Source organism: Bacillus sp. PK3-067 (assembly GCF_056738645.1).
Map to the genome: position 1 here is coordinate 4,902,672 of NZ_CP096490.1, position 56,682 is coordinate 4,959,353.

The window sequence follows — 56,682 nt, forward strand, 5'->3', positions numbered from 1 at the left end:
AATACTACCTACTGTAAGGGGATGGCCAAAACTAAATATGAAAGCACTTATAACGGCACTAGTAAGTGTAGAGAAGCGCTGAGATAATTTCATAAAAAACATACCTCGAAATACAATTTCCTCCCAAATAGGCGCAAAAATTGTGAGCACAACTACGTATAAAATGATTTCACTTGTAGTAGGTTCTATTACTATATTAGATTCATCCACACCAAGCCCATGTGGTAAAACTAAATTTAATACCGCAAGATACATAAGCATTACAATCGTTGTCATTACTATCGTTACATAATGTTTAAAATTATTGAATTGTAATGATTTTATTAAATGTAAGCAGCAATTTCTTGCCGGTGCATACATTACGATAATCATACAAAACGTGAAAGATGGAATAAGATGATCTACATACCATGGGTATAAGGAAGAATCATATAAAAGGTTCAAAAAACCAATTCCATGCATGACCCCAAAAATAATTACTAGAATGCTAATTACTTGGCGCATACTCATTTGTTCATTCTTTTCTTCATATGTAACTAATTCTATATTCATCCTATCTCCCCAGTATAATTAAACCTTTTTAACCATTATATACCAAATAAAATATAAAAAAGACAATACCCCCCACTGTATTGTCCATTTTCTTCCCTACCATTTCTCTCTACACGTCTCAATTAAATGCAGTAAGTACCTCTTCGTCATATCTGCCCTTCTCCACCTTGAGAGCATTCTCTTTTCTTTTGGATTGTGCCGTATTCTCGCTACTTCTTTTAATAAAAGCTCCCATTCTTCCGCTGAACGTTCTGACAAGTATTGTAATCCTCTATCTTTTGAAACGATTGTTTTATGATCTAGTGTATATAAAATACGTCCCATCGTAACGACAGCTGATTCTACCCACTCTTCTATAAAAAATAAATATGGCTTCTTCGCCTTTTCACTCCAGTACTGTTCTACGTTGTATTTCATCGTATTTACTACATCATTCCATTGTATTTGCAGCGGAAGATCTTCTGCTTCTTTTCCTGTAACTGTAATGCCTTGATTTTTCAACGTCCACCATGTGACCGCATTAATGTCCCAATGACCAACATTGGCTTTACCATCTGCACAATACACGTACTCGTTCATTTCATCATTGTATTTCCCTAAGTCAGCAAGCGGAATATACATACCGTCCATTCTTTTACCTAGCGTATTGTCACTAAGTTTCTTATGTAGTTCCACAAGCTGCTGTTTTTCAGCTTCATTCACGGAATCATTTATCACTGTAACAAAATCAACATCGCTCGTTTCCTTATGAAATGCACCTAGTGCGATGGATCCGTAAATATATACCCCGACTATTTTTTCATCCAAAAAAATTTCTTTTAATTCTACTGTGTACCGCTCCATTAACTGTTGTACTTCCGTTGGTAACGCATGCTTCACTCCATTTTTCATATCTATCCCTCCAATAAAAAAGCCTTTGCAAATTCGCAAAGACTTCTTGTTTTATAAATATTTCTCGATTTCTTCATAAACATCCTTCAAACGAGGATTTCCTTCTCCAACAATTTCTCCATTTACAAGAACGACCGGATAAAATAAATCTTCTTCCACTACGCGCTCAGCGAATGCTTTTTTATCCGCATCTTCTTGTTCTTCTTGGAAATCAATATACTCGAAATTAAATTTATTTTCTTGTCCTTCATATTTACGACCAATTGCCGCTTGTAACCATTCAAACGTTTCTGTTGAAGATGGCATTCCGACGCAGCTCGCACAAATTACTTTCGTCCCATACACTTGAACATTAACCATTTCTTCTCCCCCACTTCTTGTCCCAACAGTATATTCAGATGTCTTATTACATAAGCACATCATTTTACAAACTTATTCCATACCCCTATACTGAAAAAACACGATACAATATTTCGACAATAAAACAAGAAGAGAAAAAATAGATTTTCCCCTCTATCTTGATTATAATAAAACTGATGAAAGGAGTCGATAAAAATGGAAAACCCACATATGCAAGAACAAGTATTAGAAGTATTAGATAAATTACGTCCATTCTTACTTCGCGATGGCGGAGACGTTGAATTAGTAGACATTGAAGAAGGTATCGTAAAACTACGCCTTATGGGTGCATGCGGAAGCTGCCCAAGTTCTACAATCACACTAAAAGCTGGTATCGAGCGCGCGTTACTTGAAGAAGTACCAGGCGTTATCGAAGTAGAACAAGTATTTTAATCTAAAAGCAGAAGCGGCTCGTTCAAAATGTGAGGGGGGATGGAGCTTCTGACATAGAGGCGCTTTTTGCCTCGGCGGAAGAAGCGAAGCCACCGAACATTTTAGCCGCTGGAGCTAGATATTAATCTAAAAGCGGAAGCGGCTCGTTCAGAATCGCCTTCTAAAAGGAGACCAAATTTGGTCTCCTTTTTTTATTCAAATCACATTTATCCGTTAACATCATAAAACAAAATTGGAAATCCTTCTCAAAAAATGCGATAATTAATACTATATAGTGAATCGTTCACACATATACAGTAAAAAAACATAGGGGGACGACAGATGCCAAAAATGGGGAACACTTTTGTAACAATTCAAGAACTAGAAAAGAAAAAAGAGTATTTATTAGGCCTTTCATCCGTTATACCAACATGGAATACAAGCTATCAATTTTTATTTAAAGAAATCCAGCAAGAATTATTGGGTAAAGTAAATGAAAAGCTCGAAAGGCATCAATTCGTTTTAAATATATGTACAGATCAACAGGTAGGGGCATAATGTATTACATAAAATTGTGGTATATAAAAAAGAGACCTCACTCGGTCTCTTTTTTATATTTTCAAGATAACCAATCTAATTTTCTAATCCCAAGCTTATCTACTGGTAAACGAAGTGAGCCATAAAAGTGCTTCATAAATTGCTCTGAGCGGTTTACATCGTGTAAAATGGCTTCTAAGCGATCTCTATATATGCTTTTTTGTTCTTCGTTTCCAGTTTGGTAATATCGTTCGACCGTTTCAAAATAGTGAAGTGGGAACAGGAGCCTTGCAAATAATAAACGCCAACCAAATGAGGACAGCGAGTAATTCCGTTCATAATCTGTAACAAATTGAACGATTGTTTGATCCCAGTCTTTCTTTTTTTCAATCATCATATAGCGAATCCATTCTGCTATATCTCGAGTTGGGTGATCATACACCCAATCAAAAGGGAGTTTGAGACGCTTCGTTTGATGCCATAATAAAGGTGTGAATCGTTCTTGGCAAATTGTCGCTGCATCCGTTAGTTGCGGCGTATCATCCATTTCTGTATCAACAACATATTGAATGGCATTTTCTGCAACTCCTAAGTAATACGGGAAGGATTCAATAAACAATTGATCGAATACGTCTGTAGGGTGGTTCATCACTTGTGATTGCCAAAACTTTTCTAACTGATCGAGTCTCTTTTCCCATAACGCTTTCCATTCACCAATGCGGCTTAATTGCTCGATTTCTTCTGGAAAGAATGCACCTCGTTTATGGAATATAGAAAGTTCACTTCCTAATGACGTAGCATGTCGTTCTAACGCTCGCATACCTTTTAATAAGCAGTAATTTTGTTCTTCTATCTCACTTACATAGTAGCCGTGTATAGTTGGAACGAAAGTCGCTACAGTTATATCCCCTTGCTGGTTCATATAGTCACTGAGCTTTTTCATCTCTACAAGTACTTCTTCCTCCATTTCTCCAATTGGAACAAGTACATAAATTTTGTTGCGAATCCAAAAGCTTTTATAGGGGCCCAGGGGGATTAATTCTTTAACATGCATGTGATAATGCTCATAAATATGCTGAATCATCGCAGTCGCCACCTATGGTTTTTCTTTATATATATGAGCTTGTGCTCGCCTTTCATTCCTATGCACAGGATAAAGCAACGAAACGTATACAAATACTAAAAAGAAAAAAAGGTGATAAACATGAAAGAATCAAATCAACTACAAGAAAGAGCATTACAACTATTACAAGAACGTGGTGTAACAATTGACGATATTGCTGAACTTGTTCATTTTCTTCAAAAAAAATATCATCCAAATTTAGAGATGTCAGAATGCCGTTACAATGTAGAACGTGTACTATCAAAACGTGAAGTACAAAACGCACTGATTACTGGTATCGAGCTTGATGTCCTTGCTGAAAAGGGAATGCTAAGTGAACCGTTACAAGATATTGTAAAACGTGATGAAGGCTTATACGGAATTGATGAAGTTATCGCACTTTCTATCGTAAACGTGTACGGCTCTATCGGTTTCACGAACTTTGGATATATTGATAAATTAAAACCTGGTATTTTAGAATACTTAAATGATAAATCAACTGGAAAGGTGCATACATTCCTTGATGATATCGTTGGCGGAATCGCTGCCGCTGCTTCAAGCCGTTTAGCGCACCGAGCTGAGCACTCAGAATAATAATGTTTTCTAGGCCGTCAGTTTCATTCTGACGGCCTTTCGTATTCCATAAGCATAAATTCTCTTCCGCGGCTCAAAAAAATAATCCCTTGTTTAAATCCGATATTTTTATATAACGTAATCGCTCTTGTATTAAATGTTGCTACGCTTAATCGAAACATTTTTGCATTAAACTCTTTCCTGGCAAACGCTATTCCAGCTTGGAAGAATTCTTTCCCTATTCCCTTCCCAGTTAACGCCGGCTTCATGCCAAGTCCGATATCAATCACATCTTCTCCACCATATAAATTAGCATCTCTTCCACCTGGCACTTGTGCATTTGCTCCAAAACAAAAATAGCCGATGAGGTCTCCTTGATCGTCACAACAGCCATAATACGTTCCATCTAATAGCTCTTCTATTACTTCTTTCTCGCCTGAAAAACTATATAAACTATAAGGTTCCTCGTACGTCCACGTATTTATCTTCTTTGCTTCTTCTATCGTTAACTTATGTATATCCACTTTCTCTTTCCCCCTATTATATTTCTATTAACAATATTCGATATTCATCTTATAATTCATCTTTCTCAATATATTTTTTAAATTTATCGCTTCATTTTTATGGAAGATTTTTCTTATTATGTTACGATTAAACAGAATCATTACAAATAAGGTGGTGACAATTTGAATTACTTTTCTTATCTCTCCTCGGAAGAACGGCAAAATTTTTTCTATAAAGAACCTCTTAGTTTTTCAAAAAATATAGGGAAAGAACAACTAGCTTACGCACTAGGCGCCACACTATATACTCCTGGCACGAAAGAAACGATTGCGGAAGATATAATTAGAAAGAAACATGTGGATGCTACCTCAATTATTCTTTGTCTAGAGGACGCTATCAGCGATGAGGAAGTAAAACTTGCAGAGCAAAACATCGTCGTTCAAATACAGCAAATCGCTAACTTAGTCAGTGCCAACATACTAAATCAAGCAGACATCCCGCTTCTTTTTATTAGAGTTCGACAGCCAAGTCAACTGAAGACAATTGTTACTGAATTAGGTAGTGCTGTTCATTGTTTATGTGGTTTTGTCTTTCCAAAATTCACACCGATTAACGGAAAGACTTATATCGATCAGCTTGCATATATAAACGAGTTATACTCATTATCGCTATATGGCATGCCGATTTTAGAATCCCCCGAAATTATGTATAAGGAAACACGGGCAGAATCATTATTACAAATAAAGGATTTACTAGATTCTTATCACGATTACATCTTAAATGTACGTATTGGTGCTACTGATTTTTCAAGTATATTTAGTATTCGGCGCAATAAATACACACCTATCTATCATATTACCGTTGTCCGTGATTGTATTTCAGACATTATTAACGTTTTCTCAAGGGCAACAAATGAATATATTATTTCAGGATGTGTATGGGAATATTTTTCTAATGATCATGAAGAAGGGCTTATTCAAGAGGTATCACTTGACCATGCAAATGGCTTAATCGGAAAGACAGTTATTCACCCATCTCATATTAAAGTTGTACAGGCAATGCACATTGTCACAATGGAAGATTATTTAGATGCGAGATCAATTTTACAAAATGCAGATACGTATAATGGAGTGCTAAAAAGCAGTTTTTCTAACAAAATGAATGAAGTAAAACCTCATTATGGCTGGGCTCGCAAAACCATTTTAAAATCTAATATTTACGGGGTGCTACATGAAAACAAACAATTCACCGATCTCCTTATTACAAACGCAAAGCAACACGTATAACGTTTTAAATAATATACAAGTCCATGTAGAAGTACATGATAATCCATATAATTTAGCGCTAGACAATCTTTTTCAAATGGCTGCGAGAATAAATAAGAAACGTAGTTTTTTATTTGTGAGTACAATCCTTGGAAAGCATCTTCCTATTAAACCTGCAGTCTCTCTATCAAGTGGAGTTGCTCTCGCTGCAAGATATTTGGAAATACTACATAATATTTCTCATCCATTTCAAAAAGAAATTTTAAATCTCATTTCATTAGAAATTGATGAAATCCCAGAGGAAGGATTTCGTTATCAATATCCTCTGCAAGAAGAAGTTGTGTTCATCGGATTCGCTGAAACAGCGACAGCACTTGGTCATTCTATGTTTCAATGCTTTCAAAATGCAAAGTATGTGCATACAACTAGGGAATCGATACCCCACCTAGAATCTGTCATTACATTTGAGGAAGAACATTCTCATGCAACATCGCACCGTTGTTATGTAGATGAAAGCTTTTTTCAAAACAACAACCCGATTGTTCTCGTAGATGATGAGATGACAACAGGAAAAACAGCATTAAATATTATTAGATCTATTCAAAATAAATTCCCACGAGAAGAATATATAATTGCTTCTTTATTAGACTGGCGTTCTCATACTAATAGAAAACAATTTAAACAATTAGAAGAAGAACTTCAAATTAAGATTCATGTTATTTCTTTATTAGAAGGCAGTATTCATACAACTGGCCAACCATTAAATATTGCAAAAACAGATATTCAAATTAAAGAAACAAAACCTGATTTCAAAAAGCATACCCTTACCTGTCCAAAATCACCCTATACATCAAATTATATAAAATATACTGGGCGATTTGGCATTTCAGCATATGAACAAAAGCACATTCATTCTTTCGCTCAAGAAGCAGGAAAAACTTTAAAAAGAGAAAGAATGGGAAAACGAACACTCTGTCTCGGAACGGGTGAATTTATGTATATCCCAATGAAAATTGCTGCTGAAATGGGTGAAAATATTTTATATCAATCTACAACAAGAAGCCCTATCCATCCTGTTTCAAATGATGTAAACTACGCCATTCATAATCATTTCTCATATCCAAGTCCTGAAAATTCTACTATTACAAATTACTTTTATAATATTTCACCTCATGATTACGATGAAGTATTTGTTTTTATTGAGCGTGATTTAGGAGAAGAAGCCCTGTTTCCTCTTCTACAGCAGTTACAAACAGTTATTCCTTTTATTCATATCGTCTCATTTTCAAATAGCATAGAAAAGGAAGGTTGATAATTATGGTAAAAGTAAATTCTCATATTAGTAGTTACAATCCAAATGATGCTATTTTTCTATTAAAAGATATTAGTGATTTAATGAAAGAAAGTTCCACGGAAACTAGAGAACAAGCAATTCAAGCTGGCACACATTATTCCGAAATGTTACCAATGGAATATAAACCATCTAAAGCGTATATGGATTTATTCTTTTCTTCCCTGCAACAATATAAACACAAACTAGCCATCGCTGTTGGAGTTGTCGCCGAACAGATTATACAAACTAAAGGAACTAACCTTGTCCTCGTTTCATTAGCTCGTGCTGGTACACCTATTGGCATTCTTATCAAACGCTACATACGCTATCAATACAACCTTGATGTACCTCACTATTGTATTTCTATTGTTCGCGGACGCGGTATTGATGAAAATGCACTCCATTATATTTTGGAACATCACCCTAAAGAAACAATTCAATTCATTGATGGGTGGACTGGAAAAGGTGCAATAAAAAAAGAATTAGAATATGCAGTACACACATTTAACGAACGAAATAATACACACATTTCTCATTGTATGGCTGTGCTTGCTGATCCCGGTTACTGTACTTCAATTTACGGTACACGTGAAGATTTTCTTATTCCTAGCGCTTGCTTAAATGCAACAGTCTCTGGACTAATTAGTCGCACTGTACTAAATGACACCTATATCGGTCCAAATGATTTTCATGGTGTTAAATATTATAAAGATCTAGAACAAGAAGACTTATCAAATTTCTTCGTTGATGAGATAACAGAGTTATTCCCTTCTGTTCATTCTCATATAGATAATCAATTACGTTATATTACTTCAACTTACACTGATCCCTCTTGGCAAGGATTAAAAGATTTACAGTCTATCCAAAATCACTTTGAAATTGACGATATTAACTTAATTAAACCAGGAGTCGGTGAAACAACTCGTGTATTACTCCGGAGAATACCGTGGAAAATTTTAATACGTAAGCAAAACAATCCCGATTTAAAGCATATTTTACTTCTCGCTAAAGAAAAGAATGTCCCAATTGAAATCTATGAGAATATGGCTTATTCATGTTGCGGGCTCATTAAGCCTCTTAGGAAGGAAACAATATGATTTTCGCCAGTGATCTTGATCAGACGCTTATTTATTCCCGGAAATCGTTTCGTGCCCCTATAGAAGATGAATCAATTCAACTCATTGAAACTTTAGATGGGAAAGAAATTTCTTTCATATCACATAAAACCATTTCACTACTAAAAAAATTACAACTGCACTCACATTTCATCCCAGTTACAACAAGAGCTATTAAGCAGTTTCAGCGTATTGCTTTATTCCAAAACGAAATCATTCCCGAATACGCCATTACAAGTAACGGCGGCAATATCCTTCATAATGGGAAACAAGATGGTACTTGGAACAGGACAGTAAAAGAAAGACTATCGGTTGAATGTATAGAGAGAAACGACATACTAAAGGAATTTGGACAAATAGCTCATAAAGATTGGGTTATATCGCAAAAAACAGCTGATGATCTATTCCATTATTGCATTATTAAACGGGAGAACATTCCTTATGATGAATTATCATCCTTCACTTCCTGGTTAGACAAACAAGGCTGGAATCATTCACTTCAAGGTAGAAAGCTATACTTTGTACCAAAACCAATTAATAAATGGGACGCCGTGCAATATATAAAAGAAATTTTGCAAATAGATACGATTATTACAGCTGGGGATTCTTTACTTGATTTATGCATGCTTGAAAAGGCGAACCATGCCTTCGCACCACTTCATGGTGAGTTAGGGGCAATGCATGATAACTTACAACCCCATATTTTAAAAACAGACGCAATCGGCATATATGCCGCAGAAGAAATCGTAAATAAATCACTTCAAATTATTCACAGTTCATTACCTACCTCATGATCATCATATGCACAATTGCATACGCACCGCGGTTAAACAGATGGTACAATTTATTTGAATCGCTGTTGCTACACTTCTTGATTAGAGAAAAGGCGTTAAAACGGAAATTAGCGTCTTATCAACCTCAAGCAATTGGCACATTTTGTCATCTTAAAAGACACTCGAACGAGTGTCTTTTTTTCTATATCCAACAAGGACTTACTCATTTCAAAGTATAAATACATAAAATAATGTAAATCATGACACGCATGAATCACTTTCTAAAAGTTATAAAGTAGATTCAAAATAAAAAAGCACTCTTAACTAGAGTGCTTTTTACTTTCAAACAAGGAGGCTACATATATGGATAGTACTCTCGTATTTAACTTAGGCATTGGTATTGTTATCATTTTATTCGTCTTCTTTGTACTTTGTATGAGCGGGGTATAAAAAGGCGATTTTCGAGCGTCTTTTTATACACATACATATGTATTACTTGACTTCTATAAAAGTAGTAACCATAATAGTTACAGAAATACAAATAGCTATTCACATATCCACAAATAGGAGGAAGAAAAATGAAACATGTAATCGTTTATGCACACCCGAATACAGAAAGCTTCAACCATGCGATTTTAGAAACGGTAAAAAGTGAATTAGAAGGAAAAGGTCACGAAGTACGCGTTCGCGATCTATACGAATTAAACTTTAATCCAGTATTAGGCGCTTCCGATTTCATCTCATTTTCTCAAGGAAATACACCAGAAGATATTAAAGAAGAACAAGAACATATCTCTTGGGCTGACAGCATTACATTCATTTATCCAGTGTGGTGGGCGGGACTTCCTGCTATTTTAAAAGGATACGTTGACCGTGTATTTAGCCATGGATTTGCTTATGCTTACGGTGAAAACGGCATTGAAAAGTTATTAAGCGGTAAAAAAGGATTGTTATTATCTACAATGGGCAATACGAAAGAGGCATACACAGCAGGCGGCATGTTTGATGCAATGAAGAAAACAGCGGATGTTGGTATTTTTGAATTTACAGGTATTGAAACACTTGAGCATACATTCTATACAAGTGTCCCTTCTGTGGATGACAGTGTGCGTAAGCAATATCTTGAAGAGGTTAAAAACGTTGTGAATCGTGCATTCTAACAAAATTATATCGGCGATTTTTCAAATATATCGACTTACCGATAAAAATCAACACTAGTCACAACTGAATGTTAGCCCACACCAATCGGGCTGCCAGCAAATATCAGAAAAAAAGCTGTTCCAAAGTTTGGAACAGCTTTCTTCATTACATCTTCTCAATCCACTCCGTCAAGTTATGCACAACTTGCGTCGGTTGTACTTCGTATTCTGTTAACTTCTCCACAGTTGTGACTCCAGTGTGGACAAGAAGCGTATGCATACCAGCATTTATTCCTGCTAAAATGTCTGTATCGTAGTTATCCCCAACCATTAATGCTTCATTCTTTTCTATGCCAAGCACTTTCAAAGCTTGTTCCATAATGATTGATTCTGGTTTTCCGATAAAGATTGGATCCACACCTGTTGATACTGCTACAACTGATGTTAATGAACCATTACCTGGTAATAATCCTCGCTCAGTTGGGATGGCAATATCCCCATTTGTAGAAATAAACGTCGCGCCATTACGCACAGCAAGACACGCTTTTGCTAATTTTTCATATGTGATGTCACGATCTAAACCCACAACAACGAAATCAGGATTTTCATCCACAAGTTCAAATCCTTTTTCCACAAGTGCATCGTGTAAGCCTTCTTCACCAATCATATATACAGTTGCGTCTTGTTTACGTTCATAAATGAAGTTCGCAGTCGCCATACTCGTTGTGAATACTTGCTCTGCTTTCGCTGGAATATCGAAACGAACAAGCTTTTCTGCTACCTGTTCCGGTTTGCGAGTTGAGTTATTCGTAACGAATAAATATGGAATGCCGCGCTCTCCTAATGCTTTTACGAAGTCGCTTGCTTCTTCAATTTGTTCTTCTCCGCGATACATCGTACCGTCTAAGTCAATTAAGTAACCTTTATACATCGATTATGTCTCTCCTTCTATGCTAACGTTCTCACCTTATCATACCACTCTTATATTACCCGCTTTTCCAAAAGAAAAAAACGCTTTACCTTAAAGCGCCCCATAACGTTCATTTTTTCTCTTTTATTTGGTAAGAACAACTACAATCGCCCTCGCACATATTTGCTAGCGTTTTCACTTCTGCGTTCGTAAATAAACGCTTATACATGTCTTTTTCATCTTCACACACTTGCGGGAATCTCTCGGCAATTTCCTTTAACGGACAGTTTTGTTTTTCAATTACGAAAGATTTCTCTCCATCTCTCTTTATTTGAACCATATAACCATTTTTCTCTTGCATAGCTGCTATCTCTTGCACTTTATATGCTAAATTCTTTTGATTACTCACTCTCTTTTGTAACTGTTCTTCCATTCGCTTCGTTCTCTCTTTTAAAACGTAACGAAGTATTTTTTCATCGCCCATTCGAGCTAAATCTTCTAGCATATCAATCGCAAATTGCTTATACTCTTTCGGGAATGTATCTTCTCCCTTTTCGCTTAATCCATACAAATAAGTTGGTCTTCCGACATGTTGCCTTACCATCTTAGAATAAATGAGTCCGTCTTTCTCAAGATTACTTAAATGTCTTCGAATCGCCATTTCTGTAATCTCTAAAACGTCAGCTAGTTCCGCTACCGTGTGCTCTCCCTTTACTTTCAACAATTGTACAATCTCGTCTTTCGTAGTACGTGCTTCCCCCATACTTCACCCTTCTCCCTTTTCTTTCTTACATACAATATAAGATCCCCAAAAGGCATTCTCTGGGGATCTTATAAGCATAATTATTCTGGTACAAATGCAGATACAGGTCCTAATTCCTTTTCTAAATAACTGCGAATATTTGCTGGGTATTTCTCTACCACTGCAATATGTTTTTGAATCGTCTTATATAATTCATCATGATTCATTTGAATATAATCTTGCGTAAGCATTTTTCGAAGAAGGATAATTTCTTTCATCCCTTGTCCATCTTCTTCACTTATCACTCGCTCGTCCATTAAAATATCAATAATATCTTCATAGCTTCCTGGATCACGCATAATAAATCCATCAATCATCGCATTTCCTACATCTAATACACAATCAATAATAAGATGGGCTATGCGCTCTAATGCGTAAAATTCAAACTCGGTTTCATATATCTTTTTCTCTTGAAATGTACTTGTTGCTCGTTCTAAACATACTAGCATTTGTTCTATTTTCTTTCTGTCTACAAAATACATGAATGTCACCTACCTGGAAATTAAAGCATTTACATTTTAATTGTAACGCTTTCTTCTGAAAAAATCGACAATTTTTCGAATTCACCTTTTCTCCGTTATTTGTTATAGTTATATTTGTATGATTTTTGAAATTGGAGGAATGGAATCTTGGAACGTGAACTCGCACTAGAAATTGTCCGTGTAACAGAAGCAGCAGCCTTAGCATCCGCACAGTGGATGGGCCGCGGAAAGAAAAATGAAGCAGATGATGCAGCAACTACAGCAATGCGTGATATGTTCGATTCAGTAAACATGGCAGGTACAGTTGTAATTGGTGAAGGAGAACTTGATGAAGCACCGATGTTGTATATTGGTGAAGAACTAGGAACAGGTAACGGTCCAGAAGTAGACATCGCCGTTGATCCATTAGAAGGTACAAACATCGTTGCAAAAGGTCTTGCAAATGCAATGGCAGTTATTGCAATCGCAGACAAAGGGAACCTTCTTCATGCTCCTGATATGTACATGGAAAAAATCGCGGTTGGTCCAAAAGCAGCTGGTAAAATTAGCTTAGATGATCCAATTGAAAAAACAATTGAAATTGTAGCAGAAGCTAACAATAAAAAGATTCGTGATTTAACAGTTATCGTTCAAGAACGTGAACGTCATCAAGATATTATTGACCGTGTTCGTGCAAAAGGTGCACGCGTAAAATTATTTGGTGACGGTGATGTTGGTGCGTCAATCGCAACAGCACTACCTGGAACGGGTATCGACTTATTCGTAGGTATTGGCGGAGCTCCAGAAGGTGTTATTTCTGCAGCAGCATTAAAGTGCCTTGAAGGTGAAATGCAAGCTCGCTTAGTTCCAATGAACGAAGAAGAAGAAGCTCGTTGTCGTGAAATGGGATTAGAAGATCCTCGTCAACTTCTTATGTTAGATGACTTAGTATCTGGGGATGATGCAATCTTCTCAGCAACTGGTGTATCTGCTGGTGAGTTATTAGACGGTGTTAAATTCCTTGGCGGAGATTTAGCTGAAACATACTCTATCGTAATGCGTTACAAAACAAGAACAGTACGATTTATTAAAACACATCACCATTTAGATCATAAACCACACTTAAACTTAGATATTTAATAAAGGAGCCATGTGTATGGAAGAACGTTTCTTTCTGTACGACGATACTGTCGCTACAAAAACTCGTTTCGTTAGCTTTATGGGAGAAAATGAGCGTCACGATTTAGCGCTATTATACTCCGATCGTCATTACGGTAAAACAATTGTCCTTGATATGCAACGCAATAAATTTGCAATCATCGGTGCTGACGATTTAAACGAACCAGGCTACTTAGAGCATGCATTTTCTATGACTGAAGAAATTGCAGAAGAATTACGCTCATTTTTATTTGAACTTATATAATTTATCGTATGCACCAGCTATTTTAGCTGGTGTTTTTCCATCACGAGAATTTCGAATTTTCAATCTTTTGTGTTATAATTAAGAATAAATCTATTTGGATAGAAAGGACGTTATCTACGTATGCCAACATTTACTTTGTAATGGACCAGCAATTGGATAGCATTACTCTCAAAAAAGCACCGTGCTTTTTCAAGGGAGTAGTCTGCCCATTCCCATTACAAAGGAACGTATTGCATCTGTAGTATGATGTTTACGGAGGTTCCTCTTTGGGGAACCTCCTTTTATTTTTGTCTTTTTCTCATGCCTTCATACTACAAGACATCCAAATAGCTGTATTACGTTCCTTTACCACTACTATAAGAGGTGAAGGAAAATGCAGAAAGTACAACTTTCTTGGAGTTTATATGAAAACGAGCAAAACACAATCGAAAAATATTGTAAAAATTGCAGACGTACTACCCTATTTACCGACACAAATATTCGTAGGCATAACGCCAACGGAAAAAACATATACCGCTTTGCCATTTATAAATGTCCGAAAGACCATACGTGGAATCAAAAACTTCGTATTTATAAAGCATTTACTGATCACGTTGAAACAGTCGATATGACGCAGCAGGATCAGCCAGAAACAACTACTACCATTTCCATTACGCAACATCAAGAAAGCGGCATAACCGAAATCACGATCGTATTAGATATCGTTTTCGGTTCCCACCGCATCGATAAAGCCTTATCCACATATATTTCCGACTGGAGCCGTACACGCATTGTGGATAAAATTAAAAATGGGGATATTCAATTAAACGGACAACAAATGAAGCCAAATACAATACTTTCTGAAGGCGATCATATCTCGATTTGTTTGTAAGCAAAAATATGCAAAAAATCCTCTTACAATTGTAAGAGGATTTTTTTATTTCTTCACTTTTCGTAATACAAAATGTGCGCAACCGAAGTTACAGTACTCGTATAAATACTCCGTTAACGTACTAATTTTCGTATCATATGTCGCACGTTGGTTACTATCATCAAAGAATCCGCGCAATCTAAGTTGCTCATATCCCCAGTCCCCAACGATGTAATCATATTTATTTAAAATTTCTGCATAGCGCTCTTTAAATGCTTCTTCACTAAAACCGTCACGAAAGTTTTTAATTACTTCGTACTGAACATTATTAATGCTCACCGTAGCATGAATCTCTTGCTTTTGCTCCATCATTAACTTCCTCTCTAAGCATTCTTCTTTTTATCGTATCACAAAGCATAACAACCAACAATTTCAAATACAAAAAATTGCAAATTAGTACATGCTATGGAGAAGGAGGTGATACATCGTGAAAAAACAAATTTTACTTTCCCTTCTCACTCTTTCCTTATTTGCAGGCTGCCAATCAGCGAACAAAGCTGAAATGGAACGTGAAGAAGGAAGCCGTGTTCTTGTTTCCAATAAAAACGACATGTATCATACGGAAAATACAAATACAAGACTCACAAGAGTCGGTTATTCTTCTAAACAAAAGCATGAAGTATCTAACAAACAAGTAGGGGCCATTAATCGCGAGAAGGTCGCTGAAATGATTACAAGCATGACAGTCAAACTTCCTGACGTTACAAACGCTGCTACACTCGTTACTGATGATGAAGTGTTCGTTGTATACCGTGCAAACACAACGGATCCAAAACTCGTAGCGGATCAAGTATATAGAGCTGCTTTGTCCATCGTTCCTCGCTATTATAAAGCATATGTATCAACAGACCAAAAGTTGATTTCTCAAATTCAAGGGCTTCAATCTGGCGCATTAAATGATACAGAATATACACAAAGCCTCGATATGTTAAAACGAGAAATGAGTAAAAATCCTCATTTGAACAATACGGGAGATCAGACTTTGAATGATATGATTAAAAAGTAAAACAGGTGGAGAAAATCTCCACCTGTTTTACTTTTTATTTTTTATTACGATCCGCATAAACCTCCATCGCATCACACATAAACTGCGCTAATCCCTCACCAAACTTATCGATATTTTTCGTAAAGCGCTCATCAGCGACGTACATTTGACCGAGTCCTTTAAAAGCATCTAACGAATATTCACCGAAGTTTTGCAAGTAATCGTACCATACTTTAATAGCTGCCTGCGCCTCTTTAGAATCTGGTGCATCGTGTCTAAGCGTTGCTAAATTTCTATAAATAGCATTAAACTCCTCTTGGTTCTCTTTTGACATACCTTTTGCATATTCGTTCGCTTTATCTACAGCTGCGTCTCCCCATTTTTCACGTGCTTCTTCTTCATATGGGTTATGGCTGAAATCGAATCCTTCAAATTTCTCTTTATTCGTCATTTCAATCTCTCCTTTTGTATGCTGAATTGTTTTATCAATCGTCGCAATCACCTTATCTAATCTGGCACGCTTTTCAAGAAGCATCTTCTTATGAAGCTGTAGTGCCTCTTCGCGATCAAATGATGGACTCATGATAATCTCTTTAATTTTCTTCAAAGGGAAGCCAAGCTCTTTAAAAAACAAAATTTGCTGCAATGTCTCTAAATTTTCATTGGAATACAGACGATATCCAGACTCTGTCGTCTCGTCTGGGGTTAACAACCCAATTTCATCGTAATGATGCAGTGTGCGCACACTAATTCCAACTAAATCAGCTACTTCTTTTACTCTCATTGTCATTTGTATCTCCCCCTTAGTACATACGATAAAGTATGACGCAACGTTAGAGTCAATAAGTAAATTCATTTTCTTTCTAAAAGTTTCATCTCTCCCCTATTTCATGCATAATAGATATGTACATATATTAGAAAGCGGTGAAAGTATGGTTTCAAATACTGTAATTGCCAGCATCATTTTTCAACTCATTGTCTCGATTCTGGTCCCAATTATCGTACTCGTTTATTTCCGTAAAAAATATAATATGAATTGGAAAGTGGTCGGCGTTGGTGTTCTTATCTTTATCGGATTCACCCAAATTCTTGAAACACCATTCCACCTATTTATGCGCGGTAATCCAACAATCGCTCCATTTTTAGAAAATCCGTTTGTCTTCGCAATTTATGGCGGATTGACTGCTGGTATTTTTGAAGAATTAGGACGCTTCGTTGCCTTCTTCTTCTTACTAAAAAAATATCTAGAATATAAAGATGGCTTCGCTTATGGAATTGGTCACGGCGGAATTGAATCTATTTTAATTGGCGGTTTTTCTGCATTACAAGCATTAATCTTTGCTAATTCTATTAACGATGGTAGCTTCGCTCGACTGATTGAACAAAAACCCGAGCTTAGCATTTTACAGGACATGTTAATTCAGCAACCTGCCTACTTATACTTCCTTGGTAGCTTAGAAAGAATTATGGCACTCGTGCTTCAAATCGCCTTTACAATGCTTGTTTTATACGCAGTCAAACAGAAGAAATATATCTTCCTAGTATACGCTATACTATTCCACGCATTTGTAGACTTTTTCGCGGCACTTTACCAAACAAAAACAATCAACATCTTCGTTGCCGAAGGAATTACACTTCTGTGTACAATTGGCGCTGTCGTTCTTATTCGCAAAATGAAAGAGAAATTAATGAGTGTACCGGAGTAAAAAATAAACCACCAAAATTGGTGGTTTATTTTTTATATGGATGATAACTTTTGCCCTCTTGCAGCTCCCTCTTTGTTTCTGCATCTATAACGATATATTTATGAAACTCTCCTACTTCATTTTGAATAAAAGAAGTGAAAAAGTATACTTGGCGATCAGAGTGAACAAAAAAATCTTGAAGTACCACTCTACCTCGACAACCGACAGCTGTTTTTTGTAGGAAAGAAAATTCTTCATCAGGCACTTCTTTAAATAAGATTTTTTTCCGAACACTATATGCTGCATTTTTGTATTCTTTATAGATCTTCTTATCTAACTGTTTATAAAAAACATCCTCACTCACAAATGACTTATTTCGATTGCTTGGATAATTTAGTTTTTGATTCGACTCTGCATAAGTTGTGGACAAGTGTATAAAAAAACAAAGACTAAATACAATACATATCATTTTATTCATGATTGCACCTCAAATGTTCATTATCCACATTACTTTTCCACATATTTAAATCAATATACTGTTTCCAATAAAAAGGAATTATTTCTACATTTGTCGAAGTATATAGCGTCAACTTGAAAGATGGGGATGAATTATGAAGAAAATTATTATAATACGACATTGTTCAGCAATTGGGCAAAAACGTGATGATGAATTAACGACCGATGGAAAAGACCAAGCAAACACCCTTGCTACATTCCTCTTAGAAAATCATCTACAAATCGATCATATTATTTCAAGCCCATTTGTCCGAGCTATCGATTCCATTCGGCCCTATGCGCTCCAAGCTAACTTATCTATCCAAGAAGATGAACGATTAACTGAACGCATATTGAGCAACATTCCAATGGATGATTGGATGCAAAAACTAGAATCTACTTTTACAAATATAGATATTGCCTTTTCAGGCGGAGAGTCAACAAAACAAGCAACAGACCGGGCCCTATCGCTTATTCAAGACGTTTTACAATTAAACCATACGACAACACTACTTGTTACACATGGCAATTTACTTACGCTCATTTTAAAGCATTTTGATCATACAATTGGCTTTAATGAATGGAGAACTTTAACGAATCCTGATATTTACGAAATTACAATCGACGAACAATGTATCATAAAACGCTTATGGGAAGCATCGTCCAAGTAATATCCCTTTCCAAAACATTCAGTTGACGCCACGAGAAGAGACTGTTCTAACAATAGAAAGGGGTATCATTTCATATGTACGAAGACGTACTTGCTTTACTACATAAAACAAATGTTTCTTATGAAAAATTCGAACACGAACCAGTACTCGATTATGAGACCGATCGGATCGTACGCGAGAGACTTGGCTTACAAGGCACCCCAAGTAAAAGCTTATTTTTAAAATCAAAGTCTGGAGATTATTACGTATTTTTTACGTTAGAGGGCACAAGGCTCAACCGGGGAGAGATGAAAGAACTATCAGGAGAACGCTTATCTCTCTGTTCTCCTGATGAACTGCGAGACAAAACTGGTTGTACGCCGGGATGTGTGGCTCCTTTCGGATATTCACACGATGTAACAATTATTGTGGATAACGCTATTTATACGTACGATAAAATTTTAATTACACCTGGTGTTCCTGAATTTACAATTGAATTATCCACAGAAGAATTAAAAAAGATTTTATTAACATGTCCAAATACCGTTTTAGAGTACAAACAAAAAGAGAGCTAATCATTAGCTCTCTTTTTTTCATTATTTAGCTTCTGCTGTTTTTTCTTTTGCAGAACGTACTTGCTCGTCCGCATGGTAAGAAGAACGCACAAGTGGGCCAGCTTCACAGTGGCTAAATCCTTTGCTAAGTGCAATTTCTTTAAGCTCTGCAAATTCTGCTGGTGGGTAATATTTAAGAACTGGTAAATGCTTCTTAGATGGTTGTAGGTATTGCCCAAGAGTTAAAATATCCACATTGTTTGCACGTAAGTCATCCATTGCTTCAATTAAATCTTCTCTCGTTTCACCTAAGCCCACCATAATGCTCGATTTAGTTGGAATATCAGGCTGCATTTCTTTCGCTCGACGTAAAAACTCTAATGAACGTTCATATTTTGCTCTAGCGCGAACTCGGTCAGATAATCGACGTACTGTTTCAATGTTATGGTTTAAAATATCTGGTTTTGCATCCATTAACATTTTTAAGTTTTCTTCTACTCCACCCATATCAGATGGTAATACTTCGATAGACGTGAATGGGTTTTTACGACGTACTGCGCGTACTGTTTCAGCAAAAACAGCTGCTCCTCCGTCCTTTAAATCATCACGTGCAACCGCTGTTATAACAACGTGCTTTAAGCCCATTTGTACTACTGAATCTGCTACGCGTTCTGGTTCTTGTAAATCAAGCTCAGTTGGTAAGCCTGTTTTAACCGCACAAAAACGACAAGCACGTGTACAAACCGCACCTAAAATCATAAATGTTGCTGTTTTTCTTACAGCCCAGCATTCATGAATATTCGGACATTTTGCCTCTTCACAAACGGTATGAAGATTCTTAGAACGCATCATTTTCTTTAAGCCTGTATAGTTTTCATTCGTGTTTAACTTAATTTTCAACCATTCGGGCTTGCGCTTATATTCTGTTTGTTTTGTCATGGTTATCAACTCCGCACAATATGAAATAGTTTACCGTGTTCGCTTCTTTCAATGTAACATATCTATTCTAACGTATGAAAGCGATTTGCTCAAATGAAGATTCTAAGATTTTTTCCAATCGTTCCCTATAATGAAATACTCCGTATATCCCACACTAAAAAGAGTGATGTTGTGAAAGGAGTCTATTTCATGCTTCGAAAAATTTCTCTTTTGCTTTCTATTTGTTTTCTTCTCCACCAAAACATCGCTTACGGTGAAGATAATCAGCAAAGCATATACGAAAAGCGCATGGCACTATATAAAGAAACCGAGCAGTCTTCAGGCATTCCATGGTATTACTTAGCTGCAATGGATCAATATGAAAGAAATATACGGAGCGTAAGAAAAGATATTCCGAAAAAACCAGATGCCATCATTTCCCTTTATTTCAAACCAGAAATATGGGCTGGACCTATTAATAGTAACGATACTCTCCCCCATACAATTTCTCTATTTGGCGGAATAGGTTTAGATGGTGACAAAGATGGATTTGCAAATGCAAATAGCGACCGTGATCTTCTGCATACCGCAGCGACTATTTTAAGGAAACAAGGAACGTCAGAAGACCGTATTAAAATTATGCTCTGGGAATATTATAGGCGTGCAAAAACAGTTGATTTAATTAGCGAATATGCCCAAATTTATAAACATTATGGCCGTATTAATTTAGAGGGAAATGCTTTTCCTCTTCCGATCCGTAGTGACCATAGCTACCGTAGTACTTTCGGCGCTGGAAGAAGTTTTGGCGGCAGAAGGATTCATGAAGGAACAGATATTTTCGCCGGATATGGCGTGCCAGTAAGATCGACTTGCTATGGCATTATTGAAACGAAAGGTTGGAACCGCCTTGGTGGATGGCGCATTGGTATTCGCGACCTTCATAACAATTACCATTATTACGCTCATTTAGGCGGGTTCTCAAAAGAAATACAGCTTGGACAAATTGTTGAGCCAGGGAAAGTAATCGGATTTGTTGGTAGCACTGGTTATGGACCTCCTGGTACAGCCGGAAAATTTCCGCCCCACTTACATTTTGGCATGTATAAAGACAATGGCTATACAGAATGGGCCTTCGATCCATACATTCATTTAAGCCTTTGGGAACGCAAAGAACGAGCAAATACAAAACGATAACCGTAGCTGCATTGCTACGGTTATTTTTTATCCATTAAAAGCCTGGCTGAGCCGGATTTCACTTTATTTACAACTAACTATCTGTTTTCTTTTTATCAGGTACAGCAACACTTCCGCTTCCATAATACGTAGGCACTTCCCCTTGAACGATACGCGTCGCAATCGGAACATTTTGTTTCACCGTTATCTCTTTCGTATGAAATGGAATAATTACTTGCAATGTTACTTCCATTTCCATAACAATTTGAATCGCTGTAGTATTAATCCCATGCGGCTCAATTTTTTGTTTAATATCTGTATTCACATGCCCAATTGGCGTGAAATGAATCGGAATATCTGGTCCTATATTACCAAGAAGCGCATTATCAGTTACACGCCCAAAAGGAACTGCCATAGTCGCCCCGTTTTTTTCAGAAATACCTAGCTCCTTCAACTTCCCTTGTTCTACTTGCTGCAAATATTTTTCTATGTACGTGGTCGTTGACGTTACGATTTCATTTACTTGCTTTGTATTTAAATTAATTGTAGATACTTTTCCGTTTTTATCATTCTGTACTTTCATTAATGAATCTACATCGAATCCTTCATTAATTCGATCCTTTACTGCCTTCGTCATAATTGCCGTCGCCATTTTATGCGTCTCTACTTCCCCATATTTAATTAAGGTCGGCTGAATATTATTATTCACAATCCACAACCCTTGCGTAAGTAATATAATAAAAAGAATAAACGACATAAGCAGTATATACCGAAAGGCAATAGGTCCCCTTCGAAACCGCGAGTTTTTCGAGCGAAATATACTCATAAAAAAACCTCCTTCTTATATCATTTCTATGCAAGAAGGAGGGACGATATATGCTTATCTCATTTTTAATAATGCTTCTTTTCCAATCGTTCCTGCTGGAATGCCTAATGCTTCAGCTCCAGTCGTTACCGATTCTAGCGGCGCTTCAAGAAGTTGTTCAATCGTTCTTACACCAACCGCACGGCCAGCAATAATTCCTCGATCACCTAACTTCTCATTTAAAAGACCTACATCTAATGCACCACACATAATATATCCTTTATCGCTCATTACAGCTAGCAAATTTGTCTTTGGAAGTTTCACGCTAACCGCAATAAACGTATAATTATCAATTATAATTGGCTCCACATTAACCATAGTTCACACTCCTCTCTTTCTTATCTGTATGACAAGAGAAAAATGAGTGTTACAAGTTAACTAGCCTATAGTTTAACGGAAGATTTATAAGTTATTAACATATCTGTTAACACATCTCTAAGTAGTTCTGGCATATAATATTGTTTGTCAGAAAGTGTGGATAGCTCTGGGTATAAGTAGCCAAATGTAAACATATCAATCGTTCCTACTGTATATATACGATCTAATTCCAGCGATTCCCCGTTAATTAATACATCTTCGAGTAAAATTTTATTTCCAGGAATCGTATCTGGAATTACTTCTACACCCGCGTAAATCATTTTCCCCATCACTTTCCCACGAAATCCGAATCCTTTCACCTCAAGATTCTCCATATTCGGCTTACGTGCTTTCAAAATAACTTCTCTTAATATCTTTCCTGGAACTTTCAAAGCACACGGATTAATTGGATGTGGACAAATTCTGTGAATATCTCCGCGCGTTACGACACCCTCTTCTAACCCTTCAAGAAGTACACCAGCATTCACCATGCCAATTTCTGCACCGCACCATGTTTTCAGCGCACTTGCTAACATATGAGAAAACGGCGTCTCATGAAACCAATCAACCTGTAATGACTCTTTTAAATGAACGACAGGCTCTGCCATTATATGCTTACTTTCTTCCTGCAGTATTTCAATTGTGGATAACGGCTCGCTATAAGCACCTAACCGTTCCGTCTTAATCGCTCTACCGTCTTTTTTCAACAGCTTCTTCGTCTCTTTATCCACAGTAAGCTGCACGTGCCCAATGTAACGTCCCCACTTTTCACAGCAACAAAGTAAAGTATTATTCATTAGAACACCACGCTCAAATAAATGATGCGTATGTGCCCCTAAAATAACATCTATATCATAATGCTCTGCCATATACTCATCCATACTTTTTCCAAGGTGAGAAAGGACAACTGTAATATGTGCCTCATCTCTCACTTCTTCTAAAATAGACTCTAAATGGATAAGCGGATCTTCAATATGCCAATCGAGCATTTGATAAAACTCTGGATACGCAACAGTTAACCCGATAAAAGCAATCGTAATCCCATCTGTCGTTGTATGTAATTTATAAGGCTTTGCCCATGATGGACGTACACCTTCTTTTTCAAATAAATTTGCGACAAGTACTTCAAATCCAGCATCATCATAGAGCCGATTTAAATGCTCTTTCGCTAACGTAATTCCTTCATTATTTCCGATCGTTACATAATCATATAACGCCTCATTTAAAAGCTTCGTATTCCCAAGCCCATTTGTCGCTTCCGAAATACTATGAAAACGATCCACATGATCGCCGATATCAATCGTCAAAACAGTCTCTCCCGCTTCCTGTCTTCGCTTTTTCTCCCCTAGAACAAACCGAGAAATTTGCGGCCAATTTTCAAAATGACTATGTATATCGTTTGTATGATAAAGGTGGATGATTGTTTCTTTATTTGTATTCAGAGAAAAAACCTCCTCTCAGTTCCTTACTGCCATTTACGCTATGCGCACACAATAATCCTGTAAATACTTTTCGTCTTTTCTTGCTATTTTACATTGTACTCGCATTGTGAGAAAAAGCAAAAGATTGTCCTTTTTATATGAGAAACTTTTGCTAATGCAGGAAAGAATTCCAGATAGTGGAGGAAGGGGTGGATTTGTCAAAAAGTTTAATAGAGAATTCAGTGGGTGGTTGTTCAAGTGGATTTGTCAGTATCTTTGTCTTAAACCTAGTCGCTCTCTGTTCTTATAAAATATTTGGGGTATGTGAGGATTTTCTTTTGTCTTATCTTGTCGACAAATCGATATTCCTTGTCGAAACGTTGATATATTGAAATAATCGTTGATATATTCCCGTTTATGATCGATATATTTGAAAAATCGTTGATATATTTAGCTGAACACCCACCCGGGTATCCTCTCCCAAGCCAAGACAAATCCGCAAAACAAAAAAGCGCCCTGCACAGCAGGACGCTTTCTTCATACATATATTATCCAGTTCCAGCGGCTAGAATGTTCGGTGGCTTCACTTCTTCCTATGAGGCAAAAAGCGCCTCTACGTCAGAAGCTCCTCCATCCCCCTCACATTCTGAACGAGCCGCTTCCACTTTAAATATGTCCAGCTTCGCCTCCTAGACCCTCATGTCTAAGAACCTTCCGCACGAGAAGATAAAAAGCATCTTCTGTGCGAAAGAACCTTAGCCAACGGGTCTGAACAGTCGGCTCCGCATTTCTATTTAACCAATAGAACCTTCCATCTCAAACTTGATTAGGCGGTTCATTTCAACTGCGTATTCCATTGGAAGTTCGCGAGTGAATGGCTCGATGAAGCCCATTACGATCATTTCTGTAGCTTCTTGCTCAGAAATACCGCGGCTCATTAGGTAGAATAATTGTTCTTCTGATACTTTCGATACTTTCGCTTCGTGCTCAAGTGAAACGTAATCGTTTTTGATTTCGTTGTAAGGAATTGTATCAGATGTAGATTGGTTATCCATGATTAACGTGTCACACTCGATGTTAGAGCGAGAGTTTTTCGCTTTTGGTCCGAAGTGTACGATACCACGGTAAGTTACTTTACCACCATGCTTCGCAATCGATTTAGAAACGATTGTTGAAGACGTGTTTGGTGCTAAGTGAATCATTTTCGCACCAGCATCTTGGTGTTGGCCTTTACCAGCAATCGCGATAGATAATGTTAAACCACGAGCGCCTTCGCCTTTTAAGATAACTGCTGGGTATTTCATCGTTAATTTAGATCCGATGTTACCGTCAATCCATTCCATCGTTGCGTTTTCTTCACAAACCGCACGTTTTGTAACTAGGTTGTATACGTTGTTCGCCCAGTTTTGGATTGTTGTATAACGGCAATATGCATCTTTCTTAATGATGATTTCTACTACCGCACTGTGAAGTGAGTTAGTCGTGTAAACAGGTGCTGTACAACCTTCTACGTAGTGTACGTGTGCGCCTTCGTCTACGATGATAAGCGTACGCTCGAATTGTCCCATATTTTCAGAGTTAATACGGAAATACGCTTGAAGTGGTGTATCAACTTTAACACCTTTTGGAACGTAGATGAATGATCCACCAGACCAAACTGCAGAGTTTAATGCAGAGAATTTGTTGTCTGTTGGTGGGATTACTTTTCCGAAATGCTCACGGAAAATATCTTCGTTCTCTTTTAATGCGCTATCTGTATCTTTGAAGACGATTCCTAGAGCTTCTAGGTCTTCTTTCATGTTGTGGTATACAACTTCAGATTCGTACTGTGCAGATACACCAGCTAAATATTTTTGCTCAGCTTCTGGAATACCTAATTTATCAAATGTTGCTTTAATTTCATCAGGTACTTCATCCCAAGACTTCTCAGATTTCTCAGATGGTTTTACGTAGTACGTAATTTCATCGAAATCTAAGTCGTTTAAGTCGCCGCCCCATTGTGGCATTGGCATTTCGTAGAACTTATCCAGTGATTTTAAACGGAAGTCTAACATCCACTGTGGTTCTTCTTTCATACGTGAAATTTCTTCAACGATCTCTTTTGTTAAACCGCGTCCAGCACGGAAAATCGAAACGTCTTTGTCTTTGAAACCATATTTATAATCGCCGATATCTGGCAGTTGCTTCGCCATGTTGGTGTGTCCCTCCTTAGATAACCTCGTTTTTAGGAACCTTTAACATTACTTATCTTCGTTTAAGCCCTTTTCTAACGCTTTCCACGCTAATGTTGCACATTTAATACGTGCAGGGAACTTGCATACGCCTTGTAATGCTTCAATATCTCCTAAATCGATGCTGTCATCGTACTCTTTTCCTAGCATCATGTCAGAGAAAATTTTCGAAAGCTGAAGTGCTTCTTCAATTTTCTTACCTTTTACTGCTTGTGTCATCATTGAAGCTGAAGACATTGAGATTGAACATCCTTCACCTTCAAACTTCGCCTCTTGCACAATACCTTCTTCTACTTTCATCGTAAGTTGAATACGATCGCCGCAAGTTGGATTGTTCAAGTTAACGGTAACACTATCTTCTAACACGCCATGGTTACGAGGATTTTTGTAATGATCCATAATAACTTGACGATATAACGTATCTAAATTATTAAATGACATTTGTGAAATACTCCTTTGTCTTGATTAGCGATTCAACAAATGTATCAATTTCTTCTTTTGTATTATATAAATAGAAGCTCGCACGTGCTGTTGAAGAAGCTTTTAGCCACTTCATAAGCGGTTGTGCACAGTGATGTCCTGCGCGAACTGCAATGCCTTCTACATCTAATACAGTCGCTACATCGTGAGGATGTACGTCTTCAATATTAAATGTAACAAGACCAGCGCGATGCTTTGGACCATAAATTGTAACGCCATCTACTTCTGATAGTCTTTCTAAAGCGTATTGCGCTAATTCATGCTCATGCTTTTCAATATTATCAAGACCGATTTCTTCTAGGAAATCAATTGCCGCACCAAGTCCGATTGCATTACCGATAATCGGTGTACCTGCTTCAAACTTCCACGGAAGCTCTTTCCACGTAGATTCTTGTAAATCTACGAAATCAATCATTTCACCGCCAAATTCAATTGGCTCCATATTGTTCAGCAATTCTTTTTTACCATATAATACGCCGATACCTGTAGGTCCGCACATCTTATGAGCAGATAATGCGTAGAAATCACAGTTTAAATCTTGTACATCCACTTTCATGTGAGGTGTACTTTGTGCACCATCAACGACCATAATTGCGCCATTTTCGTGTGCGATTGCTCCGATTTCTTTTACAGGGTTAATCGTTCCAAGTACGTTTGATACTTGCATAATAGAAACGATTTTTGTATTCGGTGTAACTGTTTGACGAACATCTTCTAAAGAAATTGTACCGTCTGGTTGAAGCGGAAGATATTTTAAAGTTGCACCAGTTTTCTTCGCAACTTGTTGCCACGGAATGATATTACTATGGTGCTCCATGTAAGAAATAACGATTTCATCGCCCTCTTTTACATTTTCAAGACCATAGCTAGCTGCTACTGTATTTAATGCAGTTGTCGTTCCGCGTGTGAAAATAATCTCTTCCATTGATTTCGCGTTAATAAACTTGCGAACTTTCTCACGTGCACCTTCATACGCGTCGGTAGCTTTCGTACCGAGCGTATGAACACCGCGATGCACGTTAGAATTATATTCTTTATAGTAACGTTCTAACGTTTCAATGACTTGAATTGGTTTTTGAGAAGTTGCTGCACTATCGAAATAAACAAGTTGTTTGCCGTTCACTTTTTGATCAAGAATTGGAAACTGTTTGCGTATTTCATGAATATTCATTAGCGAACTTTCCTTTCAATTACCTCAACAAGCTGTGCCTTTACTCCTTCAATTGGAAGCTCATTAACTACAGGTGCTAAGAATCCATGGATGACTAAACGTTCTGCTTCGCGTTTTGGAATACCACGGCTCATCAAGTAGTATAGTTGGACTGGATCTACGCGACCTACTGAAGCTGCGTGACCTGCCATTACATCATCTTCGTCGATTAAAAGAATTGGGTTTGCATCACCGCGTGCTTTTTCATCTAACATAAGAACGCGAGAAGATTGTTGTGCATTTGATTTAGATGCACCGTGTTCAATCTTACCAATTCCGTTAAAGATAGATGTTGCACTATCTTTTTGTACACCGTGTTTTAAAATCCAACCTTCAGAGTGTTTACCGAAGTGAACAACTTTAGTTGTAAAGTTTTGTGTTTGGTTACCACGGCCAATTGTTACTGTTTTCGTATCAGCATATGAACCGTCGCCCATTAAGTTCGTAACGTTCTCTGAAATTGTGTTTCCGTCATTCATAAGGCCTAGAGCCCAATCAATACGGCCGTCGCGTCCTACAACGCCGCGGCGGTTAACGTAAGTTGTTACGTCTTTTGCTAATAGATCAACCGCACCGAATTTCACTTGTGCGCCTTGTTCCACGATTACTTCTGCTACGATATTTGCAATACCTTTAGCATTTTCATTTGCAACGTAGTTTTCTACATAAGTTGCAGTACTGTTCGCATCAGCTACGAATAGTACGTGATTATATACGTTAGCTTCTTCGCCATCTACTAAGAATACAGCTTGAAGTGGAGTTTCAAGAACAACGTTTTTCGGAACATATACGAATGCACCGCCGTTGATTAATGCAGCATGAAGTGCAGTTAGACGATGCTCGTCTACTTTCACGCCGTCTTTCATTAAGTACTTTTGTACTAGTTCAGCATGCTCAGTTGCAGCTGTTACGATGTCTGTGAAAATAACACCTTTTTCTTTTGCTTCGTCTGCTAAAGAAACGAACGCAGTTGTACCAGTGCGTTGTACTAATACGCTGTTATTTTCATCGATTAAGTTTTTCACTGCTTCTGGAAGTTCAGTTAAAGAACTTACAGGCTCTTGCTTAGCAGCGTCGCCTTTTCCGATAAAGTCCCATTTGTCAATTTTCGTTTTATCAGGCGTTGGCATTGGAAGTTCAGTTGCTTGTGCAAGAGCTTGTAAGCGGAACTCAGTCAACCAAGCTGCTTCGTTTACTTCGCTTGCGCGTTGACGGATTGTTTCTTGATCGAAAGGTAATGTACCGATTGTCATGTTTATGCTCCTCTCTTACGCTTCTTGCTCTGTTGTTTCGTCTTCAATACCTAATTCTTTTTTAATCCAGTCGTAACCTTCAGCTTCTAGACGTTGTGCAAGCTCAGGGCCACCAGATTTAACGATACGACCGTTCATCATAACGTGAACGAAGTCTGGAGTGATGTAGTTTAATAAACGTTGGTAATGCGTAATCATTAGGCAACCGAACTCTTCGCCGCGCATTTCGTTAATACCTTTAGATACAACTTTTAATGCATCGATATCAAGACCTGAGTCAATTTCATCTAAGATTGCGATTTTTGGCTCAATCATCATTAATTGAAGAATTTCGTTACGTTTTTTCTCTCCACCAGAGAAACCTTCGTTTAAGTAACGTTGTGCCATTTCTGGATCCATTTCTAGGAATTCCATGTTTTTATCTAATGTACGGATAAATTTCATAAGAGAAATTTCATCGCCTTCTTCACGACGTGCATTAATTGCAGAACGTAAGAAGTCAGCGTTTGTTACTCCGCTAATTTCACTTGGATATTGCATTGCTAGGAATAGACCCGCTTGTGCGCGCTCGTCTACTTCCATTTCTAATACATCTTCACCGTCGATGATGATGCTACCTTCTGTTACTTCATACTTTGGGTGACCCATAATTGCAGAAGATAAAGTTGATTTACCTGTTCCGTTAGGTCCCATAATTGCGTGGATTTCTCCACCTTTTACTTCAAGGTTTACACCCTTTAAAATTTCTTTGCCATCAATTGATACGTGTAAGTCTTTAACCGTTAATGTAGAACCAGCCATCTCAATACCTCCATTAATCCTATATATACATTTTAAAAATTCCTAAAACGTTCATATTCTCATTTTATTCTCATTCTAATTTTATATCAAATAAAATGATATCGCAAACGCCGAAAAAAAGTAACCGTTTTTTCACAAATGTATATAAGTATTTCCTTCACATCTTTCTATGATACACCTTTCTTCTTATTTATATAAAGAAAAAAGGACTGGTAATTTTCCAGCCCTTTCCTTATATTTATTCACTTACCGGAAGTACAGCACCTTTATATTCTTTATTAATAAAATCTTGAATTTCTTTTGAATGTAGCACTTCTACTAGCTCTTTAATTTCTTTTTTCTTCTCATCACCTTTACGAACTGCAATGATGTTTGCATACGGAGAGTCTGATCCTTCAATCGCAATTGCATCCTTTGTTGGATTTAATTTTGCATCAATTGCATAGTTTGAATTAATAAATAAAGCATCTCCCTCATTATTTTCATACAATTTCGGTGAAAGTCCAGGTTCAACATCTGTTTTAAATTTTAAGTTTTTCGGGTTTTCTACAACATCTTTTACTGTTGCTTTAACAACATCTACTCCGTCTTTTAATTTAATAACGCCACCTTTTTGTAACAATGCTAACATACGGCCTCGCTCCGCTACGTTATTACTCATAATCACTGTTCCGCCATCTGGTAGGTCTTTTAAGCTTTTATATTTCTTAGAATAAATGCCCATAGGTTCTAAATGGATTTTTCCTGCGTTTACAATTTTATATCCCTTTTCTTGAATTTCTTTATCTAAGTAAGGAATGTGCTGGAAGTAGTTCGCATCAATTTCTTTATCCGCTAAAGCCTTATTCGGCAACACATAATCTTGGAATTTTTTAATTTCTAATTTAATACCCTTTTTCTCTAAAATCGGCTGTGCCTTTTCTAAAATAACAGCGTGTGGCACGTTAGAAGCTCCCACAACAAGCTTATTCTCCTCTTTTCCTCCGCAAGCAGCTAATGTAAATACAGACAACGCTGTAACAATTGACAGTAGAACCTTTTTCATATGCTTTCCCCTTCTCCCCAATAGTTATGTAGTTATAAAAAGAGCCGGCATACACCAGCCCTTTTCAGCAATTATTCTTTTACAGGAACAACCGCCCCTTTATATTCTTTATTAATGAAGTCTTCAATTTCTTTAGAATGCAATACTTCTACAAGAGCTTTAATCTCTTTCTTATCTTTATCGCCTTTACGAACAGCTACTATGTTTGCGTATGGTGAATCATTTCCTTCAATTGCAATTGCATCTTTTTCCGGATTTAACTTTGCATCAATTGCATAGTTAGAGTTAATTAAAACAGCGTCGCCTTCTTTATTGTTATACACTTGTGGCAATAAACCAGGCTCGATATCCGTTTTGAATTTTAGATTTTTCGGATTATCTGCAATATCTTTTGGAGTTGCTTTAACTGGATCTATTCCGTCTTTAATTTTTAAAATACCTTCTTTTTGTAAAATTGCTAAACCACGTCCATGGTCAGCAACTGAATTACTCATAATAATTGTCGCTCCGTCCGGAAGCTCTTTTAAGCTCTTATACTTTTGAGAGTACACACCAATTGGTTCTAAATGAATTTTTCCTGCTACTTCAAAGTCATATTTTTTATCTTTAATTTCTTTTTCTAAATACGGAATGTGCTGGAAGTAGTTTGCATCTAAATCCTTATCCGCTAACGATTTATTTGGTAATACGTAGTCTTGGAATTTTTTAATTTCTAACTCAATTCCTTTTTTCTCAAGTAACGGTTTTGCCTTTTCTAAAATAACAGCGTGCGGTACGTTAGAAGCACCCACAACAAGTTTCTTTTCATCTTTATCTTTCCCGCCACAAGCAGCTAACCCAAAAATTGAAGTTGAAATAAGTGCCGTAAGTAACAATTTTTTCATTTGAAGCATCCTCCCGTTTTTTATTATCGTTTATCTATTCGAGTCGTTAAACTATCACCAATCCACTGAATTAAAAATACAACTAGTAATACACAAATTGTCGCAACGATTGTTACATCGTTATTCCCTCTTTGGAATCCTTCTAAGTAAGCAAGTGTTCCAAGGCCACCAGCACCAACAACTCCTGCCATTGCTGTATAGCCTACTAAAGCAATTGTCGTAACCGTAATACCAGATACTAATGCTGGTAACGATTCTGGAATTAACACTTTCAAAATAATTGTGCTTGTTTTTGCTCCCATTGCTTTTGAAGCTTCAATTACACCTTTATCAATTTCGCGAAGTGCGATTTCAACCATTCTCGCGTAGAATGGTGCTGCTCCAATAATTAAAGCCGGCAAAGCTGCACTTGCTCCAAGAATTGTTCCAAGAAGAATCTTTGTGAATGGGATTAATAAAATAATTAAAATGATGAATGGTATAGAACGGAATATATTTACGAATGCTCCAATCACCGTATTAATTGATTTGTTTTCCCATAAATTATCTTTTGCTGTCATGAAGAGTAACAATCCTAAAATGAGTCCTAAAACAAATGTCGCAAGAGCTGCGATTGCCGTCATATATAACGTTTCACCAGTTGCTTCTAACATTTGATTCCAATCAACATTTGCAAGTAACTTATCCATGTGCAATCACCTCCAGCTCTACTTGATCTTGATGAATTCCTTCTATTGCTTGCTGGATCGCTGTTTCCTCACCATTTAAATGAACAACTAAACTACCGTAAGAACCGTTATTCGTTTGTGCGATATTTCCTTGCAAAATGCTAACTTCTATGTCACTGCGTTGCATCAATCGTTGAAGCACTGGTCTTTCTACAGCCTCACCGATAAACTGCAAACGAATTACTTTTCCATCTGGATATTTTTCAATTAAACTTTCAATCGTTTCATTTGTATCTTCAGAATCCGTTAACTGCTGTACAAATCGTTTCGTAATATCTTGCTTCGGATTACGGAATACATCAAGTACTGGACCTGTTTCTACAATCTTTCCTTTCTCCATTACCGCAACACGATTACAAATCTTTCGAATTACGTGCATCTCATGTGTAATGAGTACAATTGTTAAACCAAGGCGCTTATTAATGTCTGATAGTAAATCCAAAATTTGATCTGTCGTTTCCGGATCAAGAGCTGACGTTGCTTCGTCACATAAAAGCACTTGTGGATTATTAGCTAATGCTCTTGCAATCCCGACGCGTTGCTTTTGTCCCCCGCTCAGCTGAGATGGGTACGCGTCTCCTCTTCCTTCTAATCCAACAAGATGAATTAATTCATCAACACGTTTTCTTCTCTTCGCTTTATCAACACCTGCAATTTCAAGTGGAAACTCTATATTTTCACGTACTGTTCGTGACCAAAGTAAGTTGAAGTGCTGAAAAATCATTCCAATTTCTTGCCTTGCCTTACGAAGTTCGCTTCCTGTAATTGCTGAAATGACACGATTTGCAATTGTAATTTGACCAGAAGTTGGTTTCTCCAACTGATTGAACAATCTAATTAAAGAACTTTTTCCAGCGCCACTATATCCGATAACACCAAATATTTCACCTTTATCTATTTTTAAATTGGCATTATCTACAGCAGTGACATCACCGCTTTTTGCTTTATATATTTTCTTTACATTCTCTAATAGAATCATGGTGTATCACCCCTTTTTTAAATAAAAAGCGCAAGCGGCTCGTTTAGAACAAGAGGGCGTTTGAATCCCTGACGTAGAGGCGCTTTTTGCCTCATAGGAAGGGATGAAACGACCGACTGTTCTAGCCGCTGGAGCTAGATTTCATAAAGATTTTAGGTCGACTCCGCAATTTTTTATTTTTAATGCGTGTAGTCCACTGTTATCATTACTTTTATTATTTGAATGTCCTCCACATTCAAACAATAAAAAAACCTTTCTGCTTTAGAGAAGCAGAAAGGTTTTTATGCGTATATAACAACATTATCCCTCTCTCTCATCTCTCAAAGCATTTGCTTTGCAGGAATTGGCACCATTTCAACATAAGTTGACGGTTGCCGGGCTTCACAGGGCACAGTCCCTCCACCTCTCTTGATAAGAGAAATCAGATTCAATTTTCGTCTGATTTGAAATTTATGAAATTGTCTATATTTTATGACTTGAATTGTATCAATATACACTCACCATGTCAACAGAAATTTTCGCAAAAAATGAAACTTCAGAATTTTAAGCACCTACTGACATCGGTTTACATATATGAAACATCGATTCCACTAATAACATCGTTCGGTACGTTCCCGAATATTGTACACGTCCATCATTCATTAGCATTTGCAATCGTACATTTCCATTCACCAATTGTTCTATATCCTTTTCATCTAAGCAAATGATTTGTTCCGTTCCTCTTTCCTCATGTACCAACTCTATATAATCTCTTGAAATTTGTAACGAACAACTTTCATCTCCAAAGCGAAAATTAACAGTTTTTTCTTCTTGTCTTAAAAGCGGTTCTAAATGATATTGACCATTAGCGTAATTTACAAATGATTGAAGCAAAGAATATAATCTCACCCTAAATCACATCCTTCATATCACTTTCTATTACATACCATTCCCTCTCACTAAAGAGCAATCCTGTTATTTTCGCTCGACAAATACTGTATCCATCCTGCATCTCGACATATTTCCCAAGAAATATGTCGAGGCGGCAAAATTTTTGCCGCCTACTTTAATTCCGTATATAAATATTCAACCGAATGAAATGCGTATATCTTCTTCATCAGTGTCCCATTTTCAAAAACAAGTAAACAAGGTACACTTTCAATCCCATACTCTTTTGCTAAATGCGGAGCATAATTTAAATCTAACATCCCAATTTTCAAATCTTCAATTGTCATCTCAACCACTGTTAACATCTTTTTTGCTAATTGGCATGTTCCACACATTGGAGTATATACATATAATACTGTTTTTTCTTCGTTCTCTATTAGGGCTGTAGCTTCGGCTCCTGTCCAATCAATCACTTCTATCATTCCTTACCGTAAATATTCTGTATAAACGTCAATGTCGGCTCCCCATAATACATTTGCTAAGTGTGTAGATGGCGCAGTTGCCACTTCTCGGTACGAGCGATCAATATAGATATGCTCGGCTTGCGGGAATTCTTTTCGAAATTGTTTCCTTAACTTTTCTCCAGCATCATCAGCATCCACTAGCACATACACTTCCTTATCAAAAAACTGATCAACGAGCTCATCCATTTTCGACAAACCAATTGTACCATTTGTACAAACAATTTCCACCGGTTCACGAATAATAGATTCAATCTTTCTTCTATCTGATGTACCTTCTACAATAATGACTTTTTCTACATAAATCATATGTCATCACCCGATCACCATATACTATACAACCTTGAACTTAGTATATAGTATATTCGTTATTTTCATGTTGTTTCCTGTTTATTTTTGCAAAAGAAAAGCGCAAGCGGCTCGTTTAGATTGTGAGGGGGGATGGAGCTTCTGACGTAAAGGCGCTTTTGGCCTTGTAGGAAGAAGCGAAGCCACCGAACAATCTAGCCGCTGGAGCTGGATCATAAAGAAAAGCGGAACCGACTGTTTAGCCCTGTTGGCTAAGGTTCTTTCGCACAGAAGACGCTTTTTGTCTTCTCGTGCGGAAGGTTCTTAGACATGAAGGGCTAGGAGGTGGAGCTGGACAATGAAAAGCGCAAGCGGCTCGTTTAGATTGTGAAGACTTATGAAACCTTACCAAAAAACAGTTTTTCTCATAATAGCTTATTTATTTACATATAACTTGAATTTCATTATTTCACAAAAAATAAAAAAGGACAGCACAAAGGCTGTCCTTTAGTCGACTATAATTAGTCTTGGTTTGTCATTTCTGCATATTTTTCTGCAGTTAATAACTTCTCAACTTGGCTTGCATCAGAAAGTTCAACTTTAACCATCCATGCACCCTCGTATGGAGATTCGTTAACAAGTTCTGGTTGGTCACTTAATTCTTCGTTTACTGCTACAACTTTACCGCTTACAGGTGCGTATAACTCAGAAACTGTTTTAACAGATTCTACGCTTCCGAATGGCTCGTTAGCTTCGATTGTTGCACCTACTTCAGGAAGTTCAACGAATACGATATCGCCTAGCTCACCTTGTGCAAAGTGAGTGATACCGATAACAACTTCATTACCTTCAGTTTTTACCCATTCGTGTTCTTCAGAGTAACGTAAATTATTTGGAATGCTCATGACTGTACCTCCAGTGAATGTATTAATTATGTAAAAATACCTTATTGGTACTTTTTCCACACACTTTCAAACTGCTCTTCATTAAAACCAAGTGTTACATTCGTTCCATCTGTTACAATTGGACGTTTAATCAACATGCCATCAGATGCTAAAAGCTCATACATTTCGTCTTCGCTTGCATCTTTCAACTTATCTTTTAGACCAAGTTCACGGTAACGCATTCCACTTGTATTAAAGAATTTTTTTAATGGTAATTCACTTTTTTCATGTAAATTACGTAAATCTTCTTTTGATGGTGGATTTTCAACAATATGAATCATCTCATATGCTACATCGTTTGCCTCAAACCATTTCTTTGCCTTTTGACATGTGCCACACTTTGGATATGAATAAAATGTTACTGTCATAAATTCACCTACTTTTTTACTAACCTTTACCTTTATCATATAGAAAACGTTTTATTATTTCAAACCATTATTCGCTAAACTTTTACTTATTTCGTGATAATTTTTAATAATCCTGCGAATTTTTCTTATTTTTCCGCCATTTGTTAAGAAAAAAATAAATATATAAATTTTTTAGATTCTGCACCAAACATATATCTTAAACAAGCGTTTGATTAATTCTCCATTTTCTTTCTTAACCTTTGAACTACAGGAGTTTCTTTCTACCGAACATACAGCTTAAACAAACGTTTGATTAATTCTCTATTTTTCTTTGTTAACCCTTGAGTTACATCGGTTTCTTCCTACCGAACATACAGCTTAAACAAACGTTTGATTAAAAAAATAAGAAGCCTCTTTTGTAGGCTCCTTCATTATCTATTTAAATAATCTGCAATTGTTTGAAATACGACGATATACATATTATGAATACTTTCTTCTGTATTTCCACCATTCGATAAACCAATTGCCCATTGTTGTCCTTCACCACTTCCGATATTCGCAAACCCTTGCGTATACATAGCATTTACATCTTTTCGGGCACTGTTATACTCTATCCCTTTTGTAATAAAAATCGAATATGATTTATCTTGTAAACCGATAAAAAACACTGGTTTCTTTAGTGATGAAAATACATTTTTATATTGCTCTGTTGAGGCTTCTTGAAAGTGATCTTTCATTATTAGAAAACCATCTACTTCCTTAGATTTCTTTTCCAGTTCCTCTAACTTCATTTCCTCAAACTTTATATTCCTAAACGTATCTTTCGGCTTTTCTCCAACAACTCCAATTACGAGTGCTCTTCCGTTATATTCTAATTTTTCTCCTTCGTTATTCTTTGCACACCCAGCACCTACTAGGCATAACAATATAAAAACTAAAAAATATGATAAACGCTTCATTTAGCACCCTCACCCTTCTTTTTAGTCAAGTGACAAAAACGTAAGGTTAATTCAAGAAAATGTAAGTAAAATCGATAGCCCAATTCACGTTTCTATATTATAATCAATTGAATTTACTTACATTACTAAACATAGGAGATCAACATGAAGAAATTTAAACTTTCATCTTTTCTTCCGTTAAGTTATATACTTCTACTCGTACTCGTAAGTCCCCTTTACGACGTATTAAATAAATCGACTGTTCACGCAGTAGACGTTACAACTGTAGTAGATGATTGGATTCCATTTGTAAAAGCATTTATTATTCCTTATTTACTTTGGTTTCCATACTTATACGGCGCACTTATTTATTACTGTTTTGCTGACCGAAAGCAATATTATGTTACTTTAAGTAGTGTTATTTTTGGAAAGCTTGCTTGTTTTTCTATTTATTATTTTTGGCAAACAACTGTACCGCGTCCGACTGTCGTTGGAACAGATGTATTTTCTGAACTAGTTCGCTATATTTATAGTATCGATCAACCGGTAAACTGTTTCCCTAGCATTCACGTTCTTACTACATTTGTAATTATGTTAGCTGCCTTTAAGCGTAGAGAACAACATGCTTTTGAATATTACATCCTTACTTTCTTCGGTACACTTATTATTTTATCAACGCTATTTACGAAGCAGCATGCCTTTTTAGATGCCGTTTCTGGAATGACACTTGCAAGCATACTATACTTCGGAGTTCAGCTCTTATTAGCAAAAGAACCAATAAAAGTTCCAGTAAAACAAAATCATAAAATGTAACATAAAAAAGCAGACTGTGGCTCAGTCTGCTTTTATCTATTATTAAGGAGATTTTCAATTTAAGATTGCGGTACAGTCATATCACCAGAATGAATACGACCTGCTTTTTTAAGAGCAATGTAAAGTATATAAGAAACAGCTACTGGAATGACGATATAAGTAATTACCATCGCCGGGAGAACTTCCCATCCTTGGCTGGAAATTAAATTAATTGGTGCGATAAGAGAACTTAATCCAAGACCTGCAATTTCCTTTCCTGCTTCCAGTTGGAAAATTAATGCTGATACTGGACCGACTATAGCACTGGCGACGACAGTTGGGACGAGAATCATTGGATTTTTAGTGATATTTGGTAACTGTACTTTCGGAGTACAAAGTGCTTGAGCTAATATGCCACCTAAATTGTTTTCTTTTGCTGAGATGACAGAGAATCCGATAAACTGAGCAACGCATCCAGCAAGAGCAGCACCACCTGCAACACCGTCTAAGCTAAGTGCAATTGCTAACGCAGCTGATGAAGCTGGAGAGATAAGTAATAGTCCCCAAACTACTGCAATGACGATAGAAGCGATGAATGGGCTACCAGCTGAGCTATCTTTAATAAACGCTCCAACTGCATTTAAAACAGGAGTAATATTATGAGATAACCAAATGCCTACTAAACCAGAACCTAATATGGCCGCAAATGGAACGAGCATCATATCTAACGCAGTTTTTCCGCTTAAACGTTTACCAATATATACAGCTAAAGTTGCTGTTAATAATGCACCGATTGGCTCACCTGTTTTAATAATTAGACCAGCTTCAGTAATCGAAATGGATCCGGCACCAATCGCTCCGGCTACCATCGCCGAGAAGATTACAAGACCGTTTGCACCGAGCATAAAAGCAATTCCAGCACCAATTGCCGGTGCCATTAGTGATTTTGCAACAACTCCGATTGTAATAAGTAATGGTATATCAACAATTCTTCCTATATTTTCGATCAGTAAACCAATTCCGAGGGATACGAAAATACCTTGTGCGATTCCAGCAGATGCTTTAAATACACGAGACATTATATATTCCTTCATTTGTTTCACCTTCTCCTATAAGTTAGTAACCAATTGTTTTCATATAATCACGTAAAATATCGTTTGATTTTGCGAATCGAGATTCTTCATCCTCTGTTAAATTGAGTTCTACAACTTCTCTTATACCGTCTCTAGTAATAATAGCTGGTACTCCTGTACAAATATCATATTCACCGTACTCACCATCTAAAATGGCTGATACAGCAATGACACGGTGATCATCATTAAAGATTGAACTCGCAATATATGCTAGAGAATTTCCAATCCCGTAATAAGTAGTTCCTTTACGTTTATAAATTTCCCAGCCAGCTTTTGCAGTCTTCTCAACAATTTCATCTAAATCTATTTCACCAAATCGTTCTTTTTGTTCTTCTAAAATTTGCAGAATTGGCTTTCCACCAACAGTTACATGAGACCAAGCAACCATTTGAGAATCACCATGTTCTCCTAATGAATACCCATGAATACTACGAGGATCTACATGTAGCATTTCAGATAAAATTGTTCTTAAGCGAGAAGAATCTAGTGATGTACCAGTACCGATTACGCGATTTCTAGGTAATCCAGATAATTTCCACACTTGATATGTAATAATATCAACTGGGTTCGATGCAAGTAAGAAAATACCATCAAATCCACTTGCCATTACACCACCAACAACACTTTCCATAATCTTCGCACTCGCTCCTAAAGTATCTAAGCGACTTTGTCCAGGTTTTGGTGCTGGCCCTGCTGTAATAATGACAATGTCCATATCTTTGCAGTCTTCATAGCTTCCTGCATATACTTTTGTTCTTGTATTTGTAAAGTTAATGCAATGTGATAAATCCATTGCTTCCCCAACTGCACGTTCATGATTTATATCAATTAATAATAGTTCTTCGCAAATCCCTTGATTTACAATGGAATACGCACAACTGGATCCAACTAATCCAGTACCGATAATTGCAATTTTTCTTGTATGTCTTTTCATAGCAATCTCTCCTAATTGATCATATAATCTATTTCTTTTGTTCTTTACATTCTTAATTATAGAGGTTCCCACGATAGAAACCATGGATACTTTGTGAAATGTTGAACAAAGTTTTTGTCCTTTTTGTGAATTGTCATATTCCATTTTCGTCATATTTGTTACAACTGGAAAAATATTTATTATGTATTTATTGACATATACAAAAAGAAAACGAGCGAATAAATTCGCTCGTTTTCTTTTTCCTGTTATTCCGCACTTAATTGGCTTTTTAATTGCTGTACAATCATCGGATTAGCAGGTGCTGCCGGTTTGTAATAACTCTTTTGCTTTGCGTACTCATACATATTACGTTGGCGCGCCTCGTCTTGATTACGAATTTGAATTAACGTTTGATGTAACTGTTCATTATCAGACTGAGCAATATAATTTGCATAGCTTGTTAAACTTGCATTTAATCCTGCTAAATAATCATTTACCATATCTTTTTCATTCATTTTCCGCTTCCTCCTATCCTAGGAAAGTCATTAATTGCTGTTTCGTATTTCGTGCATCTTGCGCATCTTTTTGTAGCATTTGTTTCAGTTGTGGATCTGTACACGTCTGTGCATACTGCTCCAACTTGTTAATAATTGTTGCGTGTCCACCAATTAAATGACGTAAGTTTTCTACTTCAAGCTCTGTTAAGTTTTGCATATAACATACCCGCCTTTCTTTGTTCATTCATCATTAGTATTTGGTTCTTTTTGGATTGTATTCATCAACTTTTCCCACATATAAAAAAATAAAAGATGAATAGCTAAGCCATTCATCTTTTATACTGGTTATGTATTTATTTTTATAGAGATACAATCATACTTATACTCACAAGTAAGTTCCATATAATGTGTAAAATAATACTAGGTATAATAGATTGCGTCTTTTTGTATAACATAGCAAATACAATCCCCATAATCATTGCCGTAACCGGAAAACCACCATGAAGAATCCCAAAGATGAAGGAAGAAATAATGATACCAACTAGAAAACTATATTTCTTTTCAAAAAATCGATACAAAATACCTCTATATAAAATTTCTTCTTTAATTGGTGTAATTATAGCAACACTTAACACATATATAATACTTTGTAGACTATTTTGAAGTCCTAAGCTCCCTAATTGATCTCGCTGCTGCCCTGCACTTTCAAAGCTAAACAACTCTAACATTACATACTGAGTTAATGCAATGATGATAAAACCTATTAATAAATACAAGTAGGTTTTCCCATTTTTTAAAACAGATACATCCCATATGTTCTTAATAAAATGAAGCACTGGTTTATAAGCAAATAAAACAATAGTAACAACAGCTGCATCAAATAGAAGTAAATAATATCCCTCTAAATTAGCACGTAATACCTCTTCTCCAAAAATTCCGAGGGCTAAAGCAAGGAATAATCCCCCTAAGAGTGAGAACCCTAGAATGCTTGCAATCGTTACAACTAGATTTTTATATGTTATGTTATCTACTTCTCTTTCTGCATTATACGCGTCTAATACTGTTTTTCTCATACTATTCCTCCGTTTGTTTTCATTACCTTAACAAAAATCCTTTAATACAAATATATAGATAATATAACAATTTTTTCAAAAAGAATAATATGCAATTTTACATATTATGAAAACTTTATATTTTATAGTTTTAGGAATAGAATTGCTATGCAATAATTATTATATGAAATTTTAAAAAATACTTCCTATCCACTATAACCCTCGCATCATATAAAACTTATTAGTTAAAGGAGCAATGAACATGAAAACACATGACTTCCTTACAGAAATCCAGAAGGGCTCTGAGCCTAGTCCATATCAAGATCCTATTGCTTTTATTTTCGTTTGCCTTTCCGTAGTCATATACACATTTTTCAAACCTGTAAAATAATATCATGTAATGAGAAAAAGCCTACCGCTCTTTTCGAATTATATGCACTAAAAAACCTTAGAATCACTTCTAAGGTTTTTGTTTGCCTCGCTTCTTATTCACGTAACCCTTTAATAAACGTTTCCAACAATACATGTAGACTTATATCTAAATCTAACGGCAAACCAAATCCGCCCTGTTGTTCAATCGAAGCAAATCCATGACAAATACTTCTGAATCCGCGTGTCGCATGAAGTGCATTCTCTCCTTCTAAGCCATACTGTTGTAAAACTTGAAGACAAAGCTTTACAATTCCGTCACCTGCTTTTCTTACTTCTTCATCTCGTAAAAAAGTTGCTTCATATAGTCCAGAATGTTTTCGGACAAATGCTACATACGCTTCTCCTAAAGCATGAATTGCTTCATCCATCCGTTTATCCTCGGCAGCTTCTTCCAGTCTGTTATGCAGCTTTTTGATTCCGTAAATGCCAAGATTTTTCCGTACATCTTGTAACCCTTTTACATGATTATATAGTGAGGGCGAACGTACCCCTAACGTTTGCGCTAATGAAGCTAACGTTACTTCTTGTACTCCATTTGCATCTGCAATTTCTGCTGCTGTTTCTACAATTTTTTGTAATGTAAGTCCGATTCTCGGTGACATCAATTAACCCTCTTTTCTACTTTCTATATTCCGCTTCGCTTCTTTAATAGCAAGCTCTATGAAAGCCACTGGATCGTTTATCATTTTTCCATGTCCTGCCGCAAGCAAGGAAGGCTCATATTCTCTTAACTTCTCTGCACTTTGTAATGATATTTCTTTGCTCCACGTTGCCATCGCCGGAAACGGAAACCAAAATTTCATTTGTCCTGAAACAGCCATACCTCCTCTTGTTTGGAATGCATCTCCGACAATCAGAGCTTTATTTCTTACATCAAGAAACGACATGGAGCCTGGCGTATGTCCCGGTGTCATAATCGCAAGAAGCGATCCAACTCGGTCGCCATCTTCTAATAAAATATCAGGTACCGTTTTTATCTTTTTAGGTACACCGCCTTTTATTGGCGTATTCGGTTCATCCTTTTGTAACGTCGTATCTCCTTCTAACAGCTTTCCGTCCCGCTTAGAAATATAGACTGGAACATGAGGAAGTACTTCTTTTAATGCGTCTAATGCACCGATGTGATCATCATGCGCATGTGTTAATACAATCTTAGTAATTGGTTTTCCTATTTTCTCAGCCGCCTGTAAAATACCTTTTGCGCTATATGGCAAAGCCGCATCAATTAAAGTTAAACCAGCTTCTTCCTCCACAAAGTAACAATTCACAGGAAACACTCTTGGCAAAAATGACAATTGATATACCGTTTTTTCATGTATCATCCTCATAGTCCCATCTCCCTTTTCACGAAAACTAATACCATTAGTTTTATTATACTAATGGTATTAGTTTTATGTCACTAAAAAATTTTTTTTCAAAAAAAGAACAGTAGCCGTATAAACGACTACTGTTCTTTAAAGATATTAAACTGTGTAACGCTCATCTTCTAAAATTTTCGCAGCGATTTCACGTTTCTTCGGAATTACGTTAAGTGGTGTGTGGCGAGTTAATTTACGTAATGATGATAACATCATGCGCAGCATGTCGCCGTTTTCAACTGCGATAAGTGTTTCTTTCGCATCTGCTTCGATTTCGTTAAATGCTTCTTGGCAGAATACTTCAGTGTATAACACTTTTTGTTTATTCTTTTCAAGACCAGTTGTTTTGATTGCTTTTTCTGTACGAAGAACAGCTGATTCCATTGCGTATAGATTGCTTACGATGTCAGCGATATTCACAAGAATTTCTTGCTCTTTATCTAATGCTTTACCATATTTTTGAGCCGCTAATCCAGCTACCATTAAGCCGATTTTCTTCGCATTAGTTACTAAATACTTTTGAAGTGCTAATGGCTCATCGCCTACTTCTTCTGGCATCATCATCATTAACTCTTCTTGTAATTTTTGTGCTTTTTGAAGAAGTGGTAATTCACCTTTCATCGCTTTACGTAAGAACGTACCTGGTACGATTAGGCGGTTAATTTCGTTCGTTCCTTCGAAAATACGGTTAATACGAGAATCACGGTACATTCTTTCAATCTCGTACTCTGCCATGAATCCGTAACCACCGTGAATTTGAACACCTTCATCTACTGTATAGTCTAATACTTCAGAACCGAATACTTTGTTTAAAGAGCACTCGATTGCATATTCAGCGATAGAAGCTGCTACTGCTTTACCGTCTTTTACTTCTTCTTCAGATAATGTGCTCATGCGGCTTTCGAATAAACCTACTGTACGATATACAGAGCTTTCAGCTGCATATGTTTTTGCTGCCATATTCGCAAGTTTCTCTTGAATTAATGGGAAGCGAGCGATTGGTTGTTTGAACTGTTGACGTTGGTTTGCATATTGTGCTGAAATTTCTACTGCACGTTTCGCAGATCCAACTGTACCAACACCTAATTTATAACGACCGATATTTAAAATGTTGAATGCGATAATATGACCTTTACCGATTTCACCAAGTAAGTTTTCTTTCGGTACTAACGCATCTTCTAAAATTAACGTACGCGTTGAAGAACATTTAATACCCATTTTCTTTTCTTCTGGGCTTGTAGATACGCCAGCGTAGTCTTTCTCTACGATAAATGCTGAGAAGTGCTCTCCATCGATTTTTGCATATACAACGAATACGTCAGCGAATGCAGAGTTTGTAATCCACTGTTTTTCACCATTTAATACGTAATGTGTACCTTCTGCATTTAAACGTGCAGTTGTTTTTGCACCTAATGCGTCAGATCCTGAACCTGGCTCTGTTAATGCGTATGCAGCTAATTTTTCACCAGTTGCAAGTAATGGTAAATACTTTTTCTTTTGCTCTTCGTTACCGAATAATACGATTGGTAAAGATCCGATACCTACGTGAGCACCGTGAGTAATTGCAAAGCCACCAGCGCGAGAGAATTTCTCTGCGATTAACGCTGAGCTTACTTTATCAAGACCAATTCCGCCGTACTCTTCTGGTACGTCAGCGCCTAATAAACCAAGTTCCCCAGCTTCTTTTAAAAGACGAACTGAACGATCAAATTCATGTTGCTCTAAATATTCAAGCTCTGGAAGAACTTCATTTACGATAAAGTCCTCTGTCGTTTTTGCAATCATTTTATGCTCAGATGAAAAATCTTCTGGCGTAAACACTTGATCAATCGTAATCTCATCAACTAAAAAGCTACCGCCTTTAACCGCATTTCCTACTGTTTTTTCCATGAAAATTTCCTCCTTCATATTTTCATGAGCAGCTTCTCTCTTTTTGAAAGAAGCTGGCTCTCCCTTTTTTTATAAACCTTTGTTGCTTCCATTCTTTGCTTTAGCGTCGTCTCGTTCTGAGCGAACCGCTTCCACTTTTTATAGTAATTCAAATACTCCCGCTGCTCCCATTCCGCCGCCGATACACATTGTTACGATACCGAATTGTTCGTTGCGGCGTTTCATTTCGTGAATAAGAGATAGTGTTAGTTTTGCCCCTGTACAGCCAAGTGGATGTCCAAGTGCGATTGCACCACCGTTTACGTTTACTTTTTCTTCATCTAAACCAAGTTCACGAATAACTTGAATTGATTGAGAAGCGAATGCTTCATTTAGTTCAAATAAGCCAATATCAGATAGCTCTAAGCCAGCTAGTTTTAGCGCTTTTGGAATTGCAGCGATTGGGCCGATTCCCATTACTTCTGGTGGCACGCCAGCTACTGCAAATGAACGGAATTTCGCAAGTGGCTTCATGCCATCGCTCACTGCTTTTTCGCGATCCATTAATAGTACAGATGCTGCACCGTCACTCATTTGTGAAGAGTTACCAGCTGTTACAGAACCGCGAACGTTAAATGCTGGACGTAATTTCCCTAAAATGTCTAGCGTCGTCTCTGCTCTTACACCTTCGTCTTGTGCGAAAGTGATTGTTTCTTCTTGCAGTTTATTGTTTGATCCAACCGAGCGTAACGTCACATCTACAGGTACTGTTTCATCAGCAAAGTTTCCTGCAGCTAATGCTTTCGCAGCACGTTGATGACTTCTTACTGCAAATGCATCTTGCTCTTCACGAGAAATTCCATATTTCACAGCAACTTGCTCTGCTGTATGTCCCATACCCATATAATATTCTGGAGCCGCTTCTACAAGGCGACTATTCGGACGAACAACGTGTCCCATCATTGGAACTAAACTCATTGATTCTGCTCCGCCTGATAATACAGCTTCAGAGTGACCAAGCATAATACGCTCTGCTCCGTAAGCGATACTTTGTAAACCTGAAGAACAGTAACGGTTAATCGTAATAGCTGGAACATCGTAAGAAAGTCCTGCTAATCCGCCGATATTACGAGCCATATTTAAACCTTGCTCTGCTTCTGGCATCGCACAACCGAAAATTAAATCATCGATTGGTCCTTCATAATTCGCACGCTTTAACGTTTCCTTTACTACTAACGCCCCTAGATCGTCAGGACGAACTGTTTTTAATGAACCCCTCTTTGCCTTTCCAATTGGTGTTCTTGCTCCCGCAACAATGACAGCTTCTCTCATGAACGATATCTCCCCTCGTTATTAGTTACGTAATGGCTTTCCTTTTACAAGCATGTGCTGCATTCTTGCTTGTGATTTCATCTCACTTACTAAGCTAATAAATGCTTCACGTTCTACATCTAATAAATATTGCTCATCAACTTCTGTTCCGTACGGTACTTTTCCGCCCGCAATGACATATGCAAGTTTCTTCGCAATGTGAAGGTCATACTCTGAAATGTAACCAGATAAATGCATTGCTTCTGCACCAAGTGCAAGAGTTGCATATCCTGTTTCCCCAACAACTGGTATCTTTTTGCGGATTGGCGCTTTGTAACCAGCTTCATATAAAGCAAGTGCTTTCTGTTTCGCATCGTATAGTAAGTGATCACCATTCACACTAATACCATCTTTATCACCTAAGAAGTTATGAGAAACTGCTTCTTGTCCTGAAGTTGAAACTTTCGCCATTGCGACTGTTTCGAACACTTTATTTGCAACTTTTTGCAGATCAAACTCTACACCGTTTGCCATTTTGTTTAAGTGTTTAATGTATAGCTCTTTATTACCGCCTCCGCCAGGGATTAAGCCAACACCAACTTCTACTAAGCCCATATACGTTTCACTAGAAGCTTGAATGCTCGCTGCTGGTAAGCAAACTTCTGTACCTCCGCCAAGCGTCATACCATATGGTGCTGCTACAACTGGCTTAGAAGAGTACTTAATTTTCGTCATTGCATCTTGGAAGTTTTTCACAACTAACTCAATTTCAAAGTAGTTGTCGTCTTGTGCTTCCATTAAGATCATTGCTAGGTTCGCACCAACGCAGAAGTTCTTCGATTGGTTACCGATAACAAGACCTTTATAATTCTTTTCTACTTCATCAACAGCGTAGTTAATCATTTGCGTAATATCCATACCGATTGCATTGCTCTTCGAATGGAACTCTAAGCAAAGGATGCCGTCGCCTAAATCAATTAAGCTCGCTCCGCTATTTTTCTTTAATACACCATTTTTCGCTTTTAATTGCTTAAGAGAAATTGCTTTTTTATTACGCTCGATTAGCTTATATTCGCCATTATCGTAATAGTAGCTATCGCCGTTATCATGTTTATAGAAAGTAGTGAAACCTTTCTCTAACATTTCTTTCACCCAAGTAGGAACAACTACGCCGTTTTCTTCCATCTTTTGAACAGATTTTTCAACGCCGATTGCATCCCACACTTCAAATGGCCCTTGCTCCCATCCGAAGCCCCACTTCATCGCTTGATCAATTGCAACGATATCGTCAGCAATTTCTTTATGAAGTTTTGCAGAGTATAAAAGAGTTGGTGTAATGATGTTCCATAATAACTCTCCTGCACGGTCTTTTGCGTATACAAGCGCTTTCAATTTATTCGCTAATCCTTTTTCTTGTTTACTTAACTCTACGGATGCAGCTTTTAATTTTTTACGCGCTTCGTATTCCATCGTTTCAGGATTTAATTCTAAAATTTCTTTTCCTTGTTTTAAGAAGAAGCCTTGACCCGTTTTACTTCCAAGCCATTTTTTCTCCAGCATGTCATGCATGAAAGCTGGTACTTTAAATACATCACGCTCTTCTTCTTGCACATTTTCATATACGTTATTTGCAACGTGTACGAATGTATCTAAACCGACAACATCTAATGTGCGGAACGTTGCGCTCTTCGGACGACCAATAAGTGGGCCTGTTACAGAATCAACTTCCCCAATGCTATAGCCGCGTTTTACCATCTCTTGAAGAGTAACAAGTAAACCGTACGTACCGATGCGGTTTCCAATAAAGTTTGGTGTATCTTTTGCGATAACAACGCCTTTTCCAAGAACGTCTTCGCCAAATAGTTTCATGAAGCTTAATACTTGTGGATCTGTTTCTTTCGTCGGTATTACCTCTAGAAGTTTTAAATATCGTGGTGGGTTAAAAAAGTGTGTGCCTAAGAAGTGTTTCTGGAAGTCGTCTGAACGACCTTCTGCCATTTTTTCAACTGAAATACCTGACGTATTCGAGCTTACGATAGAACCCGGTTTACGAACCGCATCTACTTTTTCAAATAGTTTCTTTTTAATATCTAAGTTTTCAACTACTACTTCAATAATCCAATCTACATCAGCTAGACGCTCAAGGTCATCTTCTAAGTTACCTGCTTCAATCAGTGCTAAATTTCCTTTCACTGTCAGAGGAGCTGGTTTTTGCTTTAATAGTTTTTGCACAGCCGTATTACTAAAACGATTTCTCACACTTTTATGTTCTAATGTAAGTCCCTTCGCTTCTTCTTCTTTCGTAAGCGCAGGTGGTACAATATCAAGCAATAATGTCGGAATACCAATATTAGCTAAGTGTGCCGCAATTCCCGAACCCATTACGCCTGAACCTAGAACAGCAGCCTTTTTAATTTGGAACATCCAATTCTCCCCCTATTCTTGAATGAATGCTCATTCAATTTTTCGACATAAGTCGCAATCAATGAGTGAGCCTCTACTAATAAATATATGATACTGTTTAAATTTTCGCAATATATTTATTGATAAAATTTTCTGAAATAAATATTTTTCTTTTATTTGCCCATGCTATATATGTATTTTCTTCACTAAAATACACTTTCCCTTTTTATAATCTGACGAAACTGGAGGAATATATATGGCAAAACTTAAGAAGAACCCTTCAAAGGCTGGAATTAGTGCAGCTAGTGTAACTGGAAACGCAGGTCCGCATAACCACGGTGTTGAAAAAGGACGCCAAGGTAATAACCAACAATATAAAAAGCATAATATGGGCGAAAAATAACGCTATATTTTTGGGCAGAGAACGTGGCATAATGATTAATGGCTGCTTTTTCTGCCCAATTTATTTGTAACAAATGAGGGAATTATAATGAAACGAACAATAGTTATGATTGTAATGATTGCCACACTATTTACAGGGATGATTTTCTTCTCTTATGCACAAAGGCAACAAGCTGTAAGAGCTGATCAACCTAATATTACTGGGCAATATGGAGTTACAATCGATGCAGACACAGGTGAAGTTTTGTATGGAAAACGCGAAGACGAACGCTCTTATCCGGCTAGTATAGCCAAAATGATGACAACCCTTCTTTTACTAGAGAATGTAAAAGAGGATGAAGAAATTACAGTTACAGAAAACGCAATTAAAACAGAAAGTCAAAGTAAGAAAATTAAACTTCGTGCTGGGGAAAAGTTAAAACGTGATGAGGCATTAAAACTGATGCTTATCATTAGTGCAGATCCAATAGCTGAATCCATCGCAGAACATATTGCAGGATCAAAAAATGAATTTGTGAAAATGATGAATACTAGAGCGAAGGAACTCGGTACAAAGCATGCGACTTTCAAGAACGCAAGTGGTGCTGATGCACTTGGAAATAAAGTATCGCCATATGACATTGCTATTATTACGAAAGAAGCATTAAAGTATCCAGTTGTTTTAGAATATATGAATTCAACACGTACAACTCTACATACTTCAGAACGCTCTCCAAACATCGCAAACTACGGACGAGAAGAACTATATGACGATCCATATGCGATTGGAAGTAAAAGTGGTCTATCAGCACTTGGCAAATATACAGTCGTAACAGTGGATGAAAAAGACGGTAAACGCGTCATTAACGTCGTATTATCTTCTACTCGCGCGCAACTATATCCTGATACGAAGAAAATGGCACATTATGCATTTCAGCAATTAAAATAACCAAGGAGTATTTTCTCCTTGGTTATTTTTTAACCATACCTTTTAATACGAACGCAACGTTTGCTGGACGCTCTGCTAGACGGCGCATGAAATATCCATACCAATCGTTTCCATAAGGTACGTAAACACGCATTTTGTAACCTTCTTTTACTAGCTCAAGTTGACGCTCATTACGAATACCATATAACATTTGGAATTCAAATTGATTCCTTGGAATATTATGTTCTTCAGCAAGTTTTTTTGTATATTCAATAATCGCTTCGTCATGTGAAGCAATTGCAGTATAATTTCCATTTAATAAGTGCATTTTAATAATCTTTTTATAATTGTCATCTACATCTTTCTTGTCCGGGAACGCCACTTCTTCAGGTTCTTTATAAGCTCCTTTTACAAGACGTAAATTAGGTTTATAAGCATTTAAATCCTCAATATCTTTTTCTGTACGATATAGGTAAGCTTGAATAACAGTACCAATATTATCGTACTCAGATTTTAACTGTTTAAAGATATCAATTGTTTTACCACAGCGTGTATAGTCTTCCATATCAATTGTAACGAACACACCATTTTCTTTTGCAGCTTCTAAAATACGGCGCATATTGTTCATTACGATTTCATCAGAGATATCTAATCCCATAGAAGTCATCTTTAAAGAAAGCTGCGAATCAAGACCTTCTCTTCCAATTGCACGGATCGCTTCAATCGATTGGTTAGCCATTTCATTTGCTTCCGCTTCATTATCAACGAATTCACCTAAATAATCGATTGTTACACAAAGACCTTGCTTATTTAATTGTTGAATGGCAGCTGTCGCTAATTCAATCGTCTCCCCTGCGACGAAGCGACCTGCACCAAAGCGTAAACCGTACTTTTTAGCCAGTTTTGTTAGCGCTTTATTTTTAGATAAGAAAAGAAACGAATTTCGCATTAATTGTTCCATGTAATTCACCCCTATGACTGTAATTTATCTGTTTTTTACCCCTCTTCAAAATTATATCATTGTTTAAAATTATTGGATACAAATAATTATTTAGATAATTTATAAAATACTATAAAAACATTTAAAAACCTATATTTCTGCTTATAAATATACCTGAAATATTTTTCGACATTTAGAAAAATGGAGTTTAATAGGTATAAAATAGGCATGTCGAAAATATTCGACATGCCTATAAAATCCTTTATATTCCATGTAAATTATATAAGGATATTAATACAGAAAACTTGCGATTATATTTACCTCAAGTTTTTTTATTGCTCATTTCGCTTCTCTTCATTCAGCCTTTTAATATCTGTAATTAACTGTACCATCTCTTCTTTCGCATCTGGATAAGTTTCATTCCAATGCTTTACTAAAGCTGGCATCGTCTTAGCTATGTAAGAATACAGTGCCCACTTCTGTACCTGTTCTTTTCTCTCTTCATTGCTCTCTCCAAGTAACAGCTCAGTATATTTCTCCAGTAAACCATCAAACTGCTCGTTAAACTTTTCACTCATTTTATTTACCTCCTATATGAAAAAAGCAGCGAAGATCGCTGCTTTTTCTTATAATTTTGATCGAACAGAGTTTAATTTTTTCTCCATTGTGCTTACTTTATCACGACGATCATCAATACGAATAGTTGTTGCAACACGCTGTGCACCTTTCGTATATGGAACTTCATGCATTTGTTGAATTACTTCTAGAATGACAGGAAGATCTCCTTCAATAATTGTATTCATCGGTGTTAATTGATACTTCACGCGATCCGCATTTTTCTCTAGCACCTTTTGTACTTCTGCTACATATTCACTAACACTTGGATTACCTGTTCCTACTGGAATAATCGATACATCAACAATTGCCATAGTAGTCTTCCTCCTATAATCGTTTCTTATATATCCATTGTCTATTTTACCGAAATCCTCATCATTTTACTAATATGTTACTCTTCCACTTTAAACTGCTCGACTAATCTTTCTAAATCTCTCATATGTTCTGTCAAACTTTCCATCGTGTGAGCTACCTTTTCTAAATGATTCACCTGTGATTCCGTTGCAGCATGTACCTCTTCAGAAACAGCTGCACTTTCTTGACTCGTACCAGCAATTGTATGCATTACCGCTGTAATTTCCCCTTGCTCATAACCTATGTTATGTACCTCTTCTACAATTTTTTCAACTGAAGTACTAATCGTATTTACAACTGACATAATTGTACGGAACTCCATTTCCGCCTCTGTCGTCACTTTATTTTGCACATCTGCAATGTCTTTCAATTTACTTACAACTTCTACAACCCTTTTTACTTCTAATTGTACATCACCAATCATCATTGTAATTTCTCCGGTTGCCTCTTTTGATTGTTCCGCTAATTTCCGAACCTCTTCAGCAACAACCGCAAATCCCTTACCTTGCTCACCTGCACGGGCAGCTTCAATCGATGCATTTAAAGCAAGTAAATTTGTTTGATCCGAAATACCTTTTATAAGCTCAACAACATTTTGAATCGATCCAACTCTTTGTTCTAACTTATCCGATGCTTCTTCTGTATGAACAACAATCGAAGATGATTGTCCCCTCGTACGGATTAAATTCCTCATTGTATTTAATCCTTGCTTAGATGCCTCTTCCGCTTTGCCAGCCACTCCTTTTATTTCACCAACGGAGCTATTCATTTGTTCTACTGACTCCGCCATATTCTCGAGCTGAGCTGAAACTTCATCCACACTATTCGCAAGAGTAGAAGCTCCTCCGCTCACATCATCCATCGCTCCTGAAACTTCTCTACTAGCCGCTACTGTTTCGTTCGTTAAATAATGTAAACTATTCGTTGATTGTTGCACCGTTGATACGCTGTTTTTAATTTTACTTACCATTTCATTCATTTGTTCAACCATATCATTAAAGTGCTTCGTCAACTCTCCAACTTCATCTTTACTTGTCACTTTCATTCGCAGCGTTAAATCGCCTTCTGCTACTTTTTGCACGTGATTCTTTAATAGTTGCAGTGGTCTTGCTAATCTTCTTGAGAACAAGTAGGAAGCTACGATTCCAACTAATAAACTAATACATGCCATTATAATAACTGTATTTCTCGTACTATTTAATAGCCCATCGATCGTTTCTTTCGGATAAAAGATTCCTATCGTCCATTTCATCGTATCAAATGATTGACTGTAAACAACTACATCTTCACCTTTTATTGTAGTGACCGCATATTTTGTTCCCTCTTTATTTAAGCTCTTTATAAGCGGCTCTTTAGAAACATCTTTCCCTATCTTTTCTGGATAAACAAGAGCCATATTTTTATCATTTATAATAAACATTTCTCCGTCATTATTGTATTGAATATTGTGAAGCAACTTCTGAATCGTCCCAAGCGATACATCCATCGCAACAACGCCTAATACAGATCCATCTTGAGCTGTAATTGCTTTAGAAACACCTACACTTAACTTTCCTGTTGCAATTTCATAAGAAGGTTGTCCCCAATGGACCTTTTTTACATCAGCCTCTGAATCTTTATACCATGGTCTTGTCGTTGGATCATATCCTTCTGGCACTTGCCCACCTTCAGCAAGATTGGCACTTAATGTTTTTTTATCTTTCGTACCAATATATAAATCTAAAATACCAGGATGATTCTTTTTATACTCCGCAAACTCTTTCGTTAAAAACGCTTCCTCTTCTGGAGTAACCCCACCTTGAAGTATATTACGAATCATCTCACTGTTCGCGTAATACCCCATATCTTCATCCGTTCTTTGAACAAATGTCGTAAGTTGCTCTGTCACAAGATCCATCGCATTTTGAGAATACTCGTCTAAGGAACGCACTTCCTTTTCTTTCTGTAATTGATACACAGCTGTACCCAATATTACGAACATCATAGAAATAAGAACTGAAAACACTACCGCAATTTTTAAACGTAAACTTCTTAACATTTCCCCCAAAGCATCCCCTTCGCATTAAATTAAAATCTTATTAATCATTATATTAAGTATAATAGATAAAATTAAAAAATTGAAATTAATTCTCACCTTAATACAATTAGAAAACGGACTACCACTTGTGCAAAAACAAATAGTTCATTATCCTTAAAATATAATCTCATTCGTTCGGAGGGAACTATGTTACAAAAATTCGGTTTCTCACAATATGAAAGCCAAGCTTATGAAGTTGTCGTATCAAGCAATGAACCATTAGATGCTACAACAATTGTGAAGCATTCAGGTGTTCCAAAAGCAAAAATATATGAAGTACTAGCACGCCTAATCGATAAAGGAATGGTAATGGATTCTGTTTCAGAAAAGAAAAAATTGTATACAGCATTACCACTAAAACTAGCAATTGAAAAATTAACGACAGAATTCCAATCAAATATTAAAGAACTAGAAACAAACATATCAAAAAAATCATTTACAGATGACCGTGTGTGGAGCTTAAAAATGCAATCTTCTATTCGAGTTCAAAGTAAAGAACTCATTGAAAGTGCACAAGAATCAATCCGTATTTCAGCTTGGAATGATACTCTTTTAGAATATCTCCCTTTACTAGAACAAAAAGCAAAACAAGGTGTTCAAATTGAATCTCTTATTGTTGGAGAAGTAGAAACAGACTTAGAAAACATGCATTTTCTAATCCCAGCTGAAGAACCTAATGCATTAGAGCGCTACTTGCTACTTATCGTTGACGATCGTGAAATTTTATTTGCTGGCGTAGAACAAGAGTCATGGCAAGCGATGAAAACAATGTCACAACCTTTCGTAAAGTTCTTTACAGAATTTTTCTATCACGACGTTGCACTTGCAAAGATCACCCAGAAGCACCACGATCTCTTTATGGAAGATGAGGAAATTAAGAGTTTGTTGATGAAATTGAGGTACTAATTAAATAATAAAAAGGAGTCTAATTTTTCACTTAGACTCCTTTTCGTTTTGTTCCTTTATCTCTATCAACAGCTCAATGATTTTTTCATTTTGCTCTACTTGCTTCTCTGAATTTTGATAGATGAAACGAACCCATCTAAGTGCAAGAATAATAAGAAACAACGGAAGCATTGAAATTAGAAGACCAATAATTGAAAAATTCGTATACATATACCTCACCTCGCTATATACCCTTTTCTCCATTTACCTACTAAAACCTGCAATTTTTTACAAATAAAAAAGAACCTATCAAACGATAGATTCTTCTTTCACGAACTGAGTAGAGCGTCCTCTCATAATCGAGAAAATCGCGCAAAGCAGTGCTAATATAATAAAGCCACCGCCTACCCAAGCATTATATATAACAGATGATTTTTCAATAACAACTCCGCCTACTGTTGAACCAAGTGCAATTCCTAAATGAAGCGCAGAGTTATTTAAACCTTGCTGAATACCAGCTGATTCCGGTGCAATTTCAATTAAATAATTTTGCTGTGCTGGTGAAATCGCCCAGCTCAGCATACTCCAAAGTCCCATCATAATGATGAAGAGCGGGAATGAGAATGTCATTAATGGCAGTATGAAGATTGCACACGCAAATACGATAATGATAGAAATAATACTTTTCTTCGATCCCCATTTATCAGCAAGCCAGCCACCGAATCCGCCGCCGATTACTGCTGCGATTCCGAAAATAAAGTAAAACACACTAATCCAGTTTGCATCAACATGCATGACATCTTTTAAAAACGGTGTTAAATATGCATACAATGTTAAATGCCCCGTTAAAAACAAAAATGATGTTAACTGTGCACTTACAATTTTTTTATCTTTTAAAGTAGCAAGTTGTTCTTTTATTGATAATACCGATGTCGGTGGTACTTTCGTTAAAAACAATGAAATACAAGCTATTGCCATAACTGTTAACACAGAAATTAATACAAATGGTGCACGCCATCCGTATGCATTTCCGAGTACAAGACCGAGCGGTACTCCAAGTAC

The 56,682-nt window shown here is 36.8% G+C and carries 66 protein-coding genes and 1 riboswitch (2 of these 67 running past the window's edge); of the genes, 20 read left to right on the plus strand and 46 right to left on the minus strand.

The features are described from left to right. The 3 genes from M1D73_RS25345 to M1D73_RS25355 form a co-directional block, all read right to left on the minus strand. Window positions 1-552, minus strand: partial view of a CPBP family intramembrane glutamic endopeptidase gene (locus M1D73_RS25345; RefSeq protein WP_001019585.1) — the 5' portion only. Its footprint begins 126 nt before the window's first position; the window shows 552 of its 678 coding nt (coding positions 1-552); the start codon lies at window positions 550-552; its stop codon lies off the left edge, out of view. A gap of 96 nt (window positions 553-648) precedes the next feature. Beyond that, a complete protein-coding gene (locus M1D73_RS25350) occupies window positions 649-1,443 on the minus strand; it encodes a nucleotidyltransferase domain-containing protein (protein ID WP_000788485.1) in 795 nt (264 codons plus the stop codon). 51 nt (window positions 1,444-1,494) lie between these two features. Next, entirely contained in the window at window positions 1,495-1,803 is a 309-nt protein-coding gene (locus M1D73_RS25355) for a YuzD family protein (protein ID WP_000248588.1), read from the minus strand. A 195-nt stretch (window positions 1,804-1,998) separates the two neighbouring features. On the opposite strand from M1D73_RS25355, the gene M1D73_RS25360 reads away from it, so the two are divergent. Next, window positions 1,999-2,235, plus strand: coding sequence for a NifU family protein (locus M1D73_RS25360; protein ID WP_000431159.1), 237 nt, complete (start codon window positions 1,999-2,001; stop codon window positions 2,233-2,235). Window positions 2,236-2,556: 321 nt separating this feature from the next. Further along, a complete protein-coding gene (locus tag M1D73_RS25365) occupies window positions 2,557-2,772 on the plus strand; it encodes a hypothetical protein (protein WP_001125507.1) in 216 nt (71 codons plus the stop codon). 61 nt (window positions 2,773-2,833) lie between these two features. Here the strand turns inward: M1D73_RS25365 and yutH are convergent, their stop codons facing one another. Next, window positions 2,834-3,835 carry a spore coat putative kinase YutH gene (gene yutH, locus M1D73_RS25370; protein WP_000614215.1) on the minus strand — a complete coding sequence of 334 codons (1,002 nt, stop codon included), beginning with the start codon at window positions 3,833-3,835 and terminating at the stop codon, window positions 2,834-2,836. Window positions 3,836-3,955: 120 nt separating this feature from the next. Here yutH and M1D73_RS25375 point away from each other — a divergent pair, with 120 nt between their 5' ends. Next, window positions 3,956-4,447, plus strand: a complete 492-nt coding sequence (locus tag M1D73_RS25375; protein WP_000665103.1) for a phosphatidylglycerophosphatase A family protein — start codon at window positions 3,956-3,958, stop codon at window positions 4,445-4,447. Between the two features lie 23 nt (window positions 4,448-4,470). Here the strand turns inward: M1D73_RS25375 and M1D73_RS25380 are convergent, their stop codons facing one another. Further along, window positions 4,471-4,950 carry a GNAT family N-acetyltransferase gene (locus tag M1D73_RS25380; RefSeq protein WP_000351156.1) on the minus strand — a complete coding sequence of 160 codons (480 nt, stop codon included), beginning with the start codon at window positions 4,948-4,950 and terminating at the stop codon, window positions 4,471-4,473. A 162-nt stretch (window positions 4,951-5,112) separates the two neighbouring features. On the opposite strand from M1D73_RS25380, the gene M1D73_RS25385 reads away from it, so the two are divergent. From M1D73_RS25385 to M1D73_RS25405, 5 genes are all read left to right on the plus strand, one after another. Beyond that, on the plus strand, window positions 5,113-6,216 hold the full coding sequence (locus M1D73_RS25385; protein ID WP_001106082.1) for an HpcH/HpaI aldolase/citrate lyase family protein: 1,104 nt from the start codon (window positions 5,113-5,115) through the stop codon (window positions 6,214-6,216). Continuing rightward, entirely contained in the window at window positions 6,161-7,507 is a 1,347-nt protein-coding gene (locus M1D73_RS25390) for a phosphoribosyltransferase family protein (protein WP_000856290.1), read from the plus strand. Before M1D73_RS25385 ends, M1D73_RS25390 begins: the two co-directional genes overlap by 56 nt. 5 nt (window positions 7,508-7,512) lie before the next feature. Next, window positions 7,513-8,625, plus strand: a complete 1,113-nt coding sequence (locus M1D73_RS25395; protein WP_121868608.1) for a cysteine protease StiP family protein — start codon at window positions 7,513-7,515, stop codon at window positions 8,623-8,625. Next, window positions 8,622-9,437: an HAD family hydrolase gene (locus M1D73_RS25400; RefSeq protein WP_000575375.1), complete on the plus strand. Its 816-nt coding sequence runs from the start codon at window positions 8,622-8,624 to the stop codon at window positions 9,435-9,437. Before M1D73_RS25395 ends, M1D73_RS25400 begins: the two co-directional genes overlap by 4 nt. 557 nt (window positions 9,438-9,994) lie before the next feature. Continuing rightward, window positions 9,995-10,576, plus strand: a complete 582-nt coding sequence (locus M1D73_RS25405; RefSeq protein WP_000683442.1) for an NAD(P)H-dependent oxidoreductase — start codon at window positions 9,995-9,997, stop codon at window positions 10,574-10,576. Between the two features lie 145 nt (window positions 10,577-10,721). Here the strand turns inward: M1D73_RS25405 and M1D73_RS25410 are convergent, their stop codons facing one another. From M1D73_RS25410 to M1D73_RS25420, 3 genes are all read right to left on the minus strand, one after another. Next, on the minus strand, window positions 10,722-11,486 hold the full coding sequence (locus tag M1D73_RS25410; protein ID WP_000276467.1) for a TIGR01457 family HAD-type hydrolase: 765 nt from the start codon (window positions 11,484-11,486) through the stop codon (window positions 10,722-10,724). A 109-nt stretch (window positions 11,487-11,595) separates the two neighbouring features. Further along, window positions 11,596-12,228 (minus strand): helix-turn-helix transcriptional regulator, encoded by a 633-nt coding sequence (locus M1D73_RS25415; RefSeq protein ID WP_000503344.1) that lies wholly within the window; start codon window positions 12,226-12,228, stop codon window positions 11,596-11,598. Window positions 12,229-12,308: 80 nt separating this feature from the next. Beyond that, window positions 12,309-12,749: a DUF86 domain-containing protein gene (locus tag M1D73_RS25420; protein WP_000274006.1), complete on the minus strand. Its 441-nt coding sequence runs from the start codon at window positions 12,747-12,749 to the stop codon at window positions 12,309-12,311. 147 nt (window positions 12,750-12,896) lie between these two features. Between M1D73_RS25420 and glpX the strand changes: the two genes are divergently transcribed. From glpX to M1D73_RS25435, 3 genes are all read left to right on the plus strand, one after another. Further along, window positions 12,897-13,868 carry a class II fructose-bisphosphatase gene (gene glpX, locus M1D73_RS25425; RefSeq protein ID WP_000439090.1) on the plus strand — a complete coding sequence of 324 codons (972 nt, stop codon included), beginning with the start codon at window positions 12,897-12,899 and terminating at the stop codon, window positions 13,866-13,868. A gap of 16 nt (window positions 13,869-13,884) precedes the next feature. Then, the gene (locus M1D73_RS25430) at window positions 13,885-14,151 is read left to right on the plus strand and encodes a DUF3055 domain-containing protein (protein ID WP_000392606.1); all 267 of its coding nucleotides are present in this window, start codon (window positions 13,885-13,887) and stop codon (window positions 14,149-14,151) included. A 373-nt stretch (window positions 14,152-14,524) separates the two neighbouring features. Continuing rightward, the gene (locus M1D73_RS25435; protein ID WP_001174567.1) at window positions 14,525-15,022 is read left to right on the plus strand and encodes a hypothetical protein; all 498 of its coding nucleotides are present in this window, start codon (window positions 14,525-14,527) and stop codon (window positions 15,020-15,022) included. 45 nt (window positions 15,023-15,067) lie between these two features. On the opposite strand, the gene M1D73_RS25440 is transcribed toward M1D73_RS25435, so the two are convergent. After that, window positions 15,068-15,370 carry a YutD family protein gene (locus M1D73_RS25440; protein ID WP_000435943.1) on the minus strand — a complete coding sequence of 101 codons (303 nt, stop codon included), beginning with the start codon at window positions 15,368-15,370 and terminating at the stop codon, window positions 15,068-15,070. Between the two features lie 118 nt (window positions 15,371-15,488). Between M1D73_RS25440 and M1D73_RS25445 the strand changes: the two genes are divergently transcribed. Then, complete coding sequence (locus M1D73_RS25445; protein ID WP_000744132.1) at window positions 15,489-16,067, plus strand: YhcN/YlaJ family sporulation lipoprotein; 579 nt, start codon at window positions 15,489-15,491, stop codon at window positions 16,065-16,067. Window positions 16,068-16,101: 34 nt separating this feature from the next. Here the strand turns inward: M1D73_RS25445 and M1D73_RS25450 are convergent, their stop codons facing one another. Beyond that, the gene (locus M1D73_RS25450; protein ID WP_000178775.1) at window positions 16,102-16,836 is read right to left on the minus strand and encodes a MerR family transcriptional regulator; all 735 of its coding nucleotides are present in this window, start codon (window positions 16,834-16,836) and stop codon (window positions 16,102-16,104) included. A 100-nt stretch (window positions 16,837-16,936) separates the two neighbouring features. Between M1D73_RS25450 and M1D73_RS25455 the strand changes: the two genes are divergently transcribed. Further along, complete coding sequence (locus M1D73_RS25455; protein WP_002204855.1) at window positions 16,937-17,752, plus strand: YhfC family intramembrane metalloprotease; 816 nt, start codon at window positions 16,937-16,939, stop codon at window positions 17,750-17,752. Window positions 17,753-17,777: 25 nt separating this feature from the next. On the opposite strand, the gene M1D73_RS25460 is transcribed toward M1D73_RS25455, so the two are convergent. Beyond that, window positions 17,778-18,209: a hypothetical protein gene (locus M1D73_RS25460; protein ID WP_001038431.1), complete on the minus strand. Its 432-nt coding sequence runs from the start codon at window positions 18,207-18,209 to the stop codon at window positions 17,778-17,780. A 133-nt stretch (window positions 18,210-18,342) separates the two neighbouring features. Here M1D73_RS25460 and M1D73_RS25465 point away from each other — a divergent pair, with 133 nt between their 5' ends. After that, window positions 18,343-18,897, plus strand: coding sequence for a histidine phosphatase family protein (locus M1D73_RS25465; protein ID WP_000720176.1), 555 nt, complete (start codon window positions 18,343-18,345; stop codon window positions 18,895-18,897). A gap of 74 nt (window positions 18,898-18,971) precedes the next feature. Continuing rightward, window positions 18,972-19,451: a YbaK/EbsC family protein gene (locus M1D73_RS25470; protein WP_000272746.1), complete on the plus strand. Its 480-nt coding sequence runs from the start codon at window positions 18,972-18,974 to the stop codon at window positions 19,449-19,451. A 21-nt stretch (window positions 19,452-19,472) separates the two neighbouring features. Here M1D73_RS25470 and lipA read toward each other — a convergent pair whose 3' ends face one another. Beyond that, the gene (gene lipA, locus M1D73_RS25475) at window positions 19,473-20,369 is read right to left on the minus strand and encodes a lipoyl synthase (RefSeq protein ID WP_000166372.1); all 897 of its coding nucleotides are present in this window, start codon (window positions 20,367-20,369) and stop codon (window positions 19,473-19,475) included. A 189-nt stretch (window positions 20,370-20,558) separates the two neighbouring features. Between lipA and M1D73_RS25480 the strand changes: the two genes are divergently transcribed. After that, on the plus strand, window positions 20,559-21,542 hold the full coding sequence (locus M1D73_RS25480) for a M23 family metallopeptidase (RefSeq protein WP_000944664.1): 984 nt from the start codon (window positions 20,559-20,561) through the stop codon (window positions 21,540-21,542). 73 nt (window positions 21,543-21,615) lie between these two features. On the opposite strand, the gene yunB is transcribed toward M1D73_RS25480, so the two are convergent. From yunB to M1D73_RS25570, 18 genes are all read right to left on the minus strand, one after another. Beyond that, on the minus strand, window positions 21,616-22,347 hold the full coding sequence (gene yunB / locus M1D73_RS25485; RefSeq protein ID WP_000021800.1) for a sporulation protein YunB: 732 nt from the start codon (window positions 22,345-22,347) through the stop codon (window positions 21,616-21,618). 54 nt (window positions 22,348-22,401) lie between these two features. Beyond that, the gene (locus M1D73_RS25490; RefSeq protein ID WP_000248466.1) at window positions 22,402-22,704 is read right to left on the minus strand and encodes a YunC family protein; all 303 of its coding nucleotides are present in this window, start codon (window positions 22,702-22,704) and stop codon (window positions 22,402-22,404) included. Between the two features lie 65 nt (window positions 22,705-22,769). Next, window positions 22,770-24,107, minus strand: coding sequence for a bifunctional metallophosphatase/5'-nucleotidase (locus M1D73_RS25495; protein WP_229178246.1), 1,338 nt, complete (start codon window positions 24,105-24,107; stop codon window positions 22,770-22,772). Between the two features lie 851 nt (window positions 24,108-24,958). Further along, a complete protein-coding gene (gene sufB / locus M1D73_RS25500) occupies window positions 24,959-26,356 on the minus strand; it encodes a Fe-S cluster assembly protein SufB (RefSeq protein WP_001118827.1) in 1,398 nt (465 codons plus the stop codon). Between the two features lie 48 nt (window positions 26,357-26,404). Then, window positions 26,405-26,836, minus strand: a complete 432-nt coding sequence (gene sufU, locus M1D73_RS25505) for a Fe-S cluster assembly sulfur transfer protein SufU (protein WP_000009523.1) — start codon at window positions 26,834-26,836, stop codon at window positions 26,405-26,407. Next, window positions 26,826-28,046, minus strand: coding sequence for a cysteine desulfurase SufS (gene sufS, locus M1D73_RS25510; protein WP_001020767.1), 1,221 nt, complete (start codon window positions 28,044-28,046; stop codon window positions 26,826-26,828). Before sufS ends, sufU begins: the two co-directional genes overlap by 11 nt. Beyond that, complete coding sequence (gene sufD, locus M1D73_RS25515; protein WP_000152167.1) at window positions 28,046-29,338, minus strand: Fe-S cluster assembly protein SufD; 1,293 nt, start codon at window positions 29,336-29,338, stop codon at window positions 28,046-28,048. The genes sufS and sufD overlap by 1 nt, the downstream gene beginning before the upstream one ends. Window positions 29,339-29,353: 15 nt before the next feature. Beyond that, on the minus strand, window positions 29,354-30,139 hold the full coding sequence (gene sufC, locus M1D73_RS25520; RefSeq protein WP_000929160.1) for a Fe-S cluster assembly ATPase SufC: 786 nt from the start codon (window positions 30,137-30,139) through the stop codon (window positions 29,354-29,356). A 238-nt stretch (window positions 30,140-30,377) separates the two neighbouring features. Continuing rightward, window positions 30,378-31,184 (minus strand): methionine ABC transporter substrate-binding lipoprotein MetQ, encoded by an 807-nt coding sequence (gene metQ, locus M1D73_RS25525; protein ID WP_000757005.1) that lies wholly within the window; start codon window positions 31,182-31,184, stop codon window positions 30,378-30,380. Window positions 31,185-31,255: 71 nt separating this feature from the next. Next, on the minus strand, window positions 31,256-32,068 hold the full coding sequence (gene metQ / locus M1D73_RS25530) for a methionine ABC transporter substrate-binding lipoprotein MetQ (protein ID WP_000735099.1): 813 nt from the start codon (window positions 32,066-32,068) through the stop codon (window positions 31,256-31,258). A 23-nt stretch (window positions 32,069-32,091) separates the two neighbouring features. After that, the gene (locus M1D73_RS25535; protein WP_000359401.1) at window positions 32,092-32,757 is read right to left on the minus strand and encodes a methionine ABC transporter permease; all 666 of its coding nucleotides are present in this window, start codon (window positions 32,755-32,757) and stop codon (window positions 32,092-32,094) included. Then, complete coding sequence (locus M1D73_RS25540) at window positions 32,750-33,775, minus strand: methionine ABC transporter ATP-binding protein (protein ID WP_000601763.1); 1,026 nt, start codon at window positions 33,773-33,775, stop codon at window positions 32,750-32,752. Before M1D73_RS25540 ends, M1D73_RS25535 begins: the two co-directional genes overlap by 8 nt. 310 nt (window positions 33,776-34,085) lie before the next feature. Continuing rightward, a riboswitch (SAM riboswitch) is annotated at window positions 34,086-34,193 on the minus strand. 125 nt (window positions 34,194-34,318) lie between these two features. After that, complete coding sequence (locus M1D73_RS25545; protein WP_001242139.1) at window positions 34,319-34,663, minus strand: hypothetical protein; 345 nt, start codon at window positions 34,661-34,663, stop codon at window positions 34,319-34,321. Between the two features lie 152 nt (window positions 34,664-34,815). Continuing rightward, window positions 34,816-35,124 (minus strand): thioredoxin family protein, encoded by a 309-nt coding sequence (locus M1D73_RS25550; protein ID WP_002008881.1) that lies wholly within the window; start codon window positions 35,122-35,124, stop codon window positions 34,816-34,818. Between the two features lie 3 nt (window positions 35,125-35,127). Beyond that, window positions 35,128-35,472, minus strand: coding sequence for a toprim domain-containing protein (locus M1D73_RS25555; protein ID WP_000640870.1), 345 nt, complete (start codon window positions 35,470-35,472; stop codon window positions 35,128-35,130). Between the two features lie 500 nt (window positions 35,473-35,972). Next, window positions 35,973-36,356, minus strand: a complete 384-nt coding sequence (gene gcvH / locus M1D73_RS25560; protein WP_000026897.1) for a glycine cleavage system protein GcvH — start codon at window positions 36,354-36,356, stop codon at window positions 35,973-35,975. Window positions 36,357-36,397: 41 nt separating this feature from the next. Next, entirely contained in the window at window positions 36,398-36,763 is a 366-nt protein-coding gene (locus M1D73_RS25565; protein ID WP_000218968.1) for an arsenate reductase family protein, read from the minus strand. A 410-nt stretch (window positions 36,764-37,173) separates the two neighbouring features. Continuing rightward, entirely contained in the window at window positions 37,174-37,701 is a 528-nt protein-coding gene (locus M1D73_RS25570) for a hypothetical protein (protein WP_000826909.1), read from the minus strand. Window positions 37,702-37,845: 144 nt separating this feature from the next. Here M1D73_RS25570 and M1D73_RS25575 point away from each other — a divergent pair, with 144 nt between their 5' ends. Then, on the plus strand, window positions 37,846-38,493 hold the full coding sequence (locus tag M1D73_RS25575; protein WP_000713769.1) for a phosphatase PAP2 family protein: 648 nt from the start codon (window positions 37,846-37,848) through the stop codon (window positions 38,491-38,493). A gap of 59 nt (window positions 38,494-38,552) precedes the next feature. Here M1D73_RS25575 and M1D73_RS25580 read toward each other — a convergent pair whose 3' ends face one another. The 10 genes from M1D73_RS25580 to M1D73_RS25625 all read right to left on the minus strand — a co-directional run bounded on the left by M1D73_RS25580 (window position 38,553) and on the right by M1D73_RS25625 (window position 49,461). Continuing rightward, window positions 38,553-39,566: a PTS sugar transporter subunit IIC gene (locus M1D73_RS25580; RefSeq protein WP_000666172.1), complete on the minus strand. Its 1,014-nt coding sequence runs from the start codon at window positions 39,564-39,566 to the stop codon at window positions 38,553-38,555. A gap of 22 nt (window positions 39,567-39,588) precedes the next feature. After that, complete coding sequence (locus M1D73_RS25585) at window positions 39,589-40,539, minus strand: L-lactate dehydrogenase (protein WP_000820649.1); 951 nt, start codon at window positions 40,537-40,539, stop codon at window positions 39,589-39,591. 245 nt (window positions 40,540-40,784) lie between these two features. Then, the gene (locus M1D73_RS25590) at window positions 40,785-41,033 is read right to left on the minus strand and encodes a spore coat protein (RefSeq protein WP_001002981.1); all 249 of its coding nucleotides are present in this window, start codon (window positions 41,031-41,033) and stop codon (window positions 40,785-40,787) included. Window positions 41,034-41,046: 13 nt separating this feature from the next. Then, window positions 41,047-41,232 carry a hypothetical protein gene (locus M1D73_RS25595; RefSeq protein ID WP_001180555.1) on the minus strand — a complete coding sequence of 62 codons (186 nt, stop codon included), beginning with the start codon at window positions 41,230-41,232 and terminating at the stop codon, window positions 41,047-41,049. Between the two features lie 142 nt (window positions 41,233-41,374). After that, complete coding sequence (locus M1D73_RS25600) at window positions 41,375-42,088, minus strand: CPBP family intramembrane glutamic endopeptidase (RefSeq protein WP_001232992.1); 714 nt, start codon at window positions 42,086-42,088, stop codon at window positions 41,375-41,377. 464 nt (window positions 42,089-42,552) lie between these two features. After that, entirely contained in the window at window positions 42,553-43,101 is a 549-nt protein-coding gene (locus tag M1D73_RS25605) for a TetR/AcrR family transcriptional regulator (RefSeq protein ID WP_000074927.1), read from the minus strand. Between the two features lie 3 nt (window positions 43,102-43,104). Next, on the minus strand, window positions 43,105-43,827 hold the full coding sequence (locus tag M1D73_RS25610) for an MBL fold metallo-hydrolase (protein WP_001242337.1): 723 nt from the start codon (window positions 43,825-43,827) through the stop codon (window positions 43,105-43,107). A 135-nt stretch (window positions 43,828-43,962) separates the two neighbouring features. Beyond that, entirely contained in the window at window positions 43,963-45,747 is a 1,785-nt protein-coding gene (locus M1D73_RS25615) for an acyl-CoA dehydrogenase family protein (RefSeq protein WP_000416291.1), read from the minus strand. Window positions 45,748-45,885: 138 nt separating this feature from the next. Then, window positions 45,886-47,058 carry an acetyl-CoA C-acetyltransferase gene (locus M1D73_RS25620; RefSeq protein ID WP_001206324.1) on the minus strand — a complete coding sequence of 391 codons (1,173 nt, stop codon included), beginning with the start codon at window positions 47,056-47,058 and terminating at the stop codon, window positions 45,886-45,888. A 21-nt stretch (window positions 47,059-47,079) separates the two neighbouring features. Continuing rightward, on the minus strand, window positions 47,080-49,461 hold the full coding sequence (locus tag M1D73_RS25625) for a 3-hydroxyacyl-CoA dehydrogenase/enoyl-CoA hydratase family protein (protein WP_000486377.1): 2,382 nt from the start codon (window positions 49,459-49,461) through the stop codon (window positions 47,080-47,082). A gap of 235 nt (window positions 49,462-49,696) precedes the next feature. Between M1D73_RS25625 and M1D73_RS25630 the strand changes: the two genes are divergently transcribed. Both M1D73_RS25630 and M1D73_RS25635 read left to right on the plus strand, forming a co-directional pair. Further along, a complete protein-coding gene (locus M1D73_RS25630; protein ID WP_001096344.1) occupies window positions 49,697-49,843 on the plus strand; it encodes a YuzL family protein in 147 nt (48 codons plus the stop codon). An 87-nt stretch (window positions 49,844-49,930) separates the two neighbouring features. Beyond that, window positions 49,931-50,770: a D-alanyl-D-alanine carboxypeptidase family protein gene (locus M1D73_RS25635; protein WP_000831463.1), complete on the plus strand. Its 840-nt coding sequence runs from the start codon at window positions 49,931-49,933 to the stop codon at window positions 50,768-50,770. A 22-nt stretch (window positions 50,771-50,792) separates the two neighbouring features. On the opposite strand, the gene M1D73_RS25640 is transcribed toward M1D73_RS25635, so the two are convergent. The 4 genes from M1D73_RS25640 to M1D73_RS25655 all read right to left on the minus strand — a co-directional run bounded on the left by M1D73_RS25640 (window position 50,793) and on the right by M1D73_RS25655 (window position 54,696). Continuing rightward, complete coding sequence (locus M1D73_RS25640) at window positions 50,793-51,710, minus strand: proline dehydrogenase family protein (RefSeq protein WP_000436784.1); 918 nt, start codon at window positions 51,708-51,710, stop codon at window positions 50,793-50,795. Window positions 51,711-52,021: 311 nt separating this feature from the next. Next, window positions 52,022-52,267, minus strand: a complete 246-nt coding sequence (locus tag M1D73_RS25645) for a YusU family protein (RefSeq protein ID WP_001290594.1) — start codon at window positions 52,265-52,267, stop codon at window positions 52,022-52,024. A 48-nt stretch (window positions 52,268-52,315) separates the two neighbouring features. After that, complete coding sequence (locus M1D73_RS25650) at window positions 52,316-52,618, minus strand: MTH1187 family thiamine-binding protein (protein WP_001018860.1); 303 nt, start codon at window positions 52,616-52,618, stop codon at window positions 52,316-52,318. Window positions 52,619-52,695: 77 nt separating this feature from the next. Next, the gene (locus M1D73_RS25655; protein ID WP_002204856.1) at window positions 52,696-54,696 is read right to left on the minus strand and encodes a methyl-accepting chemotaxis protein; all 2,001 of its coding nucleotides are present in this window, start codon (window positions 54,694-54,696) and stop codon (window positions 52,696-52,698) included. Window positions 54,697-54,882: 186 nt separating this feature from the next. Between M1D73_RS25655 and M1D73_RS25660 the strand changes: the two genes are divergently transcribed. Beyond that, on the plus strand, window positions 54,883-55,641 hold the full coding sequence (locus M1D73_RS25660) for a TrmB family transcriptional regulator (protein WP_000939481.1): 759 nt from the start codon (window positions 54,883-54,885) through the stop codon (window positions 55,639-55,641). Between the two features lie 27 nt (window positions 55,642-55,668). On the opposite strand, the gene M1D73_RS25665 is transcribed toward M1D73_RS25660, so the two are convergent. Together M1D73_RS25665 and M1D73_RS25670 are read right to left on the minus strand one after the other, a co-directional pair. Beyond that, window positions 55,669-55,851, minus strand: coding sequence for a hypothetical protein (locus tag M1D73_RS25665; RefSeq protein WP_006918814.1), 183 nt, complete (start codon window positions 55,849-55,851; stop codon window positions 55,669-55,671). A 78-nt stretch (window positions 55,852-55,929) separates the two neighbouring features. Continuing rightward, window positions 55,930-56,682 carry the 3' portion of an MFS transporter gene (locus M1D73_RS25670; protein ID WP_121868607.1) on the minus strand. The gene runs 432 nt beyond the window's last position, so the window shows 753 of its 1,185 coding nt (coding positions 433-1,185); its start codon lies off the right edge, out of view; it ends in the stop codon at window positions 55,930-55,932.

Excerpts from the sequence above, each read along its gene's own strand:
- M1D73_RS25375 (WP_000665103.1), top strand. The coding sequence starts at position 3,956 with ATGAAAGAATCAAATCAACTACAAGAAAGAGCATTACAACTATTACAA.
- M1D73_RS25420 (WP_000274006.1), bottom strand. The coding sequence starts at position 12,749 with ATGTATTTTGTAGACAGAAAGAAAATAGAACAAATGCTAGTATGTTTA.
- M1D73_RS25615 (WP_000416291.1), bottom strand. The coding sequence starts at position 45,747 with ATGGAAAAAACAGTAGGAAATGCGGTTAAAGGCGGTAGCTTTTTAGTT.
- M1D73_RS25465 (WP_000720176.1), top strand. The coding sequence starts at position 18,343 with ATGAAGAAAATTATTATAATACGACATTGTTCAGCAATTGGGCAAAAA.
- M1D73_RS25410 (WP_000276467.1), bottom strand. The coding sequence starts at position 11,486 with ATGTATAAAGGTTACTTAATTGACTTAGACGGTACGATGTATCGCGGA.
- M1D73_RS25585 (WP_000820649.1), bottom strand. The coding sequence starts at position 40,539 with ATGAAAAGACATACAAGAAAAATTGCAATTATCGGTACTGGATTAGTT.
- gcvH (WP_000026897.1), bottom strand. The coding sequence starts at position 36,356 with ATGAGCATTCCAAATAATTTACGTTACTCTGAAGAACACGAATGGGTA.
- M1D73_RS25540 (WP_000601763.1), bottom strand. The coding sequence starts at position 33,775 with ATGATTCTATTAGAGAATGTAAAGAAAATATATAAAGCAAAAAGCGGT.
- M1D73_RS25570 (WP_000826909.1), bottom strand. The coding sequence starts at position 37,701 with ATGAAGCGTTTATCATATTTTTTAGTTTTTATATTGTTATGCCTAGTA.
- M1D73_RS25415 (WP_000503344.1), bottom strand. The coding sequence starts at position 12,228 with ATGGGGGAAGCACGTACTACGAAAGACGAGATTGTACAATTGTTGAAA.
- M1D73_RS25440 (WP_000435943.1), bottom strand. The coding sequence starts at position 15,370 with ATGGAGCAAAAGCAAGAGATTCATGCTACGGTGAGCATTAATAATGTT.
- M1D73_RS25655 (WP_002204856.1), bottom strand. The coding sequence starts at position 54,696 with ATGTTAAGAAGTTTACGTTTAAAAATTGCGGTAGTGTTTTCAGTTCTT.
- yutH (WP_000614215.1), bottom strand. The coding sequence starts at position 3,835 with ATGATTCAGCATATTTATGAGCATTATCACATGCATGTTAAAGAATTA.
- sufC (WP_000929160.1), bottom strand. The coding sequence starts at position 30,139 with ATGGCTGGTTCTACATTAACGGTTAAAGACTTACACGTATCAATTGAT.
- M1D73_RS25555 (WP_000640870.1), bottom strand. The coding sequence starts at position 35,472 with ATGATTTATGTAGAAAAAGTCATTATTGTAGAAGGTACATCAGATAGA.
- M1D73_RS25575 (WP_000713769.1), top strand. The coding sequence starts at position 37,846 with ATGAAGAAATTTAAACTTTCATCTTTTCTTCCGTTAAGTTATATACTT.
- M1D73_RS25600 (WP_001232992.1), bottom strand. The coding sequence starts at position 42,088 with ATGAGAAAAACAGTATTAGACGCGTATAATGCAGAAAGAGAAGTAGAT.
- M1D73_RS25455 (WP_002204855.1), top strand. The coding sequence starts at position 16,937 with ATGCATAATAGATATGTACATATATTAGAAAGCGGTGAAAGTATGGTT.
- M1D73_RS25480 (WP_000944664.1), top strand. The coding sequence starts at position 20,559 with ATGCTTCGAAAAATTTCTCTTTTGCTTTCTATTTGTTTTCTTCTCCAC.
- M1D73_RS25405 (WP_000683442.1), top strand. The coding sequence starts at position 9,995 with ATGAAACATGTAATCGTTTATGCACACCCGAATACAGAAAGCTTCAAC.
- M1D73_RS25490 (WP_000248466.1), bottom strand. The coding sequence starts at position 22,704 with ATGGTTAATGTGGAGCCAATTATAATTGATAATTATACGTTTATTGCG.
- M1D73_RS25460 (WP_001038431.1), bottom strand. The coding sequence starts at position 18,209 with ATGAATAAAATGATATGTATTGTATTTAGTCTTTGTTTTTTTATACAC.
- M1D73_RS25470 (WP_000272746.1), top strand. The coding sequence starts at position 18,972 with ATGTACGAAGACGTACTTGCTTTACTACATAAAACAAATGTTTCTTAT.
- metQ (WP_000757005.1), bottom strand. The coding sequence starts at position 31,184 with ATGAAAAAGGTTCTACTGTCAATTGTTACAGCGTTGTCTGTATTTACA.
- yunB (WP_000021800.1), bottom strand. The coding sequence starts at position 22,347 with ATGAGTATATTTCGCTCGAAAAACTCGCGGTTTCGAAGGGGACCTATT.
- M1D73_RS25590 (WP_001002981.1), bottom strand. The coding sequence starts at position 41,033 with ATGAATGAAAAAGATATGGTAAATGATTATTTAGCAGGATTAAATGCA.
- M1D73_RS25395 (WP_121868608.1), top strand. The coding sequence starts at position 7,513 with ATGGTAAAAGTAAATTCTCATATTAGTAGTTACAATCCAAATGATGCT.
- M1D73_RS25630 (WP_001096344.1), top strand. The coding sequence starts at position 49,697 with ATGGCAAAACTTAAGAAGAACCCTTCAAAGGCTGGAATTAGTGCAGCT.
- M1D73_RS25535 (WP_000359401.1), bottom strand. The coding sequence starts at position 32,757 with ATGGATAAGTTACTTGCAAATGTTGATTGGAATCAAATGTTAGAAGCA.
- M1D73_RS25650 (WP_001018860.1), bottom strand. The coding sequence starts at position 52,618 with ATGGCAATTGTTGATGTATCGATTATTCCAGTAGGAACAGGTAATCCA.
- M1D73_RS25365 (WP_001125507.1), top strand. The coding sequence starts at position 2,557 with ATGCCAAAAATGGGGAACACTTTTGTAACAATTCAAGAACTAGAAAAG.
- M1D73_RS25400 (WP_000575375.1), top strand. The coding sequence starts at position 8,622 with ATGATTTTCGCCAGTGATCTTGATCAGACGCTTATTTATTCCCGGAAA.
- lipA (WP_000166372.1), bottom strand. The coding sequence starts at position 20,369 with ATGACAAAACAAACAGAATATAAGCGCAAGCCCGAATGGTTGAAAATT.
- M1D73_RS25610 (WP_001242337.1), bottom strand. The coding sequence starts at position 43,827 with ATGAGGATGATACATGAAAAAACGGTATATCAATTGTCATTTTTGCCA.
- M1D73_RS25450 (WP_000178775.1), bottom strand. The coding sequence starts at position 16,836 with ATGACAATGAGAGTAAAAGAAGTAGCTGATTTAGTTGGAATTAGTGTG.
- M1D73_RS25350 (WP_000788485.1), bottom strand. The coding sequence starts at position 1,443 with ATGAAAAATGGAGTGAAGCATGCGTTACCAACGGAAGTACAACAGTTA.
- M1D73_RS25625 (WP_000486377.1), bottom strand. The coding sequence starts at position 49,461 with ATGTTCCAAATTAAAAAGGCTGCTGTTCTAGGTTCAGGCGTAATGGGT.
- sufD (WP_000152167.1), bottom strand. The coding sequence starts at position 29,338 with ATGACAATCGGTACATTACCTTTCGATCAAGAAACAATCCGTCAACGC.
- sufB (WP_001118827.1), bottom strand. The coding sequence starts at position 26,356 with ATGGCGAAGCAACTGCCAGATATCGGCGATTATAAATATGGTTTCAAA.
- M1D73_RS25635 (WP_000831463.1), top strand. The coding sequence starts at position 49,931 with ATGAAACGAACAATAGTTATGATTGTAATGATTGCCACACTATTTACA.
- M1D73_RS25550 (WP_002008881.1), bottom strand. The coding sequence starts at position 35,124 with ATGATAGAAGTGATTGATTGGACAGGAGCCGAAGCTACAGCCCTAATA.
- M1D73_RS25620 (WP_001206324.1), bottom strand. The coding sequence starts at position 47,058 with ATGAGAGAAGCTGTCATTGTTGCGGGAGCAAGAACACCAATTGGAAAG.
- M1D73_RS25665 (WP_006918814.1), bottom strand. The coding sequence starts at position 55,851 with ATGTATACGAATTTTTCAATTATTGGTCTTCTAATTTCAATGCTTCCG.
- M1D73_RS25390 (WP_000856290.1), top strand. The coding sequence starts at position 6,161 with ATGAAAACAAACAATTCACCGATCTCCTTATTACAAACGCAAAGCAAC.
- M1D73_RS25355 (WP_000248588.1), bottom strand. The coding sequence starts at position 1,803 with ATGGTTAATGTTCAAGTGTATGGGACGAAAGTAATTTGTGCGAGCTGC.
- M1D73_RS25360 (WP_000431159.1), top strand. The coding sequence starts at position 1,999 with ATGGAAAACCCACATATGCAAGAACAAGTATTAGAAGTATTAGATAAA.
- M1D73_RS25430 (WP_000392606.1), top strand. The coding sequence starts at position 13,885 with ATGGAAGAACGTTTCTTTCTGTACGACGATACTGTCGCTACAAAAACT.
- sufU (WP_000009523.1), bottom strand. The coding sequence starts at position 26,836 with ATGTCATTTAATAATTTAGATACGTTATATCGTCAAGTTATTATGGAT.
- M1D73_RS25565 (WP_000218968.1), bottom strand. The coding sequence starts at position 36,763 with ATGACAGTAACATTTTATTCATATCCAAAGTGTGGCACATGTCAAAAG.
- M1D73_RS25660 (WP_000939481.1), top strand. The coding sequence starts at position 54,883 with ATGTTACAAAAATTCGGTTTCTCACAATATGAAAGCCAAGCTTATGAA.
- M1D73_RS25605 (WP_000074927.1), bottom strand. The coding sequence starts at position 43,101 with ATGTCACCGAGAATCGGACTTACATTACAAAAAATTGTAGAAACAGCA.
- M1D73_RS25645 (WP_001290594.1), bottom strand. The coding sequence starts at position 52,267 with ATGAGTGAAAAGTTTAACGAGCAGTTTGATGGTTTACTGGAGAAATAT.
- M1D73_RS25580 (WP_000666172.1), bottom strand. The coding sequence starts at position 39,566 with ATGAAGGAATATATAATGTCTCGTGTATTTAAAGCATCTGCTGGAATC.
- M1D73_RS25595 (WP_001180555.1), bottom strand. The coding sequence starts at position 41,232 with ATGCAAAACTTAACAGAGCTTGAAGTAGAAAACTTACGTCATTTAATT.
- metQ (WP_000735099.1), bottom strand. The coding sequence starts at position 32,068 with ATGAAAAAATTGTTACTTACGGCACTTATTTCAACTTCAATTTTTGGG.
- sufS (WP_001020767.1), bottom strand. The coding sequence starts at position 28,046 with ATGAATATTCATGAAATACGCAAACAGTTTCCAATTCTTGATCAAAAA.
- M1D73_RS25640 (WP_000436784.1), bottom strand. The coding sequence starts at position 51,710 with ATGGAACAATTAATGCGAAATTCGTTTCTTTTCTTATCTAAAAATAAA.
- M1D73_RS25435 (WP_001174567.1), top strand. The coding sequence starts at position 14,525 with ATGCAGAAAGTACAACTTTCTTGGAGTTTATATGAAAACGAGCAAAAC.